Below are 57,671 nucleotides of genomic sequence, written 5' to 3'. Positions count from 1 at the left end.
CCTGCACAGGCCTGGATGTATAGCTATCCGCGAGCGTACCCATGAAATCGGTGAAGGCGTGCTGCCAGGCTTCCCGGTGTTGGCCCGACACCACGAGCCGCGCACCTTGCGTCCTGGCATAGCGCTCGAACGCCGGATGCATTTCGTAAATATTGTCGCCCAGCCCCTGCACCAGGCCCGCGCTTTCCAGCAGCTCCAGTGCCTGCCGCGTCTGCCAGGCGACATAGGGCTGCTGCGCGACCTCTGCCATGTTGGACAGAAAGTCAGAGTGCACGTAGCGTTCGTGCAACCCAATCGGCAACAACAGCGGACGCAGCCCCTGCGGCATCCCTTCTTCCACATAGCGCAATGTTGCATACAGCCGCTGCTCGACGGCATCGTCGCTGCCCTGCTGCGGCAGATACTGCTCAAGCTCCTGCGACAACTGCCGGGCGCCGCGGCCGCCCAGCCGCGGCAATATCGCCCGCATCATCAGCGGATGGCCGTGCAGGCTGTCGATCAGGTCGGCCGTGTCCTGGTCCTTGGCATCCAGCCGCAGTCCCTGGTCGGCCAGGATGGCCTGGGCCAGCGCCTGGCGTTCTTCGCCCTGCAGACCATCCAGGCGCAAATGTCGGCACAACTCGGTGCTCAGCCACTGTTCGTCGCTGCGGCTGGTGATCAGCACCTTGCTCTTGCCACCGCGCAGCTTGACCAGGAACTGCTTGAGTGCCTGCCGGTCTGCAGCCGGCATGGCCTCGTCGGCACCGCCCGCATCGGCGCTGCCGCTGGCGCTCTCGAAATTGTCCCACACCACCAGCAGCGTCTGCCGGCGCAGCGTCTCTTGCAGATTCTTCCACTTCTCACCATCGGGCAAAGCCATCGCATCGGTACCGAACAGTTCCTCGACCAGGCGGTTGCGCAGATAGTCGAAGGAACGTACATCGGACAGGTTCTGCCAGATCACCTTCGCCGGCATTCCTTGCGTATGTGCCAGCCATTGCAGATAGCCGCGCGCGAGCGTGGTCTTGCCCACGCCGCCAAGGCCGTGCAGCAGCAGCGCCGGCGGCGCGGCACGGCTGGCGCGCTCCAGTTCGAGCACGGCGCTGTCGCGGCCGATCACGCCGTGCGGCGCCTGGCCTGGCTCGACCTGGGCTTCTTCCGGAATACCGGCGTTCCAGTCGGTCGATTCAATGCGCGCCTGCGCGGCAAAGGTCAGCGCGAGCGGATCCTGCTGGTACAGCACCGGCACCAGCCAGTCGTCCAGCTTGATCTCGCCGCGCCGCTGCGGCCGAGCCAGCATCGCCTGGCGACCGCCGCGCACGGCTTCGGCCACGCTGCCGGAGCGGAACAGCTCGAGATAGAACGCCGGCAGGAACTGCCGTGCCGCGCTGACATACAGCGAATAGCCCATGGCCACGACGCTGCGCACGCCGGCCTTGAGCAAGGCCGTCGCCACCGAAGCAAAAACACTGTCGACCTGCTCGCTCAGCATGGCCGACTGGCAGGCATTCAGCACGGCAATCGGGATACGGTGCTCGCGCAGCAGCTGGCTGAGCTGATTGGCGGTGACCGGATCGGGCTCGCCGTCGTCGCGCTCGAACTGCAGATAGCCTTGCGAGCCTTCGAACCTGTCCGCACCACCAACACCGCTCACGCCCGGCGGACCGAAACCACCGTGACCATCGAAATGCACAATGTGATATTGCCCAGGATGCGCCTGCAGCTCGCGGCGCAGGTTCTCGAAGGTGGGCGGACGCAGCACCTTGACCGCTGCGGGCAGGTTCTCGCTGTGGATAAGCTCGACCAGCGGGCGCGAAATGCTGCGGTAGGCGATGTCATTGCGATGCGGCCGCGCAGTGACCAGCAGGATATTCACCCGCTCGCGCGAAAGGCCTTCGGGTAGCGGCAGCGGATCGCGCACGCTGTCGATCTGCCGCTCGATACGGCAATGATGGGCCAGGTCGCCAATCTGCGGATCGCATAACGCTTCCCAGGGCCAGGACAGCACACGCGGATCGTTGCTGGCGATCATCAGATGCAAGGCCGTGTGTCCGTCGCGCGTGGCATCGTTGTAGAAGTCGCGCGCCCGGCCATGGCCCAGCAGCGCATCGAAGGCGCGTTCGCCCCAGCCGCGCAAGGCAGACTGCACGCGCTCGGCGCGGATGGTATTGCCGGCGTAGGGGTAGTCGAGATAGTGCTCCAGGTACCAGGCCAGTTCGGTGCCGAGGGGTTGAGCGGTGCCGGGCAGCGCAAGCGTCAGGGGGTCTTCTACAATCGCTGGCGGTGCTGGCTTTGCGCCATTTGCGTCTATGCGCTGGACTTCGAAGGTCCACGTTTCTTCGCCGCCCAGATGCCTGAGGATTAGGCGCCGCATGCGCATTCCCTCATTCGGCGCTCAGCAATACACCGGCAGCGTGCGGGAAAATAGCTGGGCGATCTCCTTCTTTCCTTTGCAACTTGCGCACCCGATGCACCTGGCCTGATAGGCGGGTACCGATATCCAGAAGCGCACATGGCGCGGGATGCCTGCGCCGCCTGCACCGACCGGGCCTGGACCACAGTGAAAAAGCCAATCAAGAGGACGCTCCGTCGGTGCCGGTCTCACGCAAGCGCCGGAGCGAATGCTCCACGATGGCCGCGTTGTGTTCGTTGCCTGTTCGCTCAAAAACCACTAGCGACTTGCGGCACCAGGCTTCGGCAGCGCCAAAGTCATGCCGTTTCTCAGCCACCATGCCGAGCTGGTAATAGGTGCTCGCTGCGCCCTGCTCGTTGCCCAACCGTTCCTCGATCTCCAGCGACTTGCGGTACCAGGCCTCGGCTGCGGCGAGGTCACGCTGCGCTTCAGCCACTATGCCGAGCTGGTGGTAGGTTATCGCTGCGCGGTACTCGTTGCCCAACCGTTCACTAATCTCCAGCGACTTGCGGTACCAGTCCTCGGCTGCGGCGAAGTCGCGCTGCTCCTCAGCCATCATGCCAAGCTGGTGGTAAGTGCCCGTTGCGCCGTGTTCGTCGCCTAGCCGTTCATTGATCTCCCGCGACTTGCGATACCAGGTAAGGGCAGCAGCGAAGTCGCGCCGCTTCTGAGCCACTATGCCAAGCTGGTGGCAAGCGCTCGCCGCGCCGCACTCGTTGCCCAACCGTTCATTGATCTCCAGCGACTTGCGGTACAAGTCCTCGGCAGCGGCAAAATCGCGCTGCTCGGCAAGCATTACGCCAAGTTGGTGGTAGGTGCCCGCCGCGCCGCGCTCGCTGCCCAACCGTTCTTCGATCGCCAGCGACTTGCGGTAGCGGGCTTCGGCGACGGGGAAATCGCGCTGCTCTTGAGCCAGTATGCCGAGCTGGTGGTAATTGCTCGCCGCGGCGTGTTCGTTGCCGTATCGCTCGTTGATTTCCAGCGACTTGCGGTACCAGTCCCCCGCAATGACTAAGTCACGCCGATCGTGAGTCACTATTCCGATCTGGTGGTACGGAGCAGCGGCAAGGTCTTCCCGCCCGCTACGCATGCAGATTGCCGCATAAGCCTCGAAGCGAATCGCTGCCAGCGGCAAGTTGCGCCGGTTCTGCGCGTATGTCGCCATCGCCTGCATCAGTGCCCCGCAGTACGTCAGATCACCTTCGCACTGGGCCATGCTGAATGCACGTTCGAAGCTGCCGCCGAAGCGATGAAAGATCGGCCGTTGTTCGTGCAATGCCTTAGGCGCGTAGCTATCTGCCACAGCGGCCATGTACTCGACGAAGGCACGCCGCCAGCATTCCCTTTCTCGTTCCGGCACCATGAGACTTGCGCCCTGCCTCCTGACATAGCTCTCCAAGGCAGGGTGCATCTCATAGACATTATTGCCTTGCCCCTGGACCAGACCTGCCCCCTCCAGCAGCTCCAGCGCCTGCTGCGCCTGTTCGACTGTATACGGCTGTTGTGCATGGCGAGCCATGCCAGCCAGAAAGTCAGCCTGGACGTAGCGCTCGTGAAACCCGATGGGCAGCAGCAGGGGGCGCAGCCTGGCAGGCATCCCTTCTTCCACAAAGTTCAATGTTGCGAACAGCCGTTGCTCGACCGGATCGTCGCTACCTTGCTGCGGCACGTATTGCTCAAGTTCTTGCAGCAGCTGCCTGGCTCCGCTGCGGCTAATCCGCGGCAATATCGCCCGCATCATCAGCGGATGGCCGTGCAGGCTGTAGATAAGATCGGCTGTGTCCTGGTCCTTGGCGTCGAGCCGCAGCCCCTGGTCGGCCAGGATGGCCTGGGCCAGGGCCTGGCGCTCTTCGCCCTGCAGCCCACTCAAAGGCAGGCGCCGGCATATCTCTGCGCCCAGCCACTGCTCGTCGCTGCGACTGGTGATCAGCACCTTGGTCTTGCCGCCACGCAGCCTGACCAGAAACTGCTTGAGCGCCTGTCGGTCCGCGACCGGCATCGCGTCGACAGCGCCGCCTGCATCGGCCGCACCGCTGGCGCTTTCGAAGTTGTCCCATATGAGCAGCAGCGCCCGCTGGCGCAGCGCCTGTTCCAGCGCTGTCCACTTCTGCACATCGGGCAACGCCATCGCATCGGTGCCGAACAGTTCCTCGACCAGCCGGTTGCGCAGATAGTCGAACGAACGCACTTCGGCCAGGTTCTGCCAGATCACTTTCTCCGGCAGCCCTTGCGTATGCGCCAGCCACTGCAGATAGCCGCGCGCCAGCGTGGTCTTGCCCACACCGCCCAGCCCGTGCAGCAGCAGTGCAGGCGGTGCGCCGCGGCTGGCGCGTTCCAGCTCGAGCACGGCGCTGTCCCGGCCGATAACGCCATGCGGTGCGTGGCCGGGTTCGACCTGGGCTTCTTGCGGAAGGCCGGCGTTGGTATCGACGTGCTGCGCGCCTGCCCGCGCGGCAAAGTCCAAGGCCAGCGCATCCTGCTGGTACAGCACCGGCACCAGCCAGTCCTGCAGCGCTATATCGCCATGCCGCTGCGGTTTGGCCAGCATCGCCTGACGCCCGCTACGTACCGCTTCGGCCACACTGCCAGAGCGAAACAGCCCGCGGTAGAACGCCGGCAGGAACTGTCGCGCTCCACTGACGTAAAGCGAATAGCCCATGGCCACGACGCTGCGCACACCGGCCTTGAGCAGTGCGGTGGCGACCGAGGCAAAAGCGTCGTCGGCCTGCTCGCTCAGCATCGCCGACTGGCAGGCATTGAGCACCGCAACCGGGATGCGATGCTCGCGCAACAGTTCGCTCAGCTTCGCCGCGCTGACAGCGTCCTCGCTGCCGTCGTCGTTTTCGAAGGCGAGCTGGCCCTGCGGCCCCTTGAACCTGTCGCTGGTATCGGTGCCGATGCTGCCGAAACCGCCGTGGCCATCGAAATGCACAATGTGATATTGCCCGGGATGATCCTGCAGCTCGCGGCGCAGCTGGTCGAACGTGGGCGGGCGCAGCACCTTCACCGACGCCGGCAGGTTTTCGCTCTGGATCAGTTCGACCAGCGGCCGCGAAATGCTGCGGTAAGCGACATCGTCACGATAGGGCCGCGCGATGACCAGCAGGATATTCACCCGCTCGCGCGACAGGTCCGGCGACAGCGGCGGCGGATCGCCGGCGCTGTCGAGCTGCCGTTCGATGCGGCAGTGCTGCGCCAGGTTGCCGACTTGCGGATCGCGCAAGGCCTCCCAGGGCCAGGACAGTACGCGTGCATCGTCGCTGGCGATCTGCAGCTGCAGCGCGGTGTGACCGTCGCGCGTGGCATCGCGGTAGAAATCGCGCGCCTGGCCATGACCGAACAGGGCATCGAAGGCACGCTCGCCCCATTCGCTCAGCGCCGACTGCACGCGTTCGGCCCGGATCACGCTGCCGCCGAACGGGTAGTCCAGGTAGCTCTCCAGGTACCAGGTCAGTTCCTCGCCCAGCCGCTGGGCTGTGCCGGGCAACATCGACGTCAGCGGATCTTCCACTGCCACCAGCGGCGCCGATCTGGCACCTCGCGTGTCCACGCGCTGGACTTCGAAGGTCCACTCGTCCGCGCCGGCTCGGTGTCTCAGGACCAGTCGTTGCATGTTTTCCCCTGATTCGATTTGCGCCAATGCGCCGGCAGGCAGCTGGCGACGGCGTTTATGCCTTTGCCACCGATGAACGAAATGCCGCTGGCCACCAGCAGCGGACAGCTCGTGCGCCGACTTCGCCATCGCTGTGCGGGTCCGCTTCGTACCCGTTCCGGATACGCCTCTGTCCGCATCGTTCGGGGAGTGTGCCCAGAACCCGGAAACTCTCACCGCGGCACAGCCAGTGCGGCAGCCGCGACGAAGACCGCCCGTCGATCCGGCAGCAGAGCATTCCGCTCTCCGCCGTGACAGTCACACCCGCCGAATAACGCAATAGCCCAGCGTGCCGCCTTCGCGGCGGCGAATCCGGAGTCCAGCTCATGCCATCGTCCTTGTTTCTGCGCCGCGCAGCCGCGCTTTTCGTGCTGCTGGGCTGTGCGCTGCCCTCTGCCGCGGCGACCGCCGGCGCCACCGTGCCGCCGGCCCCGACCGTTACCAGCGTGGTACCGGGCAACGGCAAGGTGACCGTGGGCTACAGCCTGTCCGGCGACGGCGGTTCGGCAATCCAGGGCATCATCATCAACTGCGGCGACGTGACCGTCTTCGGCGGCAACAATCCGCTGCCCGTGAACGGGCTGGCCAACGGCGTCACGGTCACCTGCCGCGTGCGGGCGCGCAACGGCATCGGCGACGGGCCGTGGTCGGCCGACTCGGCGCCAGTCACACCGGCAGGACCGCCAGCTGCGCTGGCCGACGTGGTCGCCACGCGGGGCAATGGCCAAGTCAGCGTCGCCTTCGTACCCGGCGACGACGGCGGCCTGCCGGCAACCTACAACGCGCAATGCGGCACGCAGAGCATCAGCGGCGCCGCTTCGCCGTTGCTGGTGACCGGCCTCGTCAACGGCGTCAGCGTGACCTGCGAGGCCTGGGCCACGAACAGCGTCGGCGCCGGGCCGCATACCGCGGCCGCCGCAGTCACGCCAGCAACCGTGCCCGATGCGCCGGTGATCACCGGCGTCGTACGCGGCAATCAGCAGGTCACGGTGACGTTCACCGCACCGGCGAGCAACGGCGGCGATCCGGTACAGGGCTACCTGCCCACCTGCGGCGACCAGACCGTGTTCGGCGGAAATCTCAGCCTGCCGGTCGGCAATCTGGCCAACGGCGTGGCGGTGACGTGTACGGTGCGCGCGCTCAACGGTGTCGGCAACAGCGCCGCCTCTGCGCCCTCGGAACCGGTTACGCCAGCAACGGTGCCCGGCGCGCCGTCGCTGACCGGCGTGGTATCCGGCGATAGCTCGGCGCAATTGAACTTCACCGCTCCCGCCGACAACGGCGGCGCCAGCGTCAGCAGCTATCGCGCGGACTGCACGCCGGGCACTCACAACAGCAGCGGCGCGGCTTCGCCGCTCACCGTCGCCGGCCTGAGCAATGGAGAAACGTATACCTGTATTGTTGTGGCAACGAACGCGGTCGGCAGCGGACCGGCAGCGGCCGGCCTGAGCGTGGTGCCACGCCTGGTCGCCGACCTCGGCGTGAGCATCGACAACGGCCAGCATTTCATTGCCGGCGGCAGCCAGACCAGCTACCTGATCGATGTCCACAACGGCAGCTCGCGCGCCATCTTCGGCGTACGCGTGAACGATGTGCCGGGCGCGCAGTTCAGCGATGTCAGCTGGATCTGCAGCGCAGACAGTGGCGGCAGCTGTCCCGCCAGCGGTAGCGGCGGCATCGATGCCCTGGTCGACCTTGCGCCGAACGCCGGCGTCAGCTTCCTGCTCAGCGCCACGGTCGCCGCGCTGCCGGAAGTGCCGTCCAGCAACAGCGTGACGATCATCGCGCCGAACAGCGTCGCCGATCCGGTCGCCGCCAACGACAGCGCGACCGATGGACCGGATGGCGTCGGGCTGTTTGCCGACGGCTTCGATTAGCGCGACAGGCGTAGCGGCGAACCTTGCCTGCCGGGTGACGCGGCAGTGCGGTGGCGATTGAATATTCGGCCATTTTTTCTGCGCCATTTGTCGCTGCCGATTCTGCCGCCGCGCGGCCGGCTTGCCAGCGGCGCAGCGCTGGCCTCAGCATCGGCGCATGGGGATATTGCGCTGTATGCCGTTCGCGGCAGGGGTTTGGCGGCTGGTGCTGGCCCTGCTGCCGGCACTGTTCGTTGCTGCGCCGGCACCGGCGGCTATCGATCACCGCTATGCGCTGGCCGGCGATTGTGCTGGCCGACCGGCGACGACGGTGCGCATGGCCAAGGGCTATTGCCTGGGCCTGGTCTGGCAGGGCCAGGGCGCGGACGGTCCGCGCATGCCGCGCGCCTTGCTGGCGCTGGCGGACGGCAGCTGGCTGGTGACAGACCTGGGCGGCTGGAAGGCCGGACTGGGTGCGGTCTGGCGCCTGTCTGTCGCCGCCGACGGCGCGGTCGCCTGGCGCGTGCTGGTGCAGGGCCTGAGCATGCCGCACACGGTAGCGCGCGGACCGGACGGGCGCGTCTACGTGTCGGAGATGAATCGCATACTGAGCATGGACCCGGACGCCGCCGATCCGGCAGCAACGCTGACCACCGTGATCGGCGGCCTGCCGGACAACCAACTGCACGACAACCGCCACCCGCTGTCGAGCTTTGTCGTCGACGGCGACGGCGCGCTGCTGGTGAACGTCGGCGCACCGACCGACCGCTGCCTGGACGAAAACGGCCAGCCACGCACGGATGCCAGCGGTGCCTGCGTGGACGACGCCGCCACGGCGCAGGTGCGCCGCCACGCCTATCTCGGCAACGGCCGCTGGAGCGAAGACAGCACGGTGCTCGCGGCCGGCCTGCGCAATTCGGTGGCCCTGGTGCGCCACCCGTCCGGCACGATCCTGCAGGCAGAGAACTCGGTCGATCTCGACACGCCGGAACATCCCTACGACGAGATCAATGTGCTGCGGCCGGGCGGCCATTACGGCTGGCCGTATTGCGTGGATCTGCAGACACCGCTGCCGGGCTGGGACGCCGCCATCGCGCGTTGCGCCGAACGCGACAGGCCACTGGCCTTGCTGCCGCCGCATGCGGCGCCGCTGGACCTGATCTATTACGACGGCGCGATGTTTCCCGCCCTGCGCGGCCGGCTGCTGACGACCTGGCACGGCTATCGCCGTGCCGGCGGACGCATCGTCGCCGTGGAGACCGATGCCCGCGGACAGCCGCTGACCGACATCGGCGGGCACTACGCCATCTATCCCCGCGGCTCGCTGCCCTATCCGGCCGGAGCACCGAGTGTAAAAGGCAAAGTGTTGACGCCCGGCTGGGACCAGATCGCCGGCAGGCAGCCGCGCGGCGCACCGGTCGCCATGGCCGTGGCGGCCGACGGCTCGATCTGGGTCACGGACGATCGCAACCGCGCCATTCTGCGCATCGCGCGGCCGGATGTAGCGACGCCGTGAGGCAGCGCAAGCCCTGAGCCCCGGTACGTCATGCGATCGCGTGTCTGCGGGATTGCCGGCGCGGCACGCACATCGCGAATCCGGCGTCATGCGGCCAGTAGCGCGGCTCGCCTCGGCAATGCTGTCGCTTGGCCAGCTTCGCCCAAGGCGAGGGGCTGTCGCGGCGGCAGTGGATCGGTAGTATCGCCCCGTCCCGGGGGAGAGTGCCGATGTCCGCAACCGCTGTCGAACTGGTCCACGCACCACGCATTCCACTGACGCTGAAGCTTGCCTTCACAGCCTTCATGGCCGTGCTGGTGCCGTTCTACTGGATCACCTACGGGCCGACCAATTTCCTGTATTTCTGCGACGTGGCCATGTTCTTCACCCTGGCCGCGATCTGGACCGAATCGCCGCTGCTGGCGTCGATGCCAGCGGTAGGGCTGATCGTTCCGCAATTCGTCTGGTGCGTGGATTTCGTCGCGAGCTGGCTGGGCATGCCGTTGCTGGGCATGACGGCCTACATGTTCGACCCGGGCATCGCGTTGTTCGCCCGCGGCCTGTCGTCGTTCCATGCCTGGCTGCCGTTCGTGCTGGTATTCCTGGTCGCACGCCTGGGCTACGACCGCCGAGCCTTCGTCTACTGGACGGTGCTGGCCTGGGCCTTGCTGGCGTTCTGCCGCCTGGCCATGCCGGCGCCGCCGCCAGACCCGGCGCAGCCTAACGTGCCGGTGAACATCAACTACGTCTACGGCTTCGGCGATGCGGCGGCACAAACCTTCATGCCCGGCTGGGCCTGGTTGCTGATGCTGTTCGTGGGCTTGCCGGTGCTGGTGTTCTGGCCTACGCATCGGGTATTGCAGAAGTGGCGTGGTGCACGCAACCCGTAGGGTGCGATGAGCGAACGCGGATCGCAGCGCGAGGTGTCGCAGCCGGGCTGCGTCGCATGGCTGTTCGGCGCCATTCGCTGCGCTCATTGGCGCCCTACGGGAGCATAGCGCTGCGCGCAGGTGACTGGTCGCGTCTATTGCACTTTGCGCGGCATCGCGTTGGCGTTGTCGATGTCGGCGGCGATGCGCCAGGTGCCGTCTTTGTCGCGACGAAGAACAAGTACAAATTTTCCGAAATCCGGCTTGCCGGCCTGCGCGCCGAAGCCGCCAACGATATAGGCCATGTCGCCGGACTGGTCGTAGTGCAGCGCACGCAGGGCCAGCGGCGAACCGGCGTTACGCTGGTAGGCGGCGCGGATCGCTGCAGCACCGGCGGCCGGCGGCTGGCCGTTGGGCAGGGCGTAGCCGCCGTCCACGAACAGGCCGGCCAACCCGGCGGTATCGCCAGCGCTCCAGGCTTTTTCGTAATCGCGCAGCACGCGCGCGAGATCGGCCGGCAGTTCGACTGCAGCGGGCGCTACGGCTGGCTGTGCCAGGGCAAAGGCAGACAGCGTGGCGCTGAACAGGAGAAAAGCCAGGGCTGCAGGTTTCATCGCTATGCACTCCAGTGAAATGAATGGCAAGGACGACAGGGCACTGCCGATCCCGTCACGCCGTCGCGGCACGGCCGGACGCCAAGCCCGCTTCGCACCATTTCCGCAACATCCGCCGACGGTGGCTTCAGGCGCCGATCTGCTCGTCCGTCAGCACGGCCAGAAACGCCTCGCCGTACTTGTCCAATTTGGTACTGCCCACACCGCTGACCGAGGCCATTTCCCGCAACGAGGTCGGATGCTCGCGCAGCATGTCGAGCAAGGTTGCGTCGTGGAAGATCACGTAGGGCGGTACATTCTGTTCCTTGGCCAGGCGCGAGCGTACCGCGCGCAAGGCATCCCACAGTGGCTTTTCGTCGTCGGCGATTTCCAGGCTGTTGCGCCGCGTGCGGCCGCCGGGCTTGCTGCCCTTGCCGGCCTGGCGCGCGGCTTTGCGTTCGGCACGGCGCTCGTCCTTGGCGGCTTCATGGCGCATCCAGATGCGGGTTTCGCCCTTGAGCACGGCGCGGCTGGTTTCGGTCAGGTGCAAGGTGCCATAGCCTTCGTGGTCGGCGGCGAGCAGGCCGGCGGCGACGAGATGGCGGAATACGCCGCTCCATTGCCGTGCGTCCAGATCCTGGCCAATGCCGAATACGCTGAGCTTGTCGTGGTTCCAGCTGCGCATCTTGTCGTTGTCTTCGCCGCGCAGCACGCCGACCAGGTGGCCGACACCGAAACGCTGGCCAGTGCGATACACCGCCGACAAGGCCTTCTGCGCCACTTCGGTTGCATCCCAGGTACGCGGCGGATCTATGCAATTGTCGCAATTTCCACAAGCGGCGGCAGCCTTCTCGCCGAAGTAGCCCAGCAGCAGCTGGCGCCGGCAGCCGGTGGCTTCGGCATAGCCGAGCAAGGCTTCCAGCTTGGCCCGCTCGACGCGCTTCCTGTCCTGGCCCGATTCGGACTGGGCGATCATCTGGCTCATGGTCACCACGTCGCCCAGGCCGTAGCACAGCCAGGCTTCGGCGGGCAGGCCGTCGCGGCCGCCACGGCCGGTTTCCTGGTAGTAGCCTTCCATGCTCTTGGGCAGGTCCAGGTGCGCGACGAAGCGCACGTCGGGCTTGTCGATGCCCATGCCGAAGGCGATGGTGGCGACCATCACGATGCCGTCTTCGCGCAGGAAGCGCTGCTGGTTGCTGGAGCGCGCGGCCTGGTCCATGCCGGCGTGATAGGCCAGTGCCTCGATGCCGTCTTCGACCAGGGCGGCCGCGGTTTCGTCCACTTTCTTGCGCGACAGGCAATAGACGATGCCGGATTCGTCGCGATGGCTTTCCAGGAAGGCGCGCAGCTGGCGCCGCGCATTGTCTTTCTGCACCACGTTGTAGCGGATGTTCGGCCGGTCGAAGCTGGAGATGAACTGGCGCGCGTCTTCCAGCGCCAGGCGCTCGACGATCTCGCCCCGCGTCGGCGCATCGGCCGTGGCGGTGAGCGCGATGCGCGGGATGTTCGGAAAGCGCTGGTGCAGCAGGTTGAGGCCGCGGTATTCGGGACGGAAGTCATGGCCCCATTGCGACACGCAATGTGCTTCGTCGATGGCGAACAGCGACACCGGCACGCGCTCCAGCAATTCCAGCGTGCGTTCGCCGAGCAGGCGTTCGGGCGCCACGTAGAGCAGTTTCAGTTCGCGCCGCAACAGGCGTTGCTCGACCTCGCGCTGGGCCTGGGCCGACAGCGAGGAATTCAAGTAGGCCGCGGCCACGCCAAGCTGGGTCAGGGCATCGACCTGGTCCTGCATCAGCGCGATCAGCGGCGACACCACGATGGCCGTGCCGTCGCGCACCAGGGCTGGAATCTGGTAGCACAGCGACTTGCCGCCACCGGTAGGCATCAGCACCAGGCTGTCACCGCCCTGGATCAGGTGATCGACGATAGCGGCCTGTTCGCCGCGGAATGTGGCATAGCCGAATACGCGGTGCAGAACTTCAAGAGCGTGGGGATTCATCCGCCCATGCTAACGGATCGATCAAGCGGCCGGCGTCGGCACGGCACGCGGGGGCGGCTGGGAATCTTCCGGCCGCGGCGCCAACGAAGCACTGAACAGCACTGCCGGCACGCGGCGATCGTCCGCATCGGTCACCAGCAGCAGACGAATGACATCGCCGTCCTGGATGGCATCGATGCCTTCGACCTTGTACACCGGCTGCAGCAACTGCAAAGCCTGCACCTGCCCCTCCGGCGTGACGATGCCTATCGCCGCGGCGACGCAGGGGCCATCGTGGTAGGTGTCGTCGACGTGTTCGGCGACGGCACTGAAGACGATACGGCCGTCGGGCAGCGCCGCCGCATCGGTGAAACCCAAGGGAATGCCATCGACGCCGCCCAGCTCGACGCTGCATAGGGCAGCAGGCAGTTCGGGCAGGCGCGGCGCATCGCCGGCGCTCAAGGCCAGCAGTACATCGGCCAGGGCAAACCCGATCAGGGCGTTCTGCGGATGACTGCCGCTGGCCCGCTGCAGCAGCACCAGCTGCGAGCCGCAGACCACCGCACCCTCGATGTTCAGCGCGGCAAAGCGCCGCTGCAAAGGTGCGTACAGCGCGGTCAGATCGACCCTGCATGACCCGCCGCTCAGCGCGCCGGAGTCGTCCAGCCCCAGCAAGGCACCGCTCTGCCGGTTGGGCCTGGAGCCGGAGCCCAGTGCCAGCAAGGCGCCCGCCGGATAGCCGGCAAACGACGGCAGCCGCACCAGCACTTCCAGGTCAGGCTTGCACGCCTTGCGCGCCGCGGCCTCGTCGGGCAGGTCGCCAGGGAACAGCCGCACACGGCTGCCACCATTTTTCCCGGCGCGGTCGAATACGCCCAGGTGCAGCTCGTCATCGGCGACCACATAGACAAAGTCGCCAGCGACGACCAGCCCACTGGCGGCGCTAAGGTAGGGCGGCGCGACAGCCGGCGCGGAAAACATCAGTGAGCGCAGCGGTTGAAGCGCGATCATGCGGTGAATCCCCCTGCGGAAAGTCTGTGCGCCGGGCCTTGCGACGGCCCAAGGCAGGCAGAGTGGCCAATAGCCGCGGCGCGAAGGGCCGGGAAATGCGTCGGTTGTATCGCACCCTCGACGGATATGCACTCGCGCTCCTGCAGCCGAACTGGCCGGCCACGGAGGCCCCAGCCGGGCGATTTGCATCGCCGTACGGCCAAGTCGCCACAATTTCAGTACGCTAAAGCATCAAAAAGGGACCGACCATGTCGAACGCTGCTTTCGCCGCATCTGTGCTTTTGTCCCTGCGCTGCAGGCTGACCGCGCTTTGCCTGCTGCTGGCCGCCGGGCCGGTGACGGCCGATACGGTAGTGGCCACCATACCGGTCGGGCAGACCCCCTACGGCATCGCCGTACTGCCGGACGGCTCCCGCGCCTACGTCACCAATTTCGCGTCCAATACAACGTCGGCAATCGACACGGCCAGCAACACGGTGGCCGCGACCATCGCGGTCGGCGGCCAGCCCTATGGCGTCGCCGTGCATCCGGACGGCACTCGCGCCTATGTCACCAACAACAATTCCGACAGCGTGTCGGTGATCGCGACGGCCACGAACACGGTCGCCGCAACCATTGCTGTCGGCGACCAGCCCAGAGCAGCCGCGGTGCGGCCGGATGGCGCCATCGCCTATGTCGCCAACACCGGATCCAACACGGTGTCGGTGATCGACACGGCCACCAACACGGTGACAGCGACGATCACGCTCGGCGGCAGCCCGATCTCGATCGCTTTCCGGCCGGACGGTGCACGCGCCTATGTCGTCAACTATGACGGCAACAGCGTGTCGGTGATCGACACCACCACGAATACCGTGACGGCGACGATTGCCATCGGCAACCTTCCCTTTGCGATCGCCGTCGGCCCTGACGGCAGCCGTGCCTACGCAGCCAATTCCAGTTCCGGCAACGTGTCGGTGATCGACACGGCCACCAACACGGTGACGGCGACGATTCCTGTCGGCACCGCTCCCCGCGGCATCGCCGTGCGGCCGTTCGGCGCCCGCACCTATGTGACCCACTACGGCGCCAACAGCGTGTCGGCGATCAATACAGCCACAAACACGGTGGCAACGACGACGACGGTCGGCGGATTTCCCTACGGCGTGGCTTTACGGCCAGACGGCGCCCGTGCCTATGTCGTCAATTCGGTGTCCGACAACGTTTCCGTGATTGCCATCGGGCCGCAGGTCACGGCCCTTTCGCCGGGCAATGGTCCGGCGGTCGGCGGCACCACCGTGACAATCACCGGCATCAATTTCAGCGGCGCCACGGCGGTGAACTTCGGCGCGAATCCCGCCACCGGCATCACTGTGGTCAGCGACACCCAGATCACTGCCGTAACACCGGCACACGGCCTCGGCATCGTCGATGTCACCGTGGTCACGCCCGACGGCAGCAGCAGCAACACTGCAGCCGACGACTACAACTACGACACCTTGCCGGTGGCGCTGCAGTCCTTCAGCGTGGATTAGAAAAAACGGCCAGCGCCCGCTTGCCGCCACGGCGCTGGCGCAATAACCGGCTTTCCCTCGCCTGGCGCCCAGAATCGTCCTAGACTGCCGCGCAACGACAGGACTGTCTCCAGGGGGGAGCAAGCCATGTTGACGCGCCGTGTTGCGCTTGAAGCGCTGGCATTCGCCATCGCCATTTCCGCGTTTTCCTGCTTTCTCCACGCTGCCGAACCAGCACGCCGCTGGCGTCCGGCGACAGCGGCCGACCTGCCGGCGGGCACGCCGATACAGTCGGCGACGCTGGCCGGCGCAGGCCTTGCGCCGGTCGATTCCGCGGCCCAGCGCGTGCAGATCGATCAGGCGACCGGCGCCATCGTGCCGGCGGCCGATGCCAGCACAGAGGCAGCAGCCAATGCCGACATCGATGCCGGCGCACCGCGTCTGGTGCTGCAGAAATCGCCGTCGGGCGCGCTCTACGTGGACACCAGCGGCTACCGCCATACGGCGACAGTGACGCTGGATGCGCAAGGACAGCCCCGGCTCGACTGCACGGACCCGCCGCAGGATGCCGCCTCGGCGGCGCGTCTGGCCGGCCGTGCCGCGCCAGCGGTGCCGGGCGATCACAGCGCTCATGCCCATGCCCTGGCGCCCGCACCGCCTGATCCGGCCGGTGCTGCGGCAGTGCCCGCATCCGCCACTGCCGCAAAGGCCGAGGCGCGGCAGCAACGCCTCGCCGCTGCCGTCGCGGCGAGCGACGTTACCGCCGCATCGCCGGCAGCCGCCTCGAACGACAGGTCAAGCCCTGCGCATCGGCCGGCTTCGGCAGGCGAACCAGGCGCCGCTTCCACGGCGGCCGGCGCCAGGCCCGAGCCACGTCAACCAGGCGCTGCCTTGCAGCCAGCGCCCGCGAATCCTGCGCCCACGTCCACGCCGGCGGAGCAGTAATCATGACCATCCTGTCGACACTGCCGCGCCTGGCCGCGACGCTGGCGCTGCTCGGCGCTTTCGCCCTGCCCGTCTCCGCCGCCACCGTCACCCTGGTGCCCGGCAACGGTTTTTCCGACACCACGCCGCGCACGCCCGAAGGCGGCAACAACGGCACCACACTGGGCCAGCAGCGCACCAACCTGTTCAACGCGGCGGCCCAGGTCTGGGGCGCCGCGCTCACCAGCACGCAGACGATCAAGGTACAGGCCGCGTTCGAAACCCTGACCTGCTCGGCTGCATCGGGCACGCTGGGCTCGGCCGGCGCAACCGGCAACTACATCCTCACCGACGGGGTCGACGACCGCTACTACGCCGTGGCACTGGCCGAGGCACTGACCGGACAGAACCTCAACGCCACCGCCAGCAACACCAACGAAATCTCCGCCACCTTCAATGCGCGCGTCGATCTGGACGACACCGGCTGCCTGGGCAGCACGCGCTTCTACTACGGCCTTACCGGGCCGGCACCCGCCGGCACCATCGCGCTGTACCCGGTGGTGCTGCACGAACTGGGACACGGCCTGGGCTTCGCCGCGTTTATCTGCCGCACCAGTCCGCAATGCACCAATACCTCGCCGGCCACGCCCTACGGCGCGTATTTCTTCAACGTGCCGGACATCTGGTCCGACACCATCCGCGACAACGACATCGACGGCCTGGGCACCAGCCGGCGCTGGTCGGAACTGACCACCGCCGAGCGCGTGGTCTCCTTTACCCACGATCCGTTCCTGGTCTGGAACGGCATGACCGTCAGCAGCAATATCGCCGGCCAGGCCGCCATCGCCAAGAACGAAGATCGCCTGCGCATGTATGCGCCGAGCACATTTGTCCCCGGCTCCAGTATTTCCCATTTCCACTCTGACGCATCGCCCAGCCTGCTGATGGAACCGTCGCTCAGTGCCGGCGTGTTCACCCAGACCGACCTCACCGACTGCCTGTTCGCCGACATCGGCTGGATCGACAGCCGCTGCGCCACGGTGATCAACGCGACACCTACGCTCAACGCCCTGCCCACACCGGTTAACCTGCTCGAAGACGCCGGCACGCAGGTGGTCAGCCTCAGCGGAATCGGCGACAACGATGCGCTGGTGCAGGAGCTGAGTGTTGCGGCGGTGTCGGGCAACACGGCGCTGATTGCCAACCCGGCCGTCACTTATACGAATCCCGACAGTTCCGGCTCGATCAGCTATACGCCGCAGCCGAACCAGTCTGGCAGCGCCGTCATCACCGTCGGCGTATTCGACGACGGCGGCTGGGCCAACGGCGGCAACGATCTGGTCACGCGCCAGTTCACCGTCAATGTCACCGCGGTGAACGATGCTCCCGTCATCGCCAGCAGCGCGCCGACGACGGCCACCGAAGCCGTGGCCTACAACTACGCGCCTGCCGCGACCGATGTCGACGGCCCCGGCCAGACCTGGTCGCTGGTCGCACCGACGCATACCTGCGGCGGTTCGATCAATGCGTCCGGCGGCGCCTTCACCTTCACCCCGGCCGGCCCGACACCGCCGGCCAGCTGCGTCGTCGCATTGCAGATCTGCGACGGCGGATCGCCCAACCTGTGCGCTGCGCAAACGACCAGCGTCAGCATCAGCGCGGTCAACAGCGCACCAGCGATCACCAGCAGCGCACCGGCGACGGCGACAGAAGACCTGGCCTATACCTACAACGCCACGCGCAGCGATCCGGACGGCCCCGGCCAGACCTGGTCGTTGGTCTCGCCCACGCACACCTGCGGCGGTTCGATCGGCGCGTCCAGTGGTGCGTTCACCTTCACGCCGGCCGGCCCTGTGCCGCCGGCCAGCTGCGTCGTGGCCGTGCAGGTCTGCGACGGCGGCACGCCGAACCTGTGCGCGATGCAGACCACTACCGTCAGCATTGCCGCCGTCAACGATGCACCGGTGATCGACAGCAGCGCAGCGACGACGGCAACCGAAGATGTCGCCTATTCCTACAACGCCACGCGCAGCGATGCCGACGGCCCCGGCCAAAGCTGGTCGCTGGTCGCACCGACGCATACCTGCAGCGGTTCGATCAACGCGTCCAGCGGCGCGTTCGCCTTCACGCCGCCGGGCCCGCTGCCGCCCGCCAGTTGCGTCGTCGCGGTGCAGGTCTGCGACGGAGCCACGCCGAGTCTCTGCGCCACGCAGACGACAACGGTCACCGTCGCCGCGGTCAACGATGCTCCGGTCATCAGCAGCAGCGCGCCGGCACTGGCCATTGAAGACGCGGCGTACAGCTACAACCCCTCGCGCAACGATCCGGACGGCCCCGGCCAGAGCTGGAGCCTGTCCGCCGCGCACACCTGCGGCGGCTCCATCGTGCCGGCCACCGGCGCGTTCTCGTTCACGCCGGCGGGCCCGGTGCCACCAGCGGGTTGTGTCGTTTCGGTCGAGGTTTGCGACGGCGGCACGCCGAACCTGTGCTCCGGGCCGCAGACCACAAGCGTTGGCATCATGGCCATCAACGATCCGCCTGTTGCCACGGCACCGGCCAACGTCGGCGCCGACGAAGACACGCCACGCACGTTCAGCGGCAGCGAGCGACTCGCGCTCGGCGATGCGGACAGCGCCAGCGTGCAGGTCACGCTCACTGTGAACAACGGTAGATTGAGCCTGGCCACGCTCGCCGGCCTGAGCTTCCTCGACGGCGACGGCAGCGACGACGCCAGCATGCGCTTCAACGCCACCCCTGCCGCTGCGGACGCCGCCGTCGCCACACTGAGCTTGCGCCCCAGCGCCGACTACAACGGCAGTGCGACGCTGAACTTCAGCGTCGATGACGGCGCAGCGGCAGCGGTACAGCGCAGCATCGCCATTGCCATCGCAGCGCAAGCCGATATCGTCGACGACACCGTCGGCGTGCTTGAAGACAGTAGCCTGGTTTTCAACGTGATCAGCGGAACCGGAGGTGCATCGCCCGACAACTTTGCCGGTACGCCGATACTGAGCGCGATTGGCAGCCCGTCCCACGGCACGGCGACCTTCGCCCCGGATGGCAGCATCAGCTATACGCCCGCAGCGAATTTCAGCGGCAGCGACAGCTTCGGCTACAGCGTCAACTCCGGCGGCGTCAGCGAAAGCGGCGGCATCACCATCTCCATCGCCGCAGTGAACGATCCGCCGACGCTGGACGCCATTCCCAACCCGGCCCTCATCAGCGTCGACGCCGGTCTGCAGACGGTGAACCTCGGCGGCATCGGACCCGGCGGCGGCGAAACCACGCAGACGCTCATGGTCACCGCGGTTTCCGACAACCCCTCGCTGATCGCAAACCCCGCCGTCAGCTATACCAGCCCCGGTGCCACCGGCACGCTGACATACACACCACAGCCCGGACAGCACGGCACGGCGATCATCACTGTCAGCGTGACCGACAGCGGTGGCACTTCCAGCGGCGGTATCGACACGGTCTCGCGCAGCTTCAGCCAGGTCGTCGGCGTGCTTGACCGCATCTTCGCCAACGGCTTCCAGCAGCCGTAAGCGCGCTGACGGCAGGCAGGACAGACAGGAAGTCCAGGCGCCAGGGAATGGCGCCTCACTCCAGCACAAGCCGGGACAAGCGCAGGTTCTGCAGGCAGCAGCATGGCTTGGCGCTGCCTGAACACGCCCGCCAGCCGCTGCTGTCAAAATTCGGCTACGCGTAACCCGATTGCGCTTTCCTGAAGCCAGGTTCTGGCCAGATCCGCCACACTACATTCCCTGGCGGACCGGCTGTGGCTGGGACCATAGCTTGGCCAGCGCCCGCACTCAGGCCGTCGCCCGCTGCGCGGTGCGGGATCCGGCGAGGGACTCGACGAGGTCGCGGTGTGCAGGCAGATCCCTGATGGCGTGCTGGCTGACGGCGCGCAGCATGGCGAATTCGCGGCGCGCTTCCTCGGCGCGCGGATAGCGCCCACGCTGATCCCGCAGGTCAGTCCGGAATTCCATGCCGTAGAGAATGAATTGCCAGCTCGCCGGCATGAACATTTCCAGATCGGTGACGAAGTCGAGACGGTGCGGTGCGCGCTGTCGCCATTCGGCGAGACGGTCGCGCAGCGATGGCGGAACGCTGGCCGTATCGGCGTTGTCGATCCAGAACGCGCTGTCGCGGCGCTGGGTCAGGCAGTAGTGAAGCTTGAGAAAATCGACGATGCGCGTGTAGCGCTCGCTCATCATGCGGTTGAAATGCGCCGCGGCGCGATCGAAGCAGGCGTCCATCGGCAGCAGGTGGGCGAGCAGATAGGTGCCCATCTCGATGAGACCGATGCCGGTCGCTTCGAGGGGCTCGAGGAAACCGGCCGAGAGCCCGATCGCCACGCAATTGTGCTGCCACTGCACTCGCCGATAGCCGGTTTCAAACGGCAGGCGGCGCGCATTCAATCCCTGCGCCGCGGGACCGATGTGCTCGCGCAGCACGGCTTCGGCGCGATCATCGCTGGTGTGCCGGCTCGAGTAGACGTAGCCGACGCCACGACGCTCCTGCAGGCCGATGTCCCAGGTCCAGCCGGCTTCGTGGGCGGTGGAGATCGTATGCGATGCGATGGGCGTGTCCGGGCCTGCGTTGGGCACCTGGATAGCCACGGCGCGGTCGGCGAAGAGCACGTCGCTCACCGGCACGAGCGGCTGCCCCAGTGCCTTGCCGATCAGGGCTGCACGCATGCCGGTGCAGTCGACATAGAGGTCGGCCTGCAGGGTGCCGATTTCCCGCGTGACGACGCCGGCGATCCCACCGTTCGCGTCGAGCGTCACATCGCAGATGGTGGCGAGCCGATGGTCGACGCCGAGTGCGCGACCTTCCGCGGCGAGCAGCGCAGCGACCTTCATGGCGTCGAAGTGGTAGGCGTAGTTCATCGGCCCTTCGTAGTCGGGATCCTGGCGACGCTTCGGCGCACGGCCGGCATCGGCGACCGCGGCCTGCAGGGTCACCGCATCGGCGAATGCCATGCCTTCGCCGGCCTCGCCGAGCAGCCAGTAAGGGACCAGATCAAGTCCGTCGACGCGCGAACTGGGCAGGTTGAAGGGATGGAAGTAGTGATTGCGGCCGGGCGAACCGGCCGGCCGGGCCCAGTCGACGAAGCGGATGCCCTGCTTGAAGGTGGCCTGGGTTTCGCGGATGAAACGCGCCTCGCTGATGCCGATCTGCGAGAGCGCGCCGCGGATCGACGGGAACGTACCCTCGCCGACACCGAGAATGCCGATGTCGGGTGACTCGACGAGCTGGATGCGCACAGCACCCGGTGTCCGGATATTGAGGGTCTTCGCCAGATAGCAGGCGCACAGCCAGCCTGCCGTTCCGCCGCCCGCGATCAATACGCTCCGCAGCATGGTTGCAGCTCCCGATTCGTGCGCTGACGGCGTGCAGTCTGACGCCAAGCCGCGCACCGTACGCCCGAATGACTGCGCTGTCATTTTGCGTTGCAACAGCGATTTTCGTCGAATGACAGCGCTATCAAACTTTGATTGACAGCGCTGCCATCGGTATGCACTCTGCGTCGCCAGCGGGTAATCACAGACGCTCGGGGACTGTCTCAGAGGGCGTCATCATCGGGAGGGATGCACCCATGTTCGTTCGCAAGACCTTGCTTCACCGTTCCATCGCCGCGGTGCTCGCGGCCAGTTCGGCCATGGCGGCGGCGCAAGGCAATGCCGGCGCGGATTCGCCGCCGGCGCCGGACGGCGGCAATGCCGAGACCACCGCACTCGACCTTGTCACGGTGACGGCGACCAAGCGCAGCACGCCGCTGCAGAAGACCCCGGTCGCGATCACCGCGATCAGTGCGCAGGCGCTGGACAAGGAACGCGTGATCACGGTGCAGGACATCACCAGCCTGGTACCCGGCTTCGCCGCGACCACCCAGGGCGACCACGGCGTGATCACGCTGACCCTGCGCGGCATCGGCAACGACAGCGCCAAGACTGAATACGCCGATCCCGAGGTCGCCCTGTTTGTCGACGGCATCTACACGCCGCGCGCGGAAGGTGCCGCCTCGTTGCTGCTCGATCTCGAATCGGTAGAGGTGCTGCGCGGACCGCAAGGCACGCTGTGGGGCCGCAATTCGACCGTCGGCGCGGTCAACATGCAGACCGCCAAGCCCGTGATCGGCGACAACTCGGGTACGGTGCAGTTCGGCCTCGGCAGCTATGCGCGCCTCGGCGGTCGCGGCGCGTTCAATCTGCCGATCAGCGACAGCTGGGCGATGCGCGTCGCCTTCGCCCACGAGCAGCATGAGGGCTACGTCGATTACCAGAATGCCGGCGCACTGCTGCCGTCGCTCGAATCACAGCGGACGGCCTACCTGGCGTCGGGCGGCGATCCGGCCGCATTCCAGGCAATCAATCCGAACCTGTTCGTCACCGGCGGCGAAAAGTACAACGCGCAGAACCAGACCGCGGTGCGGATCAGCAGCCTGCTCCAGCCGAGCGACAAATTCAGCTGGAACCTTTCCTACGAATACTTCCGCGATACCGGCACGCCGAGCATGAACCTGATGCAGAAGCCGCGCGCGGGCCAGGATTTCTGGTCCTCGCTGGTCGACACGGCGCCGTCCCTGGATCGCGAGGTGAGCAGCCTGCGCAGCCGCATGGACTGGGAGCTCAGCGATTACCTGTCGCTGTCCTACATTGCCGGCATCAGCCGCTTCGAAGGATCGGCGGATTTCGATCAGGACGGCGGCGTGCAGGTGCCGACCAGTTTCGCGACGGGCGCGACCTACCAGCAGGACCGCACCAACTATTCGGTGTATCGCAATCACAGCCACGAACTGAACCTGACGTCGAACGGCGAGAACACCATCGACTGGATCCTCGGGCTCTACTACGCCGCCGAGAAGAACAAGATCCGTTTCGATATCCCGATCTTCAATGGCACGCAGCAGGGCACGGTCGCCTGGCAAGGCTCGTTTATCCAGCCCAAGCAGACCGTCGATTCCAAAGCCATTTTCGGCCAGGCCACCTGGAACGTGTCGGACGCGTTCCGCCTGACCGGCGGCCTGCGCTACACCGATGACGCGAAGGAAAACATCGGCGGTCGCGGCTGGGGCTGGCAGGGTTACGGCAATCCCGACATTCCCCAGGTACCGATCGCCCCGGGGACCATTCCGAGCAACGCGAACGGTTTCGGATTCGGTATCGGTGGCATCAACGACGGCCAGTACGACCACGGCCAGTTGACCTGGCTGGCGCGCGCGGACTACGACGTGGCTGCGGGCTTCCTGGTCTATGCCAGCGTGTCGACCGGCTACAAATCCGGTGGTCTGCAGGACGGCGGCGTGCCGTACCAGCACGAAGAGCTGACCAATTTCGAGATCGGCACCAAGTCGAGCTTCCTCGATGGACAAGTAGTCTGGAACAACGCCTTCTACTACGAGGATTTCAAGGACTTCCAGCTTGCCGCACCGATCACGTTCGTCGACGGCAGCCGCGGACTCGGCTTCTCGAACGTGAAGGGCAGCACCAAGGTCTGGGGATTCGAATCCGAACTGAATGCGCGCCTGAGCGACGTCGATCGCCTGCAGTTCGTGTTCTCGGCGATTCCGCACAAGAAGCTCGGCACCCTGCTGTACGCCGGCTCCAACGACTATCAGGGGCTGCCGCCCTGCCCGGCCGAATCCGGCATCGGCAATTGTCTCGATGTCTCGGGCAACGAACTCGCACATGCCCCGGATGCCGCGTTCACCCTGGTCTACGAGCACGATTTCCGCTTCGCCAGCGGCGCGCGGCTGACCCCGCGCATCAGTACCCACTACGAAACCGAAAGCTGGCTCAGTGCGTTCAACCTCGGCGACGGCGACAAGCAGTCCAGCTACACCCGCACTGACCTGAGCGCGCGCTATCTCAATCCGGACGGCACCTGGTACGTCGACCTCTACGTCGACAACGCCGAGGACAAGAAGGTGCGCACGAGTGCGGGCAGGACAGCCGTCGGCAGCGGCTTTGAATACCTCTCGCAATACCTCCCGCCACGAACCGTCGGGATGAATTTCGGCTTCTGGTTCTGAGCATCCGCCGCACTGCCCGTCCGATGCATCGGGCAAATCCCCTCCCCGGCGATGACCGGAATCCGTGGACGTGCCTTCCCGCCGCGTCCACGGATTCCGGTCCGATGTCGCCGGCGGTGCATCGGGTCGGCGCGAATTCCCCGTCGCCTCGCCACAACGGCAGGCGCGAAACCCCAGCGAACCATGAGCGAGACGATGCCGAAAGACGAAAATCGAATGCAGCCTGAGCGCTTCCCCGCGGATTTCCTCTGGGGTGTGGCGACCGCCGCCTACCAGATCGAAGGCGCCTGGAATGTCGATGGCAAGGGAGAATCGATCTGGGACCGCTTTGCGCACACCCCGGGCAAGGTTCGTGGCGGCGACAACGGCGACCTTGCCTGCGACAGCTACCACCGCTTCAGCGAGGACGTGGCGCTGGTCAAGGCCATGGGTCTCGACAGCTATCGCTATTCGATCGCCTGGCCGCGCGTGCAGCCCGGTGGCCGCGGCGGTCCCAATGCGAAGGGCCTGGACTACTACCGGCGGCTGACGGATTGCGTGCTCGAGGCAGGCCTGCGCCCACTCGTGACGCTGTATCACTGGGACCTGCCGCAGGAACTCGAGGATGCCGGCGGCTGGGCCCAGCGCGATACCGCCGCGCGCTTCGGCGACTATGCGGATCTGGTCGCTGCGGCACTCGGCGATCGCGTGCGCCACTGGATCGTCCTCAACGAACCGAAGACTTTCACGTCGACCGGCTACTGGCTCGGCGTGCATGCGCCGGGGCGACGCGATGCGCGGGACTTCCTGCGCGCGACGCACGTCGCCAACCTCGCCCAGGGGCACGGCTTTCGCGCACTCAAGGCGCATCGCGCGGATTGCGAAATCGGCAGCGCTTTCGATGTCGCGCCGATGTATCCGCAGTCGGACAGTGCCGCCGATGCCGCCGCCGCCGAGCGCTGGCATCGCTTTCTCAACCTGTGGTTCCTGCATCCGGCCCTGCACGGCACCTATCCGGACGGCGTGCTGCCGGTCGACGAGATCGACGCGCTGCTTGGCTTCCTGCCGGGCGACGAAGTCACCGTGCGCGCCGACTTCGACTTCGTCGGCCTCAACTACTACTCGCCATGGCTGGTCCGTCATGCCCCCGGCGGCAGCGACATTCCGGGCCTGGACTGCATCGGCGAGTGGGCGAAGGGACGCGGACGCCTGCCGCAGACCGACATCGGCTGGGACATCGACGCGAACGGCTTTCGCGACATCCTCATGCGCATGCGCGAGCATACCGGCCACCTGCCGATCGAGATCAGCGAATGCGGCGCGGCCTTCAATACCGGACCCGGCGACGATGGCCAGATCGACGACCAGGTGCGCATCGATTTCCTGCGCCAGCACCTTAAGGCCATGGCCACGGCAATGGCCGAGGGCGTGCCGGTGCGAGCCTTCCACCAGTGGAGCCTGCTCGACAACTTCGAATGGGCGGAAGGCTATTCGCAGCGCTTCGGTATCGTGCACGTCGATTTCGAGCGAAGCCAGGCGCGCACGCTCAAGGCATCGGGCCGATGGTTTGCCGAGGTCGCGGCCGCCAATGCCGTCGCCTGACCTGCGCCTCGCCGAAAGCCGGTCGCGTGCATCGCGCAACAGGCAGGGCGCGCTGCGCTGTCGCGCCGCCCCGTCGTCCCCAGCCGGAGTGAATCCGAAACCATGAACGCCATCCCTCTCGCGGCACGCCCGCAGCGGCTGCCGACGCGACGCTATCTCGGCTATGGGCTGGGCGATTTCGCCTTCAATTTCTACTGGCTGCCGCTGCAGGTCTTCCTGCTCAAGTACTACACCGACGTGCTCGGCCTCGACAGCGGCGCGGCCGGTATCATCGTCATGATCTGCCTGATCTGGGACGGCCTGGTCGATCCGCTGATCGGCATCGTCGCCAACAAGACGCGCACGCGCTTCGGACGCTATCGCCCGTACATGCTGTTCGGCGCGATTCCGCTGGCCGTGACTTTCAGCCTCGTGTTCCTGCCGGTGCCGTTCCACGATACCGCGCTGATCGTGTATGCGCTGGTCACCCAGCTGTTGTTCCGCACGGTCTACGCCGCCGTCAACATCCCCTACGGCGCCATGATGGCGTCGATGACACGCGATTCGATGGAGCGCAACTGGCTGGCTGGCGCGCGCATGCTGTTCGCCTTCAGCGGCTCGGCCGTGGTCGGCTATGCGACTCCGCGACTGGTGGCCTGGCTCGGTGTCAGCAATCCGGACTCGGCCTATTTCTGGTCGGCGGCAATCCTCTCGTCGTTGGCGACACTGGTCATTTTCGCCAGCTACGGGTTGACCGAGGAACGCCTCGAACCGGTCGCCGAGCAGCAAGCTCATCCGCCGCTGAGCGAATTGCTGCGCATGCTGGCCAGGAATACGCCTTTCCTGCAGGCGGCCGCGGCGATCGCCCTGTTCGGCTTCGCCAGCACGGTCACCAGCGCGAGCCTGCCGTACTTCGTGCAGTACTACATGCGCGGCGAGCCGACCATGACCGGCGACCTCGCCAGCATGATCCCGTTCGTGCAGATGCTGGCGATCCTGCCGTGGACCTTGATCAGCCGCTATATCGGCAAGCGGGCGGCGTGGATCATCGGCCTGCTCATCGCAACGGCGGCGCTCGGCGTGCTGAATTTGTTCGACAGACCCGATCCGACCACGGTGTTCGTGCTGGTCGCGATGACCGCGTTCGGCTCGGCCGCGATCGCCGTCAACTTCTGGTCGATCGTGCCGGACACCGTCGAATACGGCGAGTGGCGGTCCGGCGTGCGCGTCGAGGGGTTTGTATTCGGCCTGGTAACCCTGATCCAGAAGTCAGCGCTCGGCCTTTCCTCCGCTTTCGTCGGCCTCTATCTGGTCTGGATCGGCTATGTGCCGAACCAGGAACAGACGCCGTCAACGGTCGAGGGCCTCAAGGTCATGTTCACGCTGTTCCCGATGTTCGGCATGCTCGCCTCGTGTGCGGTCATGCTGTTCTACCGGCTTGACGCCGGCACGCATGCGCGGCTGGTCGCCGAAGTCGCCGCACGCACGCCAGTGCGACCGGCTCCATGACCGATCGCGCCACGCCGGCCCAATCTGCAGCTTGCCTATACAATCGGTGCAAACGGAGCGCTTCGGCGTGGAGTCCGAACCGATGAGCAAGGCGATCATCGACGATGTGGCGGCCAGGGCGGGCGTGTCGATCAAGACCGTCTCGCGCGTCGTCAATCGCGAACCCAACGTCAGGCAACCGACGCGCGAGCGCGTCGAGGCGGCCATCGCCGAACTCAACTACCGGCCGCGACTGTCAGCGCGCGGCCTCGCCGGCAATCGCTCCTTCATGCTCGGCCTGATCTACGGCAAGCCCGGTGCGCACTACGTGCTCGACATCCAGGAAGGCGTGCTCGAGATGTGCCGGCCGCACGGCTACGAGCTGGTGATCCACCCGGGCGAGTTCCGCGACGGCGACCTGGCCAATGAGATCTCCGATCTGATTCTCGACCGGCGTATCGATGGCGTGCTGCTGTCGCCGCCGATCTCCGATCACATGGAGGCGATCGCACTGCTCAAGGACGCCGGCATTCCGCTGGTCCGGATCGCACCGACCATCGACAAGGCCGCGCATCCGTTTGTCGAGACGAACGATCTCGACGCCTCGTTCGATCTGGCCGAAGTGCTGATCGGCCTCGGCCACCGCCGCATCGGCTTCATCACCGGCCATCCCGATCACCGCGCAGTCGGCCTGCGTTTCGAGGGCTATCGCAAGGCCCTGCGCGCGAATGGCATTCCCTTCCAGGGCGAGCTGGTGGTCGTCGGCGACAACCGCTTTCATGCCGGTGAGGAAGGCGCCCGCCAGTTGTTGCAACTGGCGTCGCCGCCAACTGCAATTTTCGCCGCCAATGACGAGATGGCCGGTGGCGTGATCAAGACGGCGCTCGTCCACGGTCTGCGCATCCCCGAACAGCTGTCCGTGGTCGGCTTCGACGATGCGCCGATTTCGCGCCAGGTCTGGCCGTCGATCAGCACGATCCAGCAGCCGATCCGCGACATGGCCAAGACCGCGACCAGCATCCTGCTCGAGCAGTTGCGTTCCGGCGAGGCCGAGCAACATCCGAGCATGCATCCGGCCCGGCTCGTGCTGCGCGAATCGATCGCACCGCCGCCGTCTGGCAAAGCCTGAGCCCGTGGCGACCCGGGTCATCGCCAGTTTCGACATCGGCGGCACCAACATGCGCGCGGCCGTTGTCGCCGTCGATGGCCGCCGTGCGGAAGTGCTCGAGCAGCACCGCCGGCCGACACCAAGCCACCTGCTCGCCCCGGAGGTCACCGCGCAGGAGCGGCTCGCCGACGTGATCGACTTCATGGTGACATTCGCCGACCAGGCCCGTCAGCGTGCGCAGGCCGATGCCGTGGCCGCGGCTTTTCCCGGTCCGCTCGATGCACAAGGGCGCGTCGCCGCCCTGCCGACCCTGTGGGGCAGCGAAGGCGCGAGCCTGTGCCCACTGGCGCTCGACCGTCTGCTCGCCGAGCGCCTGCCCGGCATGCCGGTGCGCATCTACAACGACGTGAGCGCAGCCGGTTTCCGTTTCGTCGCCGAGCATCCCGATTTCGCCCTGTTCACGCTCGGAAGCGGCGTCGGCCTCAAAGTGTTCATCAATGGCCAGCCCCAGGTGGGCCCGCACGGCCGCGGCGGCGAACTGACCCACATGGTCTTCGATGCGTCAGCCGACGCACCGATGTGCGACTGTGGCGGTCGCGGTCATCTGGGGGCACTGGCGTCCGGTCGCGCCTGGCAGCGCCAGGCCGAACACGCCGCCGCAGGCGAAGGCGCAGCGGTTGAACTCGATGCCTTCGCCGAGCCGCTGGCGCGAGCGGTCGCCATGATCCACTACACACTCGGCCTGGAAACCTTCCTGTTCGCCGGCGGCCTGGCCGAAGGGCTGGGTGAACCGCTGCGCGCGGCGATCGTCCGGCGCCTTCCCGGGCAGGGCTGGCAGCAGGGTCAGGATTGGGACGCGATGATCCGACTCGCTCCGGCCGATGATGCGCATGCGCTGATTGGCGGTGCGCTCGCGCTTGCTGGCGAACCGAGACCGACCGCCGGCTGACGGCGTGCCCGCTCCGTCGATCACTCAGGCGTGCCTCGATCGGGCGCGCCGGAGCCGATGTGTGCCAGCACGGCGGACCAGGGCGCCCGCATCACGCCGACCGACGTGGATCAGGACACCCGCATCCCGCCGAAAGCCCGAGCCATCCGCAGATGGAAAAACACGACGGCCAGCGCGATGCAACTGCCGTAGCCCAGTCCGAATAGCAGCTCCAGCCAGGATCAAAGGCTGGCCATTTCGGCCAAACTATGGTCCCAGCCACAGGCCCTTTGCTCCGGCCACCGGCCCCACGCTAACATTCAAACAATCGTTTGAGGTCTACCGATGAAGCTGTCGTTCCCGATCCGCGCCTTCCTCGTTTTCCTGATCCTGTCCCTGCTGGCAGCCTGCGGCAGCGGCAAACCGGTGCGGCGCATCAATCCACCGGCGGTGACCATCCAGCAACTGGCCGTGCAGCCCGACGGGCGCTGGCAGATCGAGCTGCGCATCCAGAATTTCAGCACCGTGCCGACGGTGTTCGACACGGTCGAGGCCAGCCTGGAGATCGAAGGCGCCAATGCAGGCAGCATCTATGTGAAGCCGGCGCTGGAGATTCCGGGCCAGTCGGCCGACCTTGTCAGCCTCAGCATTACGCCCAGCCGCGAAGCGGCCACGCGCCTGGCCGAGACGGTACGCAGCGGCAGTTTCGGCTATCAGTTGCGTGGTGGCGTCACCACCAGCGAGCCCAAGAACAAATTCCCCGTTACTCAGTCCAGCCGGCTGTCGCCGGTGCCGGGCCGAGCCGACACTTATCGTTGAGAACAAAGGCAGAATCATGAGCAAGTACGCCGCCCCGCTGACCGATATGCGCTTCGTGCTGTATGACGTGCTCGGCGCCGAAGCCCTGTTCGCCCGCCTGCCCGGCGGCGAGGCGACGACGCGCGATGTGGTCGATGCCGTGCTGGACGAGGCCGCGCGCTTCAACGAGCAGGTGCTGGCGCCGTTGAACCAGAGCGGCGACCAGGAAGGCTGCCACTTCGCCGATGGCGTAGTGACGACGCCCAAGGGCTTCAAGGAAGCCTATGCGCAGTTCTGCGACGGCGGCTGGGCCGCGCTGAATGCACCGGAACAGTACGGCGGCCAGCATATGCCGGAAGCGATCGGCGCCGTGGTCAAGGAAATGATCGACTCGGCCAACCTGTCCTGGGGCAACTACCCGCTGCTGTCCCACGGCGCGTCAGAAGCGCTCAAGCAGCACGGCGAGGAATGGCAGCGCGAGGTGTTCCTCAAGCCCATCGTATCGGGCAAGTGGACCGGCACCATGTGCCTGACCGAACCGCATTGCGGCACCGACCTGGGCCTGCTCAAGACCAAGGCCGAGCCGAACGCCGACGGCACATTCCGTGTCAGCGGCACCAAGATCTTCATCACCGCGGGCGAGCACGACTTCACCGACAACATCGTGCATCTGGTGCTGGCGCGCCTGCCGGATGCGCCTGCGGGCACCAAGGGCATTTCGCTGTTCATCGTGCCCAAGTTCAAGGTGGCCCGCGACGGCACGGTGGGCGAGCGCAATGCACTGGCCTGCGGCTCCATCGAGCACAAGATGGGCATCAAGGCGTCGTCGACCTGCGTGATGAATTTCGACGGCGCCGAGGGCTATCTGATCGGCCAGCCCAACAAGGGCTTGAACGCGATGTTCACCATGATGAATACCGCGCGCATCGCGGTCGGCTATCAGGGCCTGGCGCTGACCGAGCGCGCTTACCAGAACTCGCTGGCCTATGCGCGCGACCGTCTGCAGATGCGTTCGCTCAGCGGCCCCAAGCGCCCGGACAAGCCGGCCGACCCGCTCATCGTGCATCCGGATATCCGCCGCATGCTGCTGACACAGAAGGCCTTCGCCGAAGGCGGCCGGGTGCTGGGCTATTACGCCGCCACCCTGGTCGACATCGGTGAGCGCAGCGAAGATGCGGCCGAGCGCCAGCGCGCCGATGAACTGCTCGGCTTTCTGACTCCCATCGTCAAGGCCCTGCTGACCGAGACCGCGCAGGAATGCACCTACAACGCCATGCAGATTTTCGGCGGCCACGGCTATGTGGCCGAGTGGGGCATGGAGCAGTTCATGCGCGACGCGCGCATCACCACCATCTACGAGGGCACTACGCAGATCCAGGCGCTGGACCTGCTGGGCCGCAAGATCATGCAGCTGCAGGGCGCTGGCCTGCGCCACTTCGTCGAGGACATCAGCACCTTCTGCCACGAGCAGCAGGCCAATGCCGGGCTGATCGAGTTCATCAAGCCGCTGGCCGAGCTGACCCAGGAATGGATAGGCCTGACCCAGGAAATCGGCAAGAAGTCGATGAGCGATGCGGAAGAGCTGGGCTCGGCCGCGGTCGACTACCTGTTCTATGCAGGCTATATCTCGCTGGCGTATTTCTGGGCCCGCAGCGTCGCCGCCGCCGATGCCTCGACCAGCCACAGTGCTGAGTTCAAGCAGAGCAAGCGCCTGACTGCGCGTTTCTACTATTCGCGCTTGTTGCCCCGCACACGTGGCCATATCGCCGCGATCCGCGCCGGCGCAGAAAGCCTGATGGCCATGCCCGACGCGCTATTCGGCTAAGCCGTGTTGCACCATGGCGGCGTTTGCCATGCCGCCATGGCCAGGACTGGCGCGACAGCTATCGCATCCGCTACTTTTGCAGCGCGGCCGGACCGCCGGCCGCGCAACCCTTCCCGCCCCTGCCGAACCCATAGGTTTATGGACGCGCAAGCCGGTATCCATATCCGCCTGGCCGATGCCGGCGACGACGATTTCATCCTCGGCCTGGTCGAGCGTTTCGTGGATTTCGAACTGCCGCGCTGGCGCCGCCGCGGCGAAACGGCCGAAGGCATACGCCGCGACATTGCCAGGCACCTGCGCGAGCAGCCGGCCGGATCGCATCTGTTCGTGGCCGAAAACGACGACGGCGAACGGGTCGGCTTCCTGCACGTGCAGCTGATGACCGATTTCTTCACCGGCGCGCAGAACCTGCATATCTCCGATCTGGTCACCGCCCCCGGCCAGGACGGCAAGGGCATAGGCAGTGCCCTGCTCGCCTACAGCGAACGCTTCGCCCGCGACCACCACTGCCGCTTCGTCACGCTGGCAGTATTCCAGGGCAACGAACGCGCCCGCGCGCTGTATGAGCGCAAAGGCTATGGCGTAGAGCTGCTGCGCATGGTCAAGCCGGTGAAATAGCAGGCGCGATTTCAACAGCGAAGCGGCCGGAAACCGCGCCCTCGTTCATTGTTGTGAATTCAGGGCCAATTGAAGATTTACTCGTGAAAAACCCTCACGCCAACACATACGGCTAGGCATACAATCGCGCCGGGACGCGCCGGGGGGCGCACCCGAGCCGCCAACCGCGGGCGCCGGTAAACCGAGAAACCGCCGCCAGCGGCCCGACGACCACCGGTCCCGTGGCTGCCTGCAATAGTTGCTACAGCCTTTCTGCGCTTGCTGTCTGCGTAAGGAATGGTCCGCGCCTGTCGCGGTGTCGATTTTTCCCAACAGGGGTATCCGATGAAATCGCTAGTTTCGATCCGCCAAGTATTCGCGGCAGTTTTGCTGTTCGCTCTGTTCAACGCCGCCGCCTATGCGCAGGCCACACGCACCTGGGTTTCCGGCGTGGGTGACGATGCCAATCCCTGCAGCCGCACGGCACCGTGCAAGACGTTTGCCGGCGCCATTTCCAAGACCGCCGCTTCCGGCGTCATCAGCGTGCTGGACCCGGGCGGCTTCGGCGCCGTCACCATCACCAAATCGATCACCATCGAAAACGACGGCGCCATCGGCGGCATCCTCAGCGCCGGCACCAACGGCATCATCGTCAATGCGGCGCAGACCGACAAAGTCGTACTGCGCGGCCTGTCCATCGACGGCGGCGGCTCGGGCCTCGACGGCATTCGCTTCCTTAAAGGCGGCAGCCTCACGGTCGAACGCTGTGTCATCAACGGCATCGTGCAGAAGGGCATCAACTTCATCCCCAACGGCGAAGCCGGTGTGGTTACGCCGAGCCTGGTCGTGACCGATACGCAGATCCACAATGCGGCCGATCCGACCAACGGCGGTGCAATCAACGTCGCAGCGACCAATGGCGCCACCGCCCGCGTACTGCTGGAAAATGTGCAGATGACGCGCAGCACCTTCGGCCTGAAGCTGACCGGTCCGGGCAGAGCCACCGTGCGCAACAGCTCGGCCAGCAACAACGATCTGTCGGGCTTCCAGTCCTCCGGTGCCGGTGCCGTCATGGTCATCGACAATTCCGATGCCAGCAACAACAACGGCACGGCCGTGGTGGCCTTCTCCAACGGCGTCATCACCCTGTCGCGCAGCCTGATCGCGAACAATGCCGGCGGCCTCAGCGCTTTTGCCGGCGGCGTCATCCAGACCTTCGGCGACAACCGCAACACGGCCAACACCACGCCGGGCGCACCGACCGCGCCGGTCACGCCGACCCAGTAATGGCATCGGCCTGAAGGCCGCTCCCTGCTTGCAGACGGCGCCCGGCCCTGGCCGGGCGCCGTGCGTTGAGGCCGCAATCGACACCGGCCGCGCACAACCGGTATGCTGGTCGAGGAATCAGGGAGTTACAGTGGCAGGAACGCCCGTTTAGCGGTAGGCGCCGGAGCACCGGCGTGCAAACGGAGAACTGAATGCTCGGGGCTATCCGTACCAGCAATGACATCCACACTACGCGGGTGCTGTCATTGGACTCGACCGGCCGCATCCTGGACTGGATGAGCTGGCAAGACGCGGTTTGTCTGTACGTGCGCGGCGCAGTCGCCTGGACCCTCGGCGATCCCTGTCTCACCATCCACGGCGGCATGAGCCGCGACAGCGGCCTGCAAAGCCTGCTGGAGCTGCATCCCATCGTCGCCAGCCGCGGTCATGCACGGCCCGGCAGCTACGAGCCGGCACCGGCACTCACCAATACCGCCCTGTTCGCCCGCGACCGCCATCTTTGCCTCTACTGCGGCCAGCACTTCCACAAGAGCCATCTGACCCGCGACCACGTGCTGCCGCTGTCCAAGCGCGGCCTGGACGAATGGGAGAATGTCGTCAGCGCCTGCCTGCACTGCAATGTGCGCAAGGGCAACCGCACGCCCCAGCAGGCCAGCATGCCCTTGCTGGCAGTGCCGTACCGGCCAAGCTGGGTCGAACACCTGATCCTGTCCAACCGCAATATCCTGGCTGACCAGATGGAGTTCCTGGTCGGACACCTGCCCAAGCACCGGCGCGCGAGCTAGCTGCGTCCGCCTCCCCCGGTTTGAACGGTGCGGGCATTGGTCCATGCCCTGCGGCAGCTTGCCGCAGCATTGCCCGTGTTTTGCAAGTTTGTTTCCTTGCCCCCGCCGCAACGCTCGCCGAAAATGGCGCCTTGTCGTACGGATCTAGCCTGCAATGATCGATTCTGAGCGCTACCCGCGCCTGTCCCAGCTGGAAAGCCCGGCCGACCTGCGCCGCCTAGGCGACGCCGACCTGCCGACGGTGGCGCAGGAGCTGCGTGACTATCTGGTCGAGTCCGTCGCCAGCTCGGGCGGACATTTTGGCGCCGGCCTCGGCGTGATCGAGCTTACCGTCGCCCTGCACTACCTGTTCGACACGCCCCGCGACCGCCTGGTCTGGGATGTCGGCCACCAGTGCTATCCGCACAAGATCCTCACCGGCCGGCGCGATCGCATCACCACGGTGAAGAAAAAGGACGGCCTTGCTCCGTTCCCGCGCCGCGAGGAAAGCGAATACGACACCTTCGGCGTCGGTCATTCCAGCACCTCGATTTCCGCCGCCCTGGGCATGGCCATCGCGGCCCAGCGCAAGGGCGACGGGCGCAAGGTCGTCGCGGTGATCGGCGATGGTGCCGCCACCGCCGGCATGGCCTTCGAAGCGCTCAACCACGGCGGCGACGTGGAACCCGACATGCTGGTCGTGCTTAACGACAATGGCATGTCGATCAGCGAAAACGTCGGCGCCATGAGCAAGATGCTGGCGCGCCTGCTGTCCAGCCGCCGCCTCAACCAGCTGCGCGACCGGGCCAAGCGGGCCATGCCGCGCGGCTCGTTCGTCTGGCGCTTCTTCCGCCGCTGGGAAGAACATGCCAAGGGCATGTTCGTGCCCAGCACCCTGTTCGAGGAACTGGGCTTCCACTACACCGGCCCCATCGACGGACACGACCTGCCGGCCCTGCTGCATGCGCTGCGCACCGTGAAGGAACTCAAGGGCCCGCAGTTGCTGCACGTGGTCACGACCAAGGGCAAGGGCTATGCGCCGGCCGAGTCCGAGCAGATCGAATACCACGCCGTCGGCCCGTTCGACCCCGTCAAGGGCCTGGCCAAGAAAGCGCCCGGCAAACCGACCTATACCGACATCTTCAGCGACTGGCTGTGCGACATGGCCGCCACGGACGCCCGCCTGTACGGCATTACGCCCGCGATGCGCGAAGGCTCGGGCCTGGTGCGCTTCTCGCAGGAATACCCGCAGCGCTATTTCGACGTGGCCATTGCCGAACAGCATGCCGTGACACTGGCCGCGGGCATGGCCTGCGAAGGCGCCAAGCCGGTGGTGGCGATCTATTCCACGTTCCTGCAGCGCGCCTACGACCAGCTGATCCACGACGTGGCGATCCAGAACCTCGACGTCACCTTCGCCATCGACCGCGCCGGCGTGGTCGGCCCTGACGGTGCCACGCACGCGGGCAGCTTCGATCTTTCCTACCTGCGCTGCATTCCCAACATGCTGGTGATGGCACCGTCCGACGAGACCGAGTGCCGCCAGATGCTGACGACCGGCTTCCGCCACGCGGGTCCGGCCGCCGTGCGCTATCCCCGCGGCAGCGGCCCGGGGCACGCCGTCGACAAGGAATTGACCGAACTGCCCATCGGCAAGGCCGAGCTGCGCCGCGAAGGCCGCGGCATCGCCATCCTTGCCTTCGGCAGCCCGGTGGCAGCGGCAGAAGCCGTGGCACGGGAACTCGACGCGACCCTGGTCAACATGCGCTTCGTCAAGCCGCTGGACGAGGAATTGCTGCGCCAGCTGGTACGCACGCACGAAGCCTTCGTCACGGTGGAAGACAACGCTGTGATGGGCGGTGCCGGCTCGGCCGTGGCGGAATTCTTCGCCGCCGAAGGCGTAAGCAAACCCGTGCTGCTGCTGGGCCTGCCGGATCTGTTCCTCGACCACGCCAGCCGTGAAGACCTGCTGGCGCAAAGTGGTATCGATGCCGACGGCATCCGCCGCGGCATCCGCCAGCGCTTTGCCGCCCTGCTGCCGGCGATGGCCGCACCGCTGCGCAGCGCCGGCTGAATGCCGGCGCGCGCCAGGCCGGCGCAAGCGACTACTGCCTGACCAGTTCCACGCGCCGGTTGCGCGCACGGCCGTCGGCGCTGTCGTTCGGCGCCAGCGGTTGGGCCGAGCCCAGCCCGGCCGAGCTGAGGCGATCCGCCGCAATGCCGCCGAGCACCAGCGCCTGCACCACGGCGGCGGCACGCTGGGCCGACAGTTTCCGGTTGTAGTCACGCGTGCCGACGGCGTCGGTATGGCCTTCAACGGCCAGGCGCAACGTGGCATCGGCCTTCAGCAGCGCCGTCACCTGGGCCAGTACCGGCTTCGCATCGGGCAGCAAGGTAGCCTTGTTGAAAGCGAAATTGATGTACAAGGCGACGCGGCCGTCCTGGTCCAGCCGGTCTTTCAGCGCAGCGGCCGGCGACGGCGCCTCCGGCTTGGCCTGGACGGGTTTTTCCTCCAGCACGAACACGGATATTTCGCCGGGCTGGTTGTAGACAGCGAACCAGATTGCCCTGCCCTGTTCCTCGATACGTGCCACGGTGCGTGCATCGTCCTTGGTGGACAGGAACTGCGCGCCCAGCTCGCGCAGGCGTTCGCGATAGTTGTAGGCCACGTCCACGTCGCTGTTGCCTGCCGCACCGGGCTTTGGCGTGTACTGGATATGGATGGCGCGGCCCTGCACTGGTACGTCGATGTCGCCGGCGGAGTCTTCGACGTGGAAATCAATCTTGCCGTTGTCGTCGATCTGCGGCGCCGCCGCGACGTAGTCGGGCATATGGCCGAGCAGGCGGTAGTCGGCACCCGACGCAGCGGTCAGGATGCGCCGCGGCAACTGCCGGTCGACCACGACGACAGACACCTCGCCGGGCTGGTTGTAGACCACCATCCAGCGCTCGCCCTCCGCGCTGTTCAGGCGCCCGGTGACCTGGCCGTCAGCGGCGTACAGCGTTTCCGCGCCGAGCTGGTCCAGGCGCGTGCGATACGCCGCCTGCACCTGGGCGTCGTCGGGCGTGACGGCAGCGACCGGCCGGTAGGTCTGCCGGCAGACCCTGCCGGCGACCTTGGCATAGCCGTCGACGCCAGCCTCACCGGCACGCATTTCGACCTGATCGAAGTCTTTCAACTCCGCCGCTGCCGCCGTCCAGCCCGGCAAAGGCGCCAGCGACGGGCAATCGGCCGCCTGCAGCGACGTCGCCGACAGCAACAGCCCCAACCCCAGCCATCCCTTCCGCATCGGTGTTCTCCCCTGGTTTCGACGGCGCAGCATAAGCATCGCTGCCGCCTGCCGGCATCGGCCCGCCGCCAAAAAAATACCCCCGCGCAAGGCGGGGGCATGAGCACGTTCCGATGGGTGCGACAAGCGTCGCGACCTTGGTTCCCGCCGCGCCTGCCTCACGACAGTCGCTGTGCACTGGAGCCTGATCTTGCTGCTCCGGGCGGGGGCCACACCAGCCATGTGGCCTGGAGCGTATGTTCCGCTTCGGCAGCCAGCCTGTCCGTGAGGTGCGCGCGGGTTGAGCCTTGATGCAATCGACCCGGCAACTGCCAACCACATCACATTTCCGCGGTTTCCGGGCCGGGCCAGCAGCCACCGCTGACCCGTTCCTGGCCGGCCAGGTCGCGCCAGCTGTCGATTTCGACGAAACCGGCCTGCTGCAACAGCGCGCGAACTGCCTCGGCCTGGTCGTAACCATGTTCCAGCAGCAGCCAGGCGCCGGGCAGCAGATGGCCGCCGGCCTGGGCCACGATCTGGCGAATATCGTCCAGGCCGTCGCGGCCGGCTGCCAGCGCAGCGGCCGGTTCGAAGCGCAGATCGCCTTGCTGCAAGTGCCGGTCGTCCGCAGCGATATATGGCGGGTTCGATACGATCAGGCCGAAGCGGCGTCCGTCCAGCGGTGCAAACCAGTACCCCTGCACAAACTCCACATTGACAATACTGTTTTCCTGCGCATTCTCGCGTGCCACTGCCAGCGCCGCAGCACTCGCATCGGTGGCCACCACCCTGGCCTGCGTGCGTTCGTGGGCGATGGCCAGTGCAACCGCTCCGCTGCCAGTGCCAAGGTCGGCCACGTCGACGTGCTGCCCGGGCGCCAGGCGCTGCAAGGCCAGTTCGACCAGGCGTTCGGTGTCGGCGCGGGGAATCAGCGTAGCCGGATTCACCAGCAGGTCCAGCGACCAGAATTCGCGCCGGCCGACGATATAGGCGACCGGCTCGCCCTGCGCGCGGCGTTGAATCAATTCGTCGAATTTCAACAAGGCCGCGGCGGGGAGCGCGTCGTCCGCGTGTGCATACAGCCAGACACGCGGCCGCTGCACCACGTGCAGCAGCAGTACTTCGGCTTCCAGACGGCCTTCCTCGCCGCCGAGGCGGGCGGCCGCGGCGGCGAGGCATTCACGCACATTCATCGCAACATCGCTTCCTTGTGCAGGCGCCGCTTCAGGTTTGCGCCGGCGGCGGCGGCGGATCGGGCAACGACACCGTTTCGCGCCGGCCGCTGCGCCAATAACCGCCGTGCGTCCAGGCGGCGAAGGCCCAGCGCAGCCAGGCCACCAGGGCCGAGGCCAGCCACAGCGCCCAGGCCAGCATGGCCAGCCGATGCAGCCACAGCGGCAAGGTCAGCGCACCGGCCTGAGGCAACACGTTTGCACTCTGGTCGGCAAACCAGTGCAGGGCACGCGCATACGAACCGTTGCCGCTGACACTCATGTCCGGATCGCCGAGCAGGCCCATGCAGACTGCCGCCACCAGGCACAACATCGCCGGCACGCTGAACAGCACGATGCCGACCTGCACCAGGTTGAACCATACTGGCGAGAACGTCTGCCAGCGCTCGCGCCAGTCGAGCAGGAACAGCCAGGCCACCACCACCAGCAAGGCCCACCACGAGGCGGTGGAGAAACCGAAGCCCAGCAGCAGCCATTGCCACAGTTTCAGCGGCGTGCGGCGCAGCCGGCTGATGCCGTAGGCGAACACGATCATGATGATCAGCTCGCCCCAGTACAGTACCGCCGGCCCCACCATCGGACCGTGGGTGAACAGCACCCAGCGATCCGCCGGCAGACTCAGGTTCAGGCGCAGATTGGCCGAAGGCAGGCCCAGATCGAACGCCGGCGTGCGCGTGCGCAGGCCCAGCTCCTGGGCCTGGCGCAGCTGCACCACGAAGCGGTTGCTGCCCGGCGTGACCGGCAGGCTGAGCTTGTTGTCGCGCGGCCGCAGGTTCATGGGCTGGCCGTTCTTGGCCACCGACAGCACTTCTGCCCCTTCCGGCAGCACGATGGAATGCTCGCCGCCCTGGGTGCTGCGCAGGCTCATCTCCAGCGTGGTATCCAGCGCGCGCTTGCTCGCCTCGGTGGTGACCGCTACATCGTCGATGGCGATGCTCTTGCCGACCACCGCATCCGGCCGCGACAAGGCAATGTGCAATTTTTCCTCCGGCAGCGGATGGAACTCGTGCACCCACTGGCCGCTGGGCGCCTGCGCCCGCGCCTCGGGCAGGCCTGAGAACTCCGCATGCCAGGTCGGGCTGAGCACCACGCTCCAGACTTCGGCGCGGTCGGCCAATGCCGGCGCGACCAGGTCGACCGCCTCGCCGCGCGCGAGCGTGCTGTTCCAGCTGGTCTCGCTTTCGTCCGCGCCGAAGGACAGCAGCACCTGGCCGGCCTCGACCTTGGTGTCGGAACTCATCACCTGTTCGCCGGGCAGCAGGGGCACGCGCACCGAGAAGCCACCTTCGGCCGGCGCCAGGCGCCGCACCGTGGTCAGCACGCGCCATTCCAGGTCGAACGCCAGGCTGCGCTCCACTTGTACATAAGGCGGAAACTGCTGCGCGCCACCGCGGGCCGGTCCGCTGCTGCTCGCATCGCGTTCCCGCGACAGGGTGACGGTATCGCCCAGCAGCCGGTTCTCGCTGACGCCAACCGCCTGCCAGCCGTTCAGATCCAGGCGCACCTGCGCCGGCGCCAGCACGAACTTCAGTGCCGCGTGGTCGGAATCCACCACGCGGTAGTCCAGCGTGATGCGATGCACGCCGCGATCCAGGGCCAGCCAGTCCTGTTCGTCGTGGCGCACTACGGTTTCGGCGGCAACGCCGTCGATACGCACGGCTTGCAGCGCCACGCTACCGTCGACCACCGGCAGCGGTACCGCGACGCGCTCGCCCGCATGCACTTCCAGCATCACCGCCAGCGTGTCGTTGGCCAGGCGTATTTCCACCCGCGCCGCCTTGGCACAGTCGGGCAGGCAGGGCGGCGCCTCGGTCAGGCGCTGGCGCAATTGGTCGAGCATGGCCTGGTCGGGCAGCGTGCCCTGGGCCTGGGCCGGTGCCAGCGGACTGGCCAGGCTCAGCGCCAGCAACCAGCCGGCCGCGCCCAGACCGGCGGCGTTCGCGACAGACGGCGACGGCGTGCGCGCCGCCCAATAGCGCCGCGCCAGCATCGCCAGCGTGACCAGCAGCAGCGCCAGCATGCCTATGCGCAACAGGCGCGTCAGCCAGGGCGGCGAAATCACCAGGCGCACGGTCTGTTCGGCCAGCACCGGGCCGCTCCAGGACAAACTGTATACGCGTCCATAATTCCACGAAGGTTCGCCGCGGCCGGCCTGGATCACCGTGTTCTGCGCGTAGCGCTGCACCGCATTGTTCTCCACGCGCGCCTTTTGCCGTGCGAGCGATCGCGACGATGGCGCGCCGCCAGACGATTCGCCTTTTGCGTAATTCGACAGATAGCCATCATTCGCCATCTGCGGCGGCGGCGGCGGCGCAGCAGGCGCCGGCACCGACATCGGGCTGGCTTCTTCGGTGACGATCGGGGGCGGCGCATTCAGGCTGGCCTGGAACGGCTCGGACCAGCCCGACTCCCCTTCCAGCTGCGGATACAGCGTGTAGCGCACCTGCTGCGCGACGAACAACAGCCCCCATACCGCCAGCAGTACCGCCGGCAGCACAGTCACCCAGCGCACCACGTCGCGCAGCCGCCCGGCCGGCAAGGCCTTGGCCACCAGGCCCAGCGCGATCACGCTGAGCAAGGTCCACAACGGTGAATTGTTCTCGTGGTAGCCGAGAATCAGATAGCCCAGTACCAGGCCGCCACCGAGCCAGCCCAGCAAACGGGCCGCGAGCAAGGCGGTGACAGCGACGAGGAATACATCGAGCAGGCTCCAGCGCGCGATCCAGCTGTCGCCGGCCCGGTCCGCGCCTGGCGCGGCCAGCAGGCGGTAGCTATAGGGCAGGTGCAGGCTCCAGTTGATGCTGTCGAACGACTGCTGCCAGCCCGCGATCGGCAGCTCGCCCTTGCGCGTGCCTATGCGCACGCCGGCACCGAGATTGACTGCCGATTCGCGCAGCTCGACACCGGTCAGGCCCTGGCCGGACTGGGTCACCAGCAGACCTTCGCCGCCGCTTTCGGCGCGTTCCAGTACATACGGTGCAGCCACGTCCAGGCGCCAGTCGCGATTCATGCTGCCGCTGACCCGATCCTTGGCATACATCGCCGCACCATCGAACTGCAGCCATACATCGCGCTGCAGATGCAGGCGGTTGGCATCGACGCTGGAAAGGCCGCGCGATTGTTCTTCCACCGCCAGCTCGCCGTTCGCCGCCAGGGCGAAGGCCGGCAGATTGCGCCACTCCGCCGGTACGCCGGCCTGGGCCGGATCGATCGACTGCTCGGCCCTGGCCGTGCCTACGCGCAGCCAGCTCACGGCCTCGAAACTCCAGATTTCCTGCGCCGGCCAGGGCTGCTCTATAGCCGGCAGAACCACCTTCAGCAGCGGCGCGGTGGCGCGGGCGGTCAGGCTCAGATCCCAGTCGCCAGGCTGCACCTGCATATGCAGGCGGCCGTCGTTGCTCAGCCGCGCCGTGATGCCGCCTTGCAAGGCCAGCGGCAGGAAACCCGGCGGCAGCACGGGTCCCACGCTTTCCTCGCGCGCCTGTCCCGACACATGCAGGCGTAGCCGCGTTTCCAGGCGCGCCGGAATATCGTCGCTGAGCTTGCGGAATACTTCGATGCTGATTTCGTCGGCCTGGGGCTCGCTCGCCTCGCCACGCCCCAGGGTGAGCTGCTCGCCGTTGCGCTCCAGCGGCAGCACCGGCTTGCCGTCTACGCGCAGGTCGACCAGTGCAATGGTCTGCGGCACCTGCAGCTGCTGCGGGCGCTGCACCCAGGAAATGCGACCTTCGATGCGGTGTACGCCCGGCCCCAGGCGCAACTGCGGCTCGCCTTCGCGTTCCAGCACCGCGGCGGGCTGGCCGTCGACCTGTACGTCCTGCGGCCAGTTGTCGGCATCGCCAGGCAGGCCTATCCAGCTCGGGGTATCTACCCGCCACTGCTGCACGAACCGCAGCCCGGCGGCATCGGCATCCAGCCCCAGGCGCCCGGGCCAGGCGCAGACATAACTGCCGGCCTCGTTCGCATCGCTGCCTGAAATCAACGGGCAGGCGCGGAATTCCTGATTCTTCAGCACCCAGCTGCGCCAGTCGCGCAGCACGGGGGGAATGGTATCGGCAGACGGCGTGGGCGCCGGCGATTGCGCCTGAGCGGCGCCGAAACCCAGGCAAAGCAGCAACAACAGACGCAAAGCTCGACGCATGACCGACTCCCTGATCGCGACGAAGGGACTGCTGCAACGACGGCAATCAGTCTAAAGGGTTAGCGCGCCGCAGCGCAGCTAACTGGAACGATCCCCGGCCTGCTTTGCGGACACCGGCAACGAACGCGCCAGGCGCCAGCCGACCCAGGCCGAAGTCAGACCCGCGGCCGCGGCCATCAGGGCCAGCCCGCCGGTGGCGACGCCCAGTCCACGCAGGCTGTTCAAGCCCACGTTGACCACCACGTCGCCGAAACGCCAGACCGTGGTATCGATGAAATTCTTGGTCTTGTAGCGCGTTTCTGCATCCACTTCGGTGTAGAGCGAATCGGCCGCGGGCTTGAAGATGCCGTACGCGCTGGCGCGCGTGACGATGGACACGACGACGATCCAGCCGCCACCGACCACAAACAGGCCGAGCAGCATGCAAGCCTTGATCACGCCATCGAGCACCAGTGGCCCGATCGGACCGACGCGCACCAGCAACTCGCGCGTGATGACGAGCTGGAAAATGATCTGCAGCGAATTCGCGGCCAGATCCAGGCTGGCGGAGAAATTGATCCGCGCCGCAGCAGTCAGATTGGCTGCACCGTTGTAGTCGGCTACCAATGCGTAGACCACGGTGCCGACGCCGTCGCCGAGCAGCATCAGCAAGGCCACCTTGCGCAGGAACGGCTCGCGCAGCGTGGCAAACAGGCCTGCCAGGATACTGCCGCCGATCACGCGCTTGTCGCGATCGGGCTCGCCCGCGACCGGATGCCGTCGCGACCAGTTGAACAGCGGGTAGATCATGCCGATGCAGACGGCCAGCAGCAGCGCCGAAATAATCAGCAAGCCGGTGATGCCGACCAGAAAGACCAGCTGCTTGGTCATCAGCGGGCCGAAGATCGCCCCCAGCGCGCCGCCGGCGCCGATCAGCGGAAACAGCCGCCGCGCCTGTTCACGGTCGAACACGTCGGCCATCAGGCTCCAGAACAGCGCCACCACCAGCAGATTGAACACGCTGACCCAGACGAAGAACACCGACCCGAGCACCTTCGCGCCGATCGTTTCCTGCATCTGGAAAAGAGGAATGAAGCCGAGCACACAGAGCAGAAAGAACCCATATACGGCAGGCACGAACTGTCGCCGCGTAAAGCGCGCGGCCAGGGCACCGAAAACCGGCGTGAGCAGAAAGGTCACGATAAACGTGGCGATATAGAAGATCGGCAGGTTGGTCGAACCGACCGCGGCGGACAATTGGTCGCGCACCGGCCGCACGACGTAATACGCCGCCAGCAGGCAGAAGAAATAGATGAATCCGATAACGACCGCGGGCCATTCATAGTCCCGCACGGTGGCCTTGAGATAAGCGCGCACCTTTCCAATCAACGCCACGCGACATCCCCGGCGACAAGGCCGCGCAAGCCTACCATGGGCGGGCGGGCGGCATGGTGGCGATGCATAATCGACGCATGCAGCCGACGCTCTCCGCTCTCTATATATATCCGGTCAAGTCCTGCGCCGCCGTGGCGCCGCAGCAGATCGACGTACAGCCCCGCGGCCTGGCCCAGGACCGGCGCTGGATGATCGTCGACGACAAAGGCAAGTTCGTCACCGGACGCCTGTATGCGCGTATGCCGCTGATCTGCGCCACGCCGCTGGCGCAGGGCCTGCGCCTGGAAGCACCCGGCATGCCGGCGCTGGAAATAGCCACGCCAGCGCCGACCGCAGCACGGCTCAGCGTGGAAGTGTGGAAAAACCAGGTCGATGCCTTGCGCGCCGATGCCGCTGCAGGCGCATGGCTTGGCCGCTATCTCGGCACCAGCCTGCATCTGGTGCATATGGACGACGCCGCGCATCGCGCGGTGAACCCCGACTACGGCCAGCCCGGCGACGAAGTCAGCTTTGCCGATGGCTATCCACAATTGCTGATCAGCCAGGCGGCGCTGGAGCAGCTCAACCAGCGCCTGGCCAATCCGGTCGGCATGCTCAATTTCCGTCCCAACCTCGTCGTCGCCGGCACCGCGCCGCATGCGGAAGACGACTGGAAGCGCGTCCGCATCGGCGAGGTGGAATTCGATCTGGTCAAGCCGTGTACGCGCTGCATCTTCACTACCGTCGATCCGCTGCGCGGCGAACGCAGCAGCGACGGCGAGCCGCTGAAAACCCTGACCAGCTACCGCCGCACGCCCAGCGGTGTGACCTTCGGCCAGAACCTGATCGCGCGCAACCTCGGCACCGTGCGTGTAGGCGATACGGTGCACGTGCTGGCCTGAGCGGTTTGCATACCAATGCGGCGCAATTCACTGCGTTCATCGCGCCCTGCCGCTACGAGGCAAGGCGCGATGAACGCAGTGAATTGCGCCGCAAGGTCAGTTCAAGGCAATCATCAGACCAACCGGGTAAGAATTAAGCCGCACCGCGATCAGTTCCGCTCGATCGCCGGCACCTCACCACCACCGCCGACCGACAGCGGCAAGGCAACAAACGTGTTGCGCCAGTCGTCGCCGACGACGAACAGGCGCTGCGCATCGGCTACACAGATCGAACTCGCGCCATGGGCCGGCATCCAGTCAGCGCGCGGCGTCGCATCGATGGGCGACAGCCTGGCCAAGCCATTGCTGGCCTGCGTACCGACCGTCGTGAAATCGCCGGCAATATAGATTTCGCCGGCGGCATCGACGGCGATGTCGTTCACACCGCCGTTGACTTGCGGCAACCAGCTTTCGTCCACCCCGCCCACAGAATCAAGGCGAAGCAGATTGCGACGCACGTCGCCGCTCCCGTACCACTCGAAACGACCGCCGAGGAGCAATTTACCGACGCCATCGGCGCCGATCGCATTCAGCGCAGGCACACTGTTGCCATTTTGCAGCGCAAAATACCAGCCGCTCGTCCCGCTGGTGCCAGCGACCAGCTCAGCCCGGAAAATATCGATTGTGTTCGGCTGATTCGATTGCAGGTACAGATAGTCACCAACCAGATCGATACCACCCATGTTCGATACGTGGATCGGCCCCCAGTTCTGGTCAGGCTCACCGTCGGGCGTTACCAATACGCGGCGCACACCCAGATTTGCCTGCTGTACGGGCGGCGCCACGTAGATCCGGTCCTGCGCGTCGATGGCCAGGTCCAGCGGCGCATACTGCAGACCCAGGCTCGGCCCCCACCAGGAGAGGGGACTGCCCGAAGCGGCATCCAGCTTGGCGAGAAAACGCAAGGGAAACACCCCTCCAACAATATTGGTAAAACTTCCACCAATATACACGGCGCTATCGCTGCCGATGACAACGTGATTGATGCCATCGTTGGCCTGCACCGACCAGCCCGGATCGACAATACCCTCCGGCGTCAGCCGGAAAATCTCCCGGCGCGGCAGCTTGTCCGCCTTGATGAAGCTGCCCCGCACGATGGCGCCGCCGTTGGACTGAGCGACAACTTCCTCGATCTTTCCGGGACCGGTGATTTCGTAAGTAGCCGAAGGGCCTGGCGTGCCGCCGCCGTGAATAGCGAGGAGGCTCTGGCTTTCCTGGCCGTCCACGGCAGAAAACTTGCCCGCCAGCAGCACGCTACTGCCGCTGGGGATCATTTCATTGACAAAATCTCGCTGGGCATGCGGGTAGCTGGCCAGGTCAGAACCGTTGGTAGAAAACTTGCGTACGCCACCCGAGGCAGCAACGAACAGATGTTCATCGAAACCCGAACTGGCGAGCTTCATATTCCGCACACCGGCCAAGGCTGGGTTCGGCATTATCGCATCGGACAAACTGCCATTTCGCGCGTCGAACTTGCGAATCGTCCCCTGCGCATAGGCCAGATAGACGACGCCATATTCACTCTGCTGCATGGCTACAACGGTGTCGTATTGGTCTTCCCTGCTCCAGAGTTCGTATCCGTTCAATGTCGTCGGCACCTTGCCAATCAGCGTCTGGTTCCAGCGAACGGTTTTCGACGCCACATACAGCGAGTCGCCGAACTCCAGCATCAGCTTGTAGGGCTCGGCGAATCCGTTCGCCGGCCAATGCGTCCAGTAGGGGTCGGCGCTGCCGCCAACGTCCAGTCGCGTGCGCCGCACACTGTGATCACTGTCGATGAAGTACATCCATCCTTCGCGATCGAACACGGGATCGAAGTCGCAGTTCGTCGTCGGCGCAGTCCATGCCGTATCGAGCTGACCATCGGGCTTCAGCTTGACGATGCAATCGACGCCATGGCCGGCGATCTCGACCAGGTCGCCAGAAACGAAGACGCCGCCGTCGGGCGACATCCTGACGCGTCGCGGCACCAGCGGAACGGAGCCCAGCCAGCTCGGATTCGGGTTCCAGTTCGGATCGGTATTGCCGTGAACCATGCGTGCAAGGCCATTGCGTGTCTCGCCGTTGACCCGGGTAAACGTGCCAGCGATAAGCAATCCGTAGTGCGGTTGGTCGGCCACGCTCTGAATTTCGCCGACATCGACCAGCTCGATATCAGGCCGTACCAGCGGTTCGGGCATCTGGCCGTGCGCAACGCCGACCAGACCCAACGGGGCAGCGAGCGCAACACGCTGCGCATACCATGTGATTCGTGCAAATGTTTTCATGACATATCCTTTGCCCAGACGAAAGGACGTGGTGCCACAGGGCATCAGGGGAAATCCTCGGCGAAATTGACTGCATTCGATGTAATTGCGGCAAATGTCCGCGCACCGACATGAATAGGACGCCGGGCAATTCGGCGGCGTCCAATGCACTATCGACAGACGGCGGCAACCAGGATCACGCGAGGGCGCGTGCCATACCGTTCGCGGCGACAACACCGACCGGTACGGTATGTCGCTGCAGCGGGGCCGGAATCCTTCCATGAGCACGGCCCAGACTGTCTTGTGCGAACCCGACTATTGGACCAGAACCGCATCCCAGCGTCTAAGACTAGGCGAAACAAAGGATTTTCGACTTTTCATCCCACCGATGCTGCAGTGCGATGGAGCATCTGCTCTAGCCATGGAACCTAGCCTCGCGCAGTCCTCCCCGGGGCGTATGGAATGACTTACGACTACATCATCGTCGGCGCCGGCTCAGCCGGTTGCGTGCTGGCCAATCGCCTCAGTGCCAACCCAAATCACCGCGTACTGTTGCTGGAAGCCGGCGGCAGCGACTGGCATCCGTTCATCCATATGCCCGCCGGCCTGTCCAAGCTGGTCGGCAAAAAAGGCGTCAATTGGGATTATTCCACCGAGCCCGAGGCGCAGCTGGACAATCGCCGCCTGTGGTGGCCGCGGGGCAAAGTGCTGGGCGGATCGAGTTCGATCAACGCGATGTGCTATATCCGCGGCGATGGTCGCGACTACGACGAATGGGCCCGGCTCAGCGGCGATGAACGCTGGAACTGGAATGGCGTACTGCCGTATTTTCGCCGCAGCGAAGGCAACGAGCGCGGCGCCGACGGACTGCACGGCAGCGACGGCCCGCTCGCAGTTTCCAACCTGCGCCACCACAACACGCTGTCGCAAGCGGCGATCGACGCTGCCGCCGCGCTAGGCTACCCCGTCAGCACCGATTTCAATGGCCCCAGCCAGGCTGGCTTCGGCTACTACCAGGTGACCCAGAAAAACGGCGCACGCTGCTCTACCGCCCAGGGCTACCTCAAGCCCGCGCGCGGGCGGCCCAATCTGAGCGTGATCACGCGGGCGACTACCGAACGCGTCGTCCTCGCCAACGGCCGTGCCGTCGGCGTGGAATACCACCGTCACGGCAAGCGCGTGCGCGCCGAGGCGAGCCAGGTAATTCTGAGTGGCGGCGCGCTGAATTCACCGCAGCTGCTGCTACTCTCGGGCATAGGCCCGGCCGCGCAGCTGCGTGCTCACGGCATTCGAATCGAAGTGGACAATGCCAGTGTCGGCGCCAACCTGCAGGATCACCTGGATATCTGCACGCTGACCCGCTGCACCCAGCCGATCACCTACGACAAGACGAACGACATCGCCATTGCGCTGGAATTCCTGCTGCGCCGCAGCGGCATCGGCACGTCGAACATTGCAGAAGCCGGCGGCTTCGTGCGCAGCGCGCTGGCACCCGACGAACGGTGCGACCTGCAATTCCATTTCGTGCCGGCCTTGCTGGACGATCACGGCCGCAATCGCCTGCCCGGCTTCGGCTATACCTTGCACGCGTGTGCGCTGCGTCCGCGCAGCCGTGGCCACCTCGCCTTGCGCTCGGCCGATCCGGCCGAGAAGGTCGCCATCCATGCCAACTATCTCAGCGACAGCGAAGGCTTCGATCTGCGCATGCTGGTCGAAGCGGCGCGCACATCGCGCCAGATCCTCGCGCAGGCGGCATTCGCTCCGTATCGCGGCGAGGAAATCTTCCCTGGCAGCAGCGCGGTCAGCGACGCCGACCTGATCGGCTTCATCCGGCGCAAGGCCGAATCGATCTATCACCCGGTCGGCACCTGCCGCATGGGCAACGACAGCGAAGCCGTCGTCGACAGCGAGTTGCGCGTACGCGGCGTCGACAATCTGCGTGTCGTCGATGCTTCGGTGATGCCCGTACTGCCGGGCGGCAATACCAATGCACCGACCGTGATGATTGCCGAGCGGGCCGCAGACTTGCTGTTGCAGGCCGGCCAGACAATTCCGCACGCCGCCGCCTAAATTCGCCTGGGCGGCTCTGGGCGCCGCCCGGCGGCATCAGACCAGACAGCGCATTCCAGCCGCGTTGCTGGCGCGGCCGCCTGAGTATTTCGCGCCATTTGGGCCGCTGCATCGCAGCCCCTGAGACCGCCTCCCGCCATACTTCGCCCAGTCGTCCGCCCCCTGCAACAGGGCCGCACTGAGCGCGACGACACCGACCGATGCAGTACCAGTCACCGCTCCCTGGCGGTGCAGCTGCCTGCGCGATCATCGGACGCCCCTGTCCTTCAAGCTCGCGAGAAACCAACGACATGCCTTGCAAACCTTTAGCTTTGTTCAAAACATTGCATTTCCCTCATTCCCCGACACAGTTGCCCGCTCGCCCAGCCTTTGGCCGCAACGCGCGTCGCCAGCTGCGGCAACTGCTGGCCATCGCCTGCGCCAACGACATGCCCGACGAAAAGTACGAGGCGCAATTGCTGGAACTCAACCGGCGACTGCGGCCTGTCAGCGCCTGCGACTGAACAACGTCAGGCCCGCCACGTCGTTACCGCCTCGAATCAGATCAAGTCGCGTGCTCTGTGCACGCGGCCTGACCATGAACGGCCTCGTATAGCGATTAGCAGTGCGTAGACCGCGGCGCCGCACTGACTCCCCACCGCCAGTGCGGCAGTTACCGCAGAAGTCTGCTGCCGTGTCCCCGGCGTCGCGACGCGGACCGCGCACGTTTCGCTCCTTAACCAAAGGCACAGGACCTATGAACACTATTCCAAAAACCTTGCTCACCCGTTGCATATTGGCCGCTTTCGCTCTGACGGCCATCGCGCCAGTCGCAACTGCGCAAACTTTCCCCGACTGGGTATCGCCCTGCGGCACGGCTATCGGCGGTGCCGACATGGGCGAGAAAACCCGCCTTATCCGCGCAACAGCGGCGCTGCTACCACCCAGCCAGCTGGTACCTTCCGATGTCCCCGGCTATTACCGGCTCTCGGCGCAAACCGGCGGTTTTACCAGTATCTTCGGCTATCCCCTGGTTCCCGGTGTGCAGTTCTACGGCGAACCGCAGATGTCGCCCAATGGCCGCGCCGGATACCTGGTGGCTCCTGACATCATCGTCACCGCTTCGCACGGCCAATTCGACCAGAATGCCTATGCCATCGTCTTCGATATGCGCCCGCAAATCCCCGTCGGCGGCACCAGTTGCCAACCTCCCGACTTCGATCATATTCCGGCGGCCAACATCATTTTTCCGCCGCATGGCCCTGTCCTCGCGGATTTCCCCGATTCCATCCCGTCGACCATCACGGACTCGCGTTTCGATTACGCGGCATTCCGCCTGACAACACCGCGTACCGATCGATCGTTCTTGCGCCTGCGTCGCGACGGCGATCCGCAGTTGGGTGACCACCATGCCATGGCCGGCCATCCTGAACGTCTGGCGCAGAAGCTGTCCAAGGACGTGGGGTTCGTCGGCATGATGACGGACGCTCTCGGTTCGCGTCCGCCCACTGTAGTGCCGCGCTACCGCAACTATGCATTGCTGGACGGCAGCTCCGGCTCTCCGCTGTACAACCTCACCAAGGGATTTGTTGAAACTTCGGTAGGCTCGCCCGTTGGTTTTGGCTGCATGCAGTTCGACGCCAGCACCAGCATGCCCGGCTATTACTCGTTTTCGAACGTATGTCCCGCCGATGCGGCGTTTCCGGGAACCTACACCAGTTTGCTCAATATGGGATCGATCAAGACCTTCGCCGCCGAAGTACCTGCCGCCGAATTGCTGGTCACACCTTTGCAGGATGTGATCCAGGTAATTCCGTTCGGCGGCACGCTGGCGTCGACAAGCTTTCCCTATGAATTGCGCGTGGACGGCAGAACCACAGCGTCTGTCGACTATTCGGCCAGCGTTGTGCCGCCAGCGCCGGGCAACCCGACTTTGCTCAGCATGAGCAGCAGCAGCGGCACTCTTTTACCTGGCACGTCCGCAACAAAGACGGTAACAGTTTCCAGCGCCGCGATCGCCCGCTGCGGCGTTTACGAGCAGAGCGTTTCCTTTGCCGATACGACGCACAATTTCGGTGATCGCATCAAGCACCGCCTGGAAGTCGGCCTTACCGACTTCCAGATCGAGGCGCCTGCATCCAATCGCTTTCAAGGCGTGGCCAGTCCGTACCTTCCTCCACAAGTGCAGTACACGCTACGTAACCCCAGACCGACTGCGGTGCGGGTCGAGGTCAGCACCACGGCGGCTTGGTTGCGTATCGACGGCCAGTCCGTTCCGCCATCAGGAACCTTGCTCGTCGGCTACGACCTGTCCGCGCAGGGAACGCCGGGCGACAGTGTCGTCATCACCATGGCGCTGGACAATGCACAGGCCAATGCACTGCCCATTGCGGAGAACAGCGCAAACCTGGTCTTTTCCGACACGAGCCGCTGCCACAATCCGGACTCGGACTCGCAGCGCACAGAGGCCATTGTGTTGGACAAGCGCGATCTCACTGTAGGTGCGGAGATACTGGCCCTGGTACCCGAAGCGGCCACGCTCGACCCCACCGTCAGCACAGTGAATGTCTCCCAGGCTTTTTGTGTCGGCGACATCGAGGTCAGTGCAGGTTTCGTGCGTGATCCGACTCTCAACGGAAACGGCATTTTCCAGTTCTGGAAGCCGGACCTCGATCTGTACCTGATCAATCCTGCCGGCCTGCGCGCACAGATCTGGGACGGAGCGGCAGAACCGAGCAACTGGCCTTACGAACCCGGCGTCTACGGCGGTTATTCCATCACTTCGCTGCGGGTCAACCGCGGCGCCCTGCTACCGCCATCGGGCTCGAATCTGGACACCTTCCTCAATCATCCGGCCGCCGGTACCTGGACGCTGCAGATTGCCGACCAGGTGGTCAATAGCGTGCGCGGCATGGCGACGCACTGGCAACTCAAGCTCAAGGGCACGCCGGGCGCCTGCCCTCCGTAAGGCGATTCATCGCTAGCCAGCCAGGCCGGCGCCGCCGGCCTGGCTTCCTCAGGCAATCGTATTCGCACCGCTTCGCGGCAGCATCTGCTCTGTACAGCAAGGAAAGGAGGCATGAAAGCACGCTTGAAAACCCTGCTTGCCCCTTATTTGATCAGCGCATGCCCCCTGAGCGGCACGCAGGGTGTATTGGTTTAAATCGTTACCCGATTGGTTGCCTTCCTGCGGGCTGGACATCGGCTCGGCCGATATGGGCGGCAAAGCGCGTCTGATACGTGCTACCGCCATACTCCTGCCGCCCAGCCAGATCGTTCAATCCGACGTTCCTGCCGCCAGCGGCTGATTCAGGTCAACTCGGTCTTGGGTAGAAACTGCCTACCCGGCGAGGCTACCAGCCATTACACCGTGGCCACTGCTCCCATCCGCATGCGGTATCCACGTGATAGCTTTCGTAGGCCGCCGCGGTCATGCAGGCGTGGTTGGGCAGCAGGCGCAGGCGCGTGCCGATCGGCAAGGCATCGAACATCGCCGCGGCGTCGGTGTCTGCAACGGCCGCGATCAGGCCGTGCTCCTGGTTCACCTCGCACACGCGCAGGCCGGGTAGAACGTGGCCGTCTTCGCTGCACACCTGGCCGTAACCGTAGTCGATGGCCTGGCGCGCCGTGCCGTGGTCCTTGGACAGGGCCAGCCCACCGGCGTCGACGATCAGACGGCCGGTATCGCGCTTGTGGCTGACCACGGTCGTCAGCACCGACAGCGCGATATCGTCCAGGCGGCAGACGCCGAGATTGCTCTGCACCAGATCGTTGAACACATATACGCCGACGCGCGCCTCGGTCACGCCGCTCAGGTCTTCGACGAAGGTCAGGGTCGGCGTCGAGCCCAGGCTGACGCACTCGCAAGCCAGCCCTGCGTCGCGTAGAGCCTGCGCCGCGTGCACGACGGCATCGCGCTCCAGGCGCGCATGCACACGCAGGGCCGCGGCGCCGACGCAGTCGTAGGAAGCGCCAGCATGCGTCATCACGCCGGCAAAGCGCAGTTGCGGCGTCGATTGCAGCGATCGCGCAATATCCACAATGCGACTGTCGTCGGGCCTCAGGCCGGCACGGTGGCCATCGGCATCGATCTCGACCAGCATCTCGAAGTGCACGCCTTCCCGCTCTGCCGCAGCCGCAATCGCCTGGGCATTGGCCATATCGTCGGTGACGAAGCGCAGGCGCGCTCCAGCGCGGGCCAATGCAGCGGCCCGGGCGACCTTGGCCGGCACCATCGATACAGCGTAGAGAATGTCGTCGAAACCGTCGGCGAAGAAGTATTCGGCTTCGCGCAGGGTCGATACGGTGATCGGTCCGGTAGCATCGCCGAAGATGCGCCGTGCCACCTGGGTACTCTTGGCCGTCTTCACATGCGGCCGCAGCTGCACACCAAACATGTCGGCACGCACATTCATGCGGTCGATATTGCGTTGCAGGCGTGCTTCGTCCAGCAGCAGGCACGGCGTCGTCAGCGCGGACAGCGACCCGGAAGGATTTGCAGAATTGTGCATTTTTCAGATTTTCCGAAGAGGAGCGGATGACGGAGTCTAGGCCGGATCGAAGCAATGCAACACCGCGTGTCCTGCATGATCGCTGTGACAGCGAGACTGAGTGTGTCGCGCGTGGCTGCGCAGCATCGGCCCGCCTGGCCCGCAACGCTGGTACGGCGACGCCTGCGGCAATCCACCGCGGCAGCATATGGCCCTAACCACTTGACCCGTGCCGATGCCGGCGCGGATAGTTAATTCATTGCTTAACTATTCGGCTCGCGCATGGAAAAGGTATTCGAAGCACTGGCCTCCACCGCGCGGCGCAAGATCCTCGCCTATCTGAACCAGGGCGAGCTCAGTGCCGGCGAGATTGCCGAACGCTTCGATTTCAGCAAGCCAGCGCTGTCGGGCCATCTGCGCATACTTGAACAGGCCGGCCTGATTGCACGCGAACGGCGCGGCCAATTCGTCTATTTCCACCTGGTGCCCGATCGCCTGGCGAACACCGTATTCGCCTGGGCGGCCGAGCTTTGCCCGGTCGCCGGTCCGCTCAAGCGCGAAAGTCGTGCCCGCGTGCGCAGCAAGACCTGAGCGAAACACCGCCATATCGCCCGATTGCAGGAGTAATCCCATGCTGGCCCTGACCCAGGTAGTACAGACCTTCCCCAGCGCGCAGCTGCCTGGCGCGGCCGGCGGCCCACCGGTCGAAGTCACCCTGGTCGCCCAATTGGGCATAGGCGCCGGCGACCGGATCCATGCAGATGCCAGCGCGCGCCAGCGTGCGCACGAACACTACGTTGATGCGCTGGACGAACCTTCCGCGCGGCTGGGCGGCATGCACCTGGCGCAGAACGACCCCACCTCGCTGTATACCTTCGCCGTCGGGAGCAACGGTCATCCCTTTCACCGCCACGCCGGCCACCGCATATTCACCGCCATCTCCGGCAGCGGCGGCGCCCAGCTGCGCTTCTGCAGTGCAAGCGACGAGCAGATACAGGCCGACCCGCACAGCTTCCTGCGTCAATTGCGCTTTGTGGATATTCCGCCGGATTGCCTTTTCACGGTGCGCTTCGGCGGCAATACCTGGCACCAGTTCGTGCCTGCGGGCGCGGACGCGGCGCATCCGGCGCTGTTCGCCCTGTCCTGCCACAGCAACGAACTCGGCGGCACCTTGTCCGCGGCATTGCGCACCCGCATCGAGGCTGGCGACGCTTCCATTCCAGCTCTGACCGAGCTGCTGCCCGACCGTGTGAGCGCATTGTTGCGCAGCGACGCCTTCGATCCGCGCCGCGTGTCCACGGTCGCGCTGGCCCTGAACGCGACCGCCACCTCGCCGCGTGGCAGCTTCTGTGCTGGCCTGCGCTCGCGCATGGGCCGTATGCGCACCTTGCTGCCGCGCTGGGGCCATACCGGCGGCTTTCTTTCTGCCAACGGCAGCGGCCACGCTATCGCTTACGAGCCACAATTGCCGCCGCGCTCCCTGCTGCAACGCGAGCTGGGCGACGACGTCGACCATCAGGACCGCTTCGTGCTGACCACCGGACCCAGCGAGCTGCGCGCCGATTCCGCCAGCGCCTGGCTCAGCGCGCTACTGCAGGGCTTTCTCGACAACGCTCCGGTCGGCGTGGCACGCCTGATGGCCTTGCGCAATGCGCTGGTGCGCCCGCTGGGCCTGCGCACCTCGCCGCTGGGCTGTCCGGTATCGTCGCTACTGTCGGCGCAGCGCGAGCAGTTGTTCGCCGGCCGCTTCCCGGTACTGGCCCAGCGCAGCGACGGCCGCAGCGCCGAGGTCGTGCTGGGTGCCGACGACAGGCATCTGCGCTTCCGTTCCAGCGTCAGCGTGGAGATCGACGGTGCCGGCCGCATCCGCTTCAGCCTTGCCACGCGGGTACAGCCGCTCAATCTGTTCGGACGCTTCTACATGGCGTGTATTGCACGCATTCACCGCCACTACATCGCGCCGACCATGTTAAGTCTGGCAGCAGCCTGGGCCATCGATTCGCGTGGCCTGCAGCGCGATCCGGGCAGCGAGGCTGGCTTGGTGCCGCGGGCCTGAGCAGAGGTTCCGCTGCAACCCGGATTCCTTCGCCATCGGCTTTCGCGGCGTGGAGGTTGTTCGGTAGGGCGGACCTCGATGTCGGGGTTCGCCTGCGGCTCGCCGCCGACCGACGCTGCGCAAAGGCTGCGCAGCCTTTGTATATACGTTTAACAATATACTAACGCGACCACCCGGAAGATCCGCAGCAGGCTTTGACCCGCAATCCGCCTGACTCAAACAGGCAGCCAAGCCCTTGCGTTGCAAGGGCTTGGCTGGGTTGTTGAGACAAGCAGCCGATTGCAGCGGCCGCAAGCTGAGGATTGCCCAGGCCGGCCTTAGAACTTGATGCTGAAGCGTGCCCAATAGTAGCGGCCGACCGTATCGAAAGTGACTGGATCGGTATTGCCGTTGGTCACGTTGTTCTGGAACAGGATCGGCGGCTGCTTGTCGAACGCGTTGTCCACACCCAACTCGACGCGCGCATTGATCGGCTCGATCTGATAGCCGACCTGCAGGTTGTGGTAGGTCGACGCCCCGTACGGCACGACGACATTCGGCAGCTGGCCGTCGGCCGAATCGCCGCCCGGAAGCAGGCTGCCCAGCTCGAAGCCGTGCACGTAACGCGTGGTCCAGCTCGCGTCGAAATTGCCCAGTTCCCAGTTCAAGGTACCCAGTGCACGCCAGCGCGCGTAATTGCCGAGCTGACGGTTGAACTTGCCGGCGGCGAAAATCGAACCCGTCGGCTGACCGGCCTGGTTGAGGATCAGCTGGTTGAACTGCGCCGTATACGTGGCATCCAGACCGATGCGGAAGTTGCCGAGCGCGGTTTCCGGCAGGCGGTACTTGATGCCGAAATCGGCGCCCTTGGCGTCGAGACGGCCGAGGTTCAAGGTGGGCTGGTCGATGTAGAAGATCTGGCCGTCGGCGGCGAAACGATGCATGTAGTCGCACAGATTGCCGGCGGTGAAGCACTGCAGCGCGACGGTGTTGACGTCCAGCGCGCTGATGTTGTCGTTCAGCGCGAAGCGCCAGACATCGACGCTGGTCGACAGGCCTTCCAGCCAGCTCGGATCGTAGACCAGGCCCCAGGTGAAGGCCTTGCCCTTCTCCGGCCGCAGGTCCGGGTTGCCCGAGATCAGGCCGGTGATCTGGCCGTTCGGCGCACCTTCGAACGAACCGTCGCGCGCCACATCCTGGCAGGCACGGTCGATATTGGCATTGGCACCGACCGGCGAGGTGACGCCGATACA

The 57,671-nt window shown here is 65.8% G+C and carries 36 protein-coding genes (2 of these 36 only partly in view); 23 read left to right on the top strand and 13 right to left on the bottom strand.

What is annotated here, in order from left to right; all coding sequences use genetic code 11:
* A protein-coding gene (locus DFR29_RS06935) for a tetratricopeptide repeat protein (protein ID WP_166653928.1) crosses the window boundary here: on the bottom strand, positions 1-2,353 show its 5' portion. The gene continues 1,712 nt to the left of window position 1, outside the view; 2,353 of the gene's 4,065 nt are visible here — the first part of the coding sequence; it begins with the start codon at positions 2,351-2,353; its stop codon lies beyond the left edge, outside the window.
* A 199-nt stretch (positions 2,354-2,552) separates the two neighbouring features.
* Positions 2,553-5,882, bottom strand: a complete 3,330-nt coding sequence (locus tag DFR29_RS06930) for a tetratricopeptide repeat protein (protein ID WP_243745983.1) — start codon at positions 5,880-5,882, stop codon at positions 2,553-2,555.
* A gap of 488 nt (positions 5,883-6,370) precedes the next feature.
* Here DFR29_RS06930 and DFR29_RS06925 point away from each other — a divergent pair, with 488 nt between their 5' ends.
* The 3 genes from DFR29_RS06925 (at position 6,371) to DFR29_RS06915 (ending at position 10,285) form a co-directional block, all read left to right on the top strand.
* A complete protein-coding gene (locus DFR29_RS06925) occupies positions 6,371-7,921 on the top strand; it encodes a fibronectin type III domain-containing protein (protein ID WP_133817854.1) in 1,551 nt (516 codons plus the stop codon).
* A 175-nt stretch (positions 7,922-8,096) separates the two neighbouring features.
* A complete protein-coding gene (locus DFR29_RS06920) occupies positions 8,097-9,416 on the top strand; it encodes a PQQ-dependent sugar dehydrogenase (protein WP_133817853.1) in 1,320 nt (439 codons plus the stop codon).
* Between the two features lie 209 nt (positions 9,417-9,625).
* Complete coding sequence (locus tag DFR29_RS06915) at positions 9,626-10,285, top strand: hypothetical protein (protein WP_133817852.1); 660 nt, start codon at positions 9,626-9,628, stop codon at positions 10,283-10,285.
* Positions 10,286-10,419: 134 nt separating this feature from the next.
* Here DFR29_RS06915 and DFR29_RS06910 read toward each other — a convergent pair whose 3' ends face one another.
* From DFR29_RS06910 to DFR29_RS06900, 3 genes are all read right to left on the bottom strand, one after another.
* On the bottom strand, positions 10,420-10,878 hold the full coding sequence (locus DFR29_RS06910) for a YybH family protein (protein ID WP_133817851.1): 459 nt from the start codon (positions 10,876-10,878) through the stop codon (positions 10,420-10,422).
* Between the two features lie 127 nt (positions 10,879-11,005).
* Positions 11,006-12,859: a DNA helicase RecQ gene (gene recQ / locus DFR29_RS06905; protein ID WP_133817850.1), complete on the bottom strand. Its 1,854-nt coding sequence runs from the start codon at positions 12,857-12,859 to the stop codon at positions 11,006-11,008.
* A gap of 21 nt (positions 12,860-12,880) precedes the next feature.
* Complete coding sequence (locus DFR29_RS06900; RefSeq protein WP_133817849.1) at positions 12,881-13,849, bottom strand: DUF6929 family protein; 969 nt, start codon at positions 13,847-13,849, stop codon at positions 12,881-12,883.
* 248 nt (positions 13,850-14,097) lie between these two features.
* Between DFR29_RS06900 and DFR29_RS06895 the strand changes: the two genes are divergently transcribed.
* From DFR29_RS06895 to DFR29_RS06885, 3 genes are all read left to right on the top strand, one after another.
* Positions 14,098-15,363, top strand: a complete 1,266-nt coding sequence (locus DFR29_RS06895; RefSeq protein WP_133817848.1) for a YVTN family beta-propeller repeat protein — start codon at positions 14,098-14,100, stop codon at positions 15,361-15,363.
* Between the two features lie 126 nt (positions 15,364-15,489).
* The gene (locus DFR29_RS06890; protein WP_133817847.1) at positions 15,490-16,287 is read left to right on the top strand and encodes a hypothetical protein; all 798 of its coding nucleotides are present in this window, start codon (positions 15,490-15,492) and stop codon (positions 16,285-16,287) included.
* 2 nt (positions 16,288-16,289) lie between these two features.
* On the top strand, positions 16,290-19,811 hold the full coding sequence (locus DFR29_RS06885) for a tandem-95 repeat protein (protein WP_133817846.1): 3,522 nt from the start codon (positions 16,290-16,292) through the stop codon (positions 19,809-19,811).
* Positions 19,812-20,078: 267 nt separating this feature from the next.
* On the opposite strand, the gene DFR29_RS06880 is transcribed toward DFR29_RS06885, so the two are convergent.
* Positions 20,079-21,620: a tryptophan halogenase family protein gene (locus DFR29_RS06880; protein WP_243745978.1), complete on the bottom strand. Its 1,542-nt coding sequence runs from the start codon at positions 21,618-21,620 to the stop codon at positions 20,079-20,081.
* Positions 21,621-21,871: 251 nt separating this feature from the next.
* Here DFR29_RS06880 and DFR29_RS06875 point away from each other — a divergent pair, with 251 nt between their 5' ends.
* The 11 genes from DFR29_RS06875 (at position 21,872) to dxs (ending at position 36,736) form a co-directional block, all read left to right on the top strand.
* On the top strand, positions 21,872-24,307 hold the full coding sequence (locus DFR29_RS06875; RefSeq protein WP_133817845.1) for a TonB-dependent receptor: 2,436 nt from the start codon (positions 21,872-21,874) through the stop codon (positions 24,305-24,307).
* A 216-nt stretch (positions 24,308-24,523) separates the two neighbouring features.
* Positions 24,524-25,888 carry a GH1 family beta-glucosidase gene (locus DFR29_RS06870; protein WP_243745977.1) on the top strand — a complete coding sequence of 455 codons (1,365 nt, stop codon included), beginning with the start codon at positions 24,524-24,526 and terminating at the stop codon, positions 25,886-25,888.
* A 102-nt stretch (positions 25,889-25,990) separates the two neighbouring features.
* Complete coding sequence (locus tag DFR29_RS06865; protein WP_133817843.1) at positions 25,991-27,376, top strand: MFS transporter; 1,386 nt, start codon at positions 25,991-25,993, stop codon at positions 27,374-27,376.
* A gap of 82 nt (positions 27,377-27,458) precedes the next feature.
* Complete coding sequence (locus DFR29_RS06860) at positions 27,459-28,484, top strand: LacI family DNA-binding transcriptional regulator (protein ID WP_133817842.1); 1,026 nt, start codon at positions 27,459-27,461, stop codon at positions 28,482-28,484.
* Between the two features lie 4 nt (positions 28,485-28,488).
* On the top strand, positions 28,489-29,412 hold the full coding sequence (locus tag DFR29_RS06855) for an ROK family protein (protein ID WP_133817841.1): 924 nt from the start codon (positions 28,489-28,491) through the stop codon (positions 29,410-29,412).
* Between the two features lie 324 nt (positions 29,413-29,736).
* Positions 29,737-30,210 (top strand): hypothetical protein, encoded by a 474-nt coding sequence (locus DFR29_RS06850; RefSeq protein ID WP_133817840.1) that lies wholly within the window; start codon positions 29,737-29,739, stop codon positions 30,208-30,210.
* A 16-nt stretch (positions 30,211-30,226) separates the two neighbouring features.
* On the top strand, positions 30,227-32,014 hold the full coding sequence (locus DFR29_RS06845) for an acyl-CoA dehydrogenase C-terminal domain-containing protein (RefSeq protein WP_133817839.1): 1,788 nt from the start codon (positions 30,227-30,229) through the stop codon (positions 32,012-32,014).
* A gap of 138 nt (positions 32,015-32,152) precedes the next feature.
* A complete protein-coding gene (locus DFR29_RS06840) occupies positions 32,153-32,632 on the top strand; it encodes a GNAT family N-acetyltransferase (protein WP_133817838.1) in 480 nt (159 codons plus the stop codon).
* Positions 32,633-32,956: 324 nt separating this feature from the next.
* Positions 32,957-33,898, top strand: a complete 942-nt coding sequence (locus DFR29_RS06835; RefSeq protein WP_166653926.1) for a right-handed parallel beta-helix repeat-containing protein — start codon at positions 32,957-32,959, stop codon at positions 33,896-33,898.
* 191 nt (positions 33,899-34,089) lie between these two features.
* The gene (locus tag DFR29_RS06830; protein ID WP_133817836.1) at positions 34,090-34,683 is read left to right on the top strand and encodes an HNH endonuclease; all 594 of its coding nucleotides are present in this window, start codon (positions 34,090-34,092) and stop codon (positions 34,681-34,683) included.
* Positions 34,684-34,837: 154 nt separating this feature from the next.
* Positions 34,838-36,736, top strand: a complete 1,899-nt coding sequence (dxs, locus tag DFR29_RS06825) for a 1-deoxy-D-xylulose-5-phosphate synthase (protein WP_133817835.1) — start codon at positions 34,838-34,840, stop codon at positions 36,734-36,736.
* Positions 36,737-36,767: 31 nt separating this feature from the next.
* Here dxs and DFR29_RS06820 read toward each other — a convergent pair whose 3' ends face one another.
* From DFR29_RS06820 to DFR29_RS06805, 4 genes are all read right to left on the bottom strand, one after another.
* Entirely contained in the window at positions 36,768-37,952 is a 1,185-nt protein-coding gene (locus tag DFR29_RS06820; protein WP_166653925.1) for an OmpA family protein, read from the bottom strand.
* A gap of 320 nt (positions 37,953-38,272) precedes the next feature.
* Positions 38,273-39,124 carry a peptide chain release factor N(5)-glutamine methyltransferase gene (gene prmC / locus DFR29_RS06815; RefSeq protein ID WP_133817833.1) on the bottom strand — a complete coding sequence of 284 codons (852 nt, stop codon included), beginning with the start codon at positions 39,122-39,124 and terminating at the stop codon, positions 38,273-38,275.
* A gap of 31 nt (positions 39,125-39,155) precedes the next feature.
* Positions 39,156-43,304, bottom strand: a complete 4,149-nt coding sequence (locus DFR29_RS06810; RefSeq protein WP_133817832.1) for a hypothetical protein — start codon at positions 43,302-43,304, stop codon at positions 39,156-39,158.
* 78 nt (positions 43,305-43,382) lie between these two features.
* Positions 43,383-44,678, bottom strand: coding sequence for an NTP/NDP exchange transporter (locus DFR29_RS06805; protein WP_133817831.1), 1,296 nt, complete (start codon positions 44,676-44,678; stop codon positions 43,383-43,385).
* A gap of 77 nt (positions 44,679-44,755) precedes the next feature.
* Between DFR29_RS06805 and DFR29_RS06800 the strand changes: the two genes are divergently transcribed.
* Positions 44,756-45,559, top strand: coding sequence for an MOSC domain-containing protein (locus tag DFR29_RS06800; RefSeq protein WP_133817830.1), 804 nt, complete (start codon positions 44,756-44,758; stop codon positions 45,557-45,559).
* A gap of 149 nt (positions 45,560-45,708) precedes the next feature.
* Here the strand turns inward: DFR29_RS06800 and DFR29_RS06795 are convergent, their stop codons facing one another.
* Positions 45,709-47,865 carry an NHL repeat-containing protein gene (locus DFR29_RS06795; RefSeq protein ID WP_166653924.1) on the bottom strand — a complete coding sequence of 719 codons (2,157 nt, stop codon included), beginning with the start codon at positions 47,863-47,865 and terminating at the stop codon, positions 45,709-45,711.
* A 441-nt stretch (positions 47,866-48,306) separates the two neighbouring features.
* On the opposite strand from DFR29_RS06795, the gene DFR29_RS06790 reads away from it, so the two are divergent.
* The 3 genes from DFR29_RS06790 (at position 48,307) to DFR29_RS06780 (ending at position 52,861) form a co-directional block, all read left to right on the top strand.
* The gene (locus DFR29_RS06790) at positions 48,307-49,914 is read left to right on the top strand and encodes a GMC family oxidoreductase (RefSeq protein WP_133817828.1); all 1,608 of its coding nucleotides are present in this window, start codon (positions 48,307-48,309) and stop codon (positions 49,912-49,914) included.
* Positions 49,915-50,114: 200 nt separating this feature from the next.
* Positions 50,115-50,417: a hypothetical protein gene (locus tag DFR29_RS06785; RefSeq protein ID WP_133817827.1), complete on the top strand. Its 303-nt coding sequence runs from the start codon at positions 50,115-50,117 to the stop codon at positions 50,415-50,417.
* Positions 50,418-50,587: 170 nt separating this feature from the next.
* Positions 50,588-52,861, top strand: a complete 2,274-nt coding sequence (locus tag DFR29_RS06780) for a hypothetical protein (RefSeq protein WP_133817826.1) — start codon at positions 50,588-50,590, stop codon at positions 52,859-52,861.
* Between the two features lie 385 nt (positions 52,862-53,246).
* Here DFR29_RS06780 and DFR29_RS06775 read toward each other — a convergent pair whose 3' ends face one another.
* Positions 53,247-54,404, bottom strand: coding sequence for an alanine racemase (locus DFR29_RS06775; protein ID WP_133817825.1), 1,158 nt, complete (start codon positions 54,402-54,404; stop codon positions 53,247-53,249).
* 261 nt (positions 54,405-54,665) lie between these two features.
* Between DFR29_RS06775 and DFR29_RS06770 the strand changes: the two genes are divergently transcribed.
* Together DFR29_RS06770 and DFR29_RS06765 are read left to right on the top strand one after the other, a co-directional pair.
* Entirely contained in the window at positions 54,666-54,974 is a 309-nt protein-coding gene (locus tag DFR29_RS06770) for a metalloregulator ArsR/SmtB family transcription factor (RefSeq protein ID WP_133817824.1), read from the top strand.
* A gap of 40 nt (positions 54,975-55,014) precedes the next feature.
* Positions 55,015-56,439: a DUF2867 domain-containing protein gene (locus tag DFR29_RS06765; RefSeq protein WP_133817823.1), complete on the top strand. Its 1,425-nt coding sequence runs from the start codon at positions 55,015-55,017 to the stop codon at positions 56,437-56,439.
* A gap of 317 nt (positions 56,440-56,756) precedes the next feature.
* Here the strand turns inward: DFR29_RS06765 and DFR29_RS06760 are convergent, their stop codons facing one another.
* Positions 56,757-57,671, bottom strand: the 3' portion of a protein-coding gene (locus DFR29_RS06760) for a TonB-dependent receptor plug domain-containing protein (RefSeq protein ID WP_133817822.1). It continues 1,980 nt past the right edge of the window; 915 of the gene's 2,895 nt are visible here — the last part of the coding sequence; its start codon lies beyond the right edge, outside the window; its stop codon occupies positions 56,757-56,759.

The sequence above is a fragment of the Tahibacter aquaticus genome (genome assembly GCF_004363655.1).
In the GTDB taxonomy this organism is placed as follows: Bacteria; Pseudomonadota; Gammaproteobacteria; order Xanthomonadales; family Rhodanobacteraceae; genus Tahibacter; species Tahibacter aquaticus.
This window is presented reverse-complemented; position numbering and strand designations above follow the sequence as displayed.

What these genes read in the sequence shown, in the direction of transcription:
- DFR29_RS06925 (WP_133817854.1), top strand. Translation starts at nt 6,371, where the DNA reads ATGCCATCGTCCTTGTTTCTGCGCCGCGCAGCCGCGCTTTTCGTGCTG.
- DFR29_RS06900 (WP_133817849.1), bottom strand. Translation starts at nt 13,849, where the DNA reads ATGATCGCGCTTCAACCGCTGCGCTCACTGATGTTTTCCGCGCCGGCT.
- DFR29_RS06840 (WP_133817838.1), top strand. Translation starts at nt 32,153, where the DNA reads ATGGACGCGCAAGCCGGTATCCATATCCGCCTGGCCGATGCCGGCGAC.
- DFR29_RS06865 (WP_133817843.1), top strand. Translation starts at nt 25,991, where the DNA reads ATGAACGCCATCCCTCTCGCGGCACGCCCGCAGCGGCTGCCGACGCGA.
- recQ (WP_133817850.1), bottom strand. Translation starts at nt 12,859, where the DNA reads ATGAATCCCCACGCTCTTGAAGTTCTGCACCGCGTATTCGGCTATGCC.
- DFR29_RS06895 (WP_133817848.1), top strand. Translation starts at nt 14,098, where the DNA reads ATGTCGAACGCTGCTTTCGCCGCATCTGTGCTTTTGTCCCTGCGCTGC.
- DFR29_RS06800 (WP_133817830.1), top strand. Translation starts at nt 44,756, where the DNA reads ATGCAGCCGACGCTCTCCGCTCTCTATATATATCCGGTCAAGTCCTGC.
- DFR29_RS06885 (WP_133817846.1), top strand. Translation starts at nt 16,290, where the DNA reads ATGACCATCCTGTCGACACTGCCGCGCCTGGCCGCGACGCTGGCGCTG.
- DFR29_RS06785 (WP_133817827.1), top strand. Translation starts at nt 50,115, where the DNA reads ATGCAGTACCAGTCACCGCTCCCTGGCGGTGCAGCTGCCTGCGCGATC.
- DFR29_RS06930 (WP_243745983.1), bottom strand. Translation starts at nt 5,882, where the DNA reads ATGTTGCCCGGCACAGCCCAGCGGCTGGGCGAGGAACTGACCTGGTAC.
- DFR29_RS06820 (WP_166653925.1), bottom strand. Translation starts at nt 37,952, where the DNA reads ATGCGGAAGGGATGGCTGGGGTTGGGGCTGTTGCTGTCGGCGACGTCG.
- DFR29_RS06890 (WP_133817847.1), top strand. Translation starts at nt 15,490, where the DNA reads ATGTTGACGCGCCGTGTTGCGCTTGAAGCGCTGGCATTCGCCATCGCC.
- DFR29_RS06765 (WP_133817823.1), top strand. Translation starts at nt 55,015, where the DNA reads ATGCTGGCCCTGACCCAGGTAGTACAGACCTTCCCCAGCGCGCAGCTG.
- DFR29_RS06770 (WP_133817824.1), top strand. Translation starts at nt 54,666, where the DNA reads ATGGAAAAGGTATTCGAAGCACTGGCCTCCACCGCGCGGCGCAAGATC.
- DFR29_RS06845 (WP_133817839.1), top strand. Translation starts at nt 30,227, where the DNA reads ATGAGCAAGTACGCCGCCCCGCTGACCGATATGCGCTTCGTGCTGTAT.
- DFR29_RS06850 (WP_133817840.1), top strand. Translation starts at nt 29,737, where the DNA reads ATGAAGCTGTCGTTCCCGATCCGCGCCTTCCTCGTTTTCCTGATCCTG.
- DFR29_RS06910 (WP_133817851.1), bottom strand. Translation starts at nt 10,878, where the DNA reads ATGAAACCTGCAGCCCTGGCTTTTCTCCTGTTCAGCGCCACGCTGTCT.
- DFR29_RS06915 (WP_133817852.1), top strand. Translation starts at nt 9,626, where the DNA reads ATGTCCGCAACCGCTGTCGAACTGGTCCACGCACCACGCATTCCACTG.
- DFR29_RS06790 (WP_133817828.1), top strand. Translation starts at nt 48,307, where the DNA reads ATGACTTACGACTACATCATCGTCGGCGCCGGCTCAGCCGGTTGCGTG.
- DFR29_RS06795 (WP_166653924.1), bottom strand. Translation starts at nt 47,865, where the DNA reads ATGAAAACATTTGCACGAATCACATGGTATGCGCAGCGTGTTGCGCTC.
- DFR29_RS06775 (WP_133817825.1), bottom strand. Translation starts at nt 54,404, where the DNA reads ATGCACAATTCTGCAAATCCTTCCGGGTCGCTGTCCGCGCTGACGACG.
- DFR29_RS06870 (WP_243745977.1), top strand. Translation starts at nt 24,524, where the DNA reads ATGCAGCCTGAGCGCTTCCCCGCGGATTTCCTCTGGGGTGTGGCGACC.
- prmC (WP_133817833.1), bottom strand. Translation starts at nt 39,124, where the DNA reads ATGAATGTGCGTGAATGCCTCGCCGCCGCGGCCGCCCGCCTCGGCGGC.
- DFR29_RS06810 (WP_133817832.1), bottom strand. Translation starts at nt 43,304, where the DNA reads ATGCGTCGAGCTTTGCGTCTGTTGTTGCTGCTTTGCCTGGGTTTCGGC.
- DFR29_RS06860 (WP_133817842.1), top strand. Translation starts at nt 27,459, where the DNA reads ATGAGCAAGGCGATCATCGACGATGTGGCGGCCAGGGCGGGCGTGTCG.
- DFR29_RS06875 (WP_133817845.1), top strand. Translation starts at nt 21,872, where the DNA reads ATGTTCGTTCGCAAGACCTTGCTTCACCGTTCCATCGCCGCGGTGCTC.
- DFR29_RS06920 (WP_133817853.1), top strand. Translation starts at nt 8,097, where the DNA reads ATGCCGTTCGCGGCAGGGGTTTGGCGGCTGGTGCTGGCCCTGCTGCCG.
- dxs (WP_133817835.1), top strand. Translation starts at nt 34,838, where the DNA reads ATGATCGATTCTGAGCGCTACCCGCGCCTGTCCCAGCTGGAAAGCCCG.
- DFR29_RS06835 (WP_166653926.1), top strand. Translation starts at nt 32,957, where the DNA reads ATGAAATCGCTAGTTTCGATCCGCCAAGTATTCGCGGCAGTTTTGCTG.
- DFR29_RS06830 (WP_133817836.1), top strand. Translation starts at nt 34,090, where the DNA reads ATGCTCGGGGCTATCCGTACCAGCAATGACATCCACACTACGCGGGTG.